The sequence below is a fragment of the Micromonospora sp. DT46 genome (genome assembly GCF_049841735.1).
In the GTDB taxonomy this organism is placed as follows: domain Bacteria; phylum Actinomycetota; class Actinomycetes; order Mycobacteriales; family Micromonosporaceae; genus Micromonospora; species Micromonospora reichwaldensis.
In genome coordinates this window covers 1-57391 of sequence record NZ_JBNCKW010000001.1, presented here as the reverse complement: position 1 = coordinate 57391, position 57391 = coordinate 1, and the positions used below count along the sequence as shown (strand labels likewise).

The 57391-nt window shown below is 71.9% G+C and carries 45 protein-coding genes, 2 tRNA genes and 1 pseudogene (1 of these 48 cut by a window edge); 26 read left to right on the top strand and 22 right to left on the bottom strand.

The features are described 5' to 3' along the window. A protein-coding gene (locus tag ACLQ20_RS00240; protein WP_425853835.1) for an energy-coupling factor ABC transporter ATP-binding protein crosses the window boundary here: on the top strand, nt 1–720 show its 3' portion. Its footprint begins 48 nt before the window's first position; only the last 720 of its 768 coding nucleotides appear in the window; its start codon lies beyond the left edge, outside the window; the stop codon is at nt 718–720. A 37-nt stretch (nt 721–757) separates the two neighbouring features. Here the strand turns inward: ACLQ20_RS00240 and ACLQ20_RS00235 are convergent, their stop codons facing one another. Genes ACLQ20_RS00235 through ACLQ20_RS00220 form a run of 4 tightly spaced genes read right to left on the bottom strand, consistent with a single transcriptional unit; the run spans nt 758 to nt 3785 of the window. Continuing rightward, nucleotides 758–1933, bottom strand: a complete 1176-nt coding sequence (locus tag ACLQ20_RS00235) for a hypothetical protein (RefSeq protein WP_425853834.1) — start codon at nt 1931–1933, stop codon at nt 758–760. After that, nucleotides 1930–2646 carry a DsbA family protein gene (locus ACLQ20_RS00230; protein WP_425853833.1) on the bottom strand — a complete coding sequence of 239 codons (717 nt, stop codon included), beginning with the start codon at nt 2644–2646 and terminating at the stop codon, nt 1930–1932. Before ACLQ20_RS00230 ends, ACLQ20_RS00235 begins: the two co-directional genes overlap by 4 nt. After that, the gene (locus ACLQ20_RS00225) at nt 2639–3163 is read right to left on the bottom strand and encodes a MauE/DoxX family redox-associated membrane protein (RefSeq protein WP_151457150.1); all 525 of its coding nucleotides are present in this window, start codon (nt 3161–3163) and stop codon (nt 2639–2641) included. The genes ACLQ20_RS00230 and ACLQ20_RS00225 overlap by 8 nt, the downstream gene beginning before the upstream one ends. 31 nt (nt 3164–3194) lie before the next feature. Further along, complete coding sequence (locus tag ACLQ20_RS00220) at nt 3195–3785, bottom strand: sigma-70 family RNA polymerase sigma factor (protein ID WP_425853832.1); 591 nt, start codon at nt 3783–3785, stop codon at nt 3195–3197. 107 nt (nt 3786–3892) lie between these two features. Between ACLQ20_RS00220 and ACLQ20_RS00215 the strand changes: the two genes are divergently transcribed. The 4 genes from ACLQ20_RS00215 (at nt 3893) to ACLQ20_RS00200 (ending at nt 8432) form a co-directional block, all read left to right on the top strand. Beyond that, the gene (locus ACLQ20_RS00215) at nt 3893–4537 is read left to right on the top strand and encodes a zf-HC2 domain-containing protein (protein ID WP_425853831.1); all 645 of its coding nucleotides are present in this window, start codon (nt 3893–3895) and stop codon (nt 4535–4537) included. Between the two features lie 129 nt (nt 4538–4666). Continuing rightward, a complete protein-coding gene (locus ACLQ20_RS00210) occupies nt 4667–6331 on the top strand; it encodes a copper resistance CopC/CopD family protein (RefSeq protein WP_425854228.1) in 1665 nt (554 codons plus the stop codon). A gap of 16 nt (nt 6332–6347) precedes the next feature. Next, nucleotides 6348–7085 (top strand): YcnI family protein, encoded by a 738-nt coding sequence (locus ACLQ20_RS00205; RefSeq protein ID WP_425853830.1) that lies wholly within the window; start codon nt 6348–6350, stop codon nt 7083–7085. A 141-nt stretch (nt 7086–7226) separates the two neighbouring features. After that, complete coding sequence (locus tag ACLQ20_RS00200; RefSeq protein ID WP_425853829.1) at nt 7227–8432, top strand: hypothetical protein; 1206 nt, start codon at nt 7227–7229, stop codon at nt 8430–8432. A gap of 156 nt (nt 8433–8588) precedes the next feature. Here ACLQ20_RS00200 and ACLQ20_RS00195 read toward each other — a convergent pair whose 3' ends face one another. Next, nucleotides 8589–9857, bottom strand: a complete 1269-nt coding sequence (locus tag ACLQ20_RS00195; protein WP_425853828.1) for a glycosyltransferase family 87 protein — start codon at nt 9855–9857, stop codon at nt 8589–8591. Nucleotides 9858–9933: 76 nt separating this feature from the next. Here ACLQ20_RS00195 and orn point away from each other — a divergent pair, with 76 nt between their 5' ends. Continuing rightward, entirely contained in the window at nt 9934–10524 is a 591-nt protein-coding gene (gene orn / locus ACLQ20_RS00190) for an oligoribonuclease (RefSeq protein WP_151454865.1), read from the top strand. Between the two features lie 125 nt (nt 10525–10649). Beyond that, a tRNA-His gene (locus tag ACLQ20_RS00185) sits at nt 10650–10722 on the top strand. Nucleotides 10723–10772: 50 nt separating this feature from the next. Here ACLQ20_RS00185 and ACLQ20_RS00180 read toward each other — a convergent pair. Continuing rightward, nucleotides 10773–12071: an Ig-like domain-containing protein gene (locus tag ACLQ20_RS00180; protein ID WP_425853827.1), complete on the bottom strand. Its 1299-nt coding sequence runs from the start codon at nt 12069–12071 to the stop codon at nt 10773–10775. A 295-nt stretch (nt 12072–12366) separates the two neighbouring features. Next, nucleotides 12367–13644 (bottom strand): Ig-like domain-containing protein, encoded by a 1278-nt coding sequence (locus ACLQ20_RS00175; protein WP_425853826.1) that lies wholly within the window; start codon nt 13642–13644, stop codon nt 12367–12369. Between the two features lie 187 nt (nt 13645–13831). Between ACLQ20_RS00175 and ACLQ20_RS00170 the strand changes: the two genes are divergently transcribed. Next, nucleotides 13832–13907: transfer RNA gene (locus ACLQ20_RS00170), tRNA-Lys, on the top strand. Between the two features lie 296 nt (nt 13908–14203). Here ACLQ20_RS00170 and ACLQ20_RS00165 read toward each other — a convergent pair. The 7 genes from ACLQ20_RS00165 to ACLQ20_RS00135 all read right to left on the bottom strand — a co-directional run bounded on the left by ACLQ20_RS00165 (nt 14204) and on the right by ACLQ20_RS00135 (nt 25849). Beyond that, nucleotides 14204–16204: a hypothetical protein gene (locus ACLQ20_RS00165; protein WP_425853825.1), complete on the bottom strand. Its 2001-nt coding sequence runs from the start codon at nt 16202–16204 to the stop codon at nt 14204–14206. Continuing rightward, nucleotides 16201–17355 (bottom strand): purine phosphorylase, encoded by a 1155-nt coding sequence (locus ACLQ20_RS00160; protein ID WP_425853824.1) that lies wholly within the window; start codon nt 17353–17355, stop codon nt 16201–16203. Before ACLQ20_RS00160 ends, ACLQ20_RS00165 begins: the two co-directional genes overlap by 4 nt. Next, a complete protein-coding gene (locus tag ACLQ20_RS00155; protein ID WP_425854226.1) occupies nt 17352–18077 on the bottom strand; it encodes an NUDIX hydrolase in 726 nt (241 codons plus the stop codon). The genes ACLQ20_RS00160 and ACLQ20_RS00155 overlap by 4 nt, the downstream gene beginning before the upstream one ends. A gap of 308 nt (nt 18078–18385) precedes the next feature. Continuing rightward, entirely contained in the window at nt 18386–19189 is an 804-nt protein-coding gene (gene drmC / locus ACLQ20_RS00150; RefSeq protein WP_425853823.1) for a DISARM system phospholipase D-like protein DrmC, read from the bottom strand. Beyond that, a complete protein-coding gene (drmB, locus tag ACLQ20_RS00145) occupies nt 19186–21024 on the bottom strand; it encodes a DrmB family protein (RefSeq protein ID WP_425853822.1) in 1839 nt (612 codons plus the stop codon). The genes drmC and drmB overlap by 4 nt, the downstream gene beginning before the upstream one ends. Continuing rightward, complete coding sequence (gene drmA, locus ACLQ20_RS00140) at nt 21021–24524, bottom strand: DISARM system helicase DrmA (RefSeq protein WP_425853821.1); 3504 nt, start codon at nt 24522–24524, stop codon at nt 21021–21023. The genes drmB and drmA overlap by 4 nt, the downstream gene beginning before the upstream one ends. Nucleotides 24525–24601: 77 nt before the next feature. Next, the gene (locus ACLQ20_RS00135; protein ID WP_425853820.1) at nt 24602–25849 is read right to left on the bottom strand and encodes a helix-turn-helix domain-containing protein; all 1248 of its coding nucleotides are present in this window, start codon (nt 25847–25849) and stop codon (nt 24602–24604) included. Between the two features lie 423 nt (nt 25850–26272). On the opposite strand from ACLQ20_RS00135, the gene ACLQ20_RS00130 reads away from it, so the two are divergent. After that, nucleotides 26273–27112 carry a helix-turn-helix domain-containing protein gene (locus ACLQ20_RS00130; RefSeq protein ID WP_425853819.1) on the top strand — a complete coding sequence of 280 codons (840 nt, stop codon included), beginning with the start codon at nt 26273–26275 and terminating at the stop codon, nt 27110–27112. Then, nucleotides 27112–27312 (top strand): DUF397 domain-containing protein, encoded by a 201-nt coding sequence (locus tag ACLQ20_RS00125; protein WP_425854224.1) that lies wholly within the window; start codon nt 27112–27114, stop codon nt 27310–27312. The genes ACLQ20_RS00130 and ACLQ20_RS00125 overlap by 1 nt, the downstream gene beginning before the upstream one ends. Here the strand turns inward: ACLQ20_RS00125 and ACLQ20_RS00120 are convergent. Genes ACLQ20_RS00120 through drmD form a run of 3 tightly spaced genes read right to left on the bottom strand, consistent with a single transcriptional unit; the run spans nt 27309 to nt 35710 of the window. Next, nucleotides 27309–28382, bottom strand: coding sequence for a restriction endonuclease (locus ACLQ20_RS00120; RefSeq protein WP_425853818.1), 1074 nt, complete (start codon nt 28380–28382; stop codon nt 27309–27311). The two genes, ACLQ20_RS00125 and ACLQ20_RS00120, sit on opposite strands and share 4 nt — an antisense overlap. 24 nt (nt 28383–28406) lie before the next feature. Further along, nucleotides 28407–32522 carry an Eco57I restriction-modification methylase domain-containing protein gene (locus tag ACLQ20_RS00115; protein ID WP_425853817.1) on the bottom strand — a complete coding sequence of 1372 codons (4116 nt, stop codon included), beginning with the start codon at nt 32520–32522 and terminating at the stop codon, nt 28407–28409. Next, complete coding sequence (drmD, locus tag ACLQ20_RS00110) at nt 32522–35710, bottom strand: DISARM system SNF2-like helicase DrmD (RefSeq protein ID WP_425853816.1); 3189 nt, start codon at nt 35708–35710, stop codon at nt 32522–32524. The genes ACLQ20_RS00115 and drmD overlap by 1 nt, the downstream gene beginning before the upstream one ends. Nucleotides 35711–35880: 170 nt before the next feature. On the opposite strand from drmD, the pseudogene ACLQ20_RS00105 reads away from it, so the two are divergent. The 3 genes and pseudogenes from ACLQ20_RS00105 to ACLQ20_RS00095 all read left to right on the top strand — a co-directional run. Then, nucleotides 35881–36144 (top strand): annotated as a pseudogene (locus ACLQ20_RS00105) (hypothetical protein); the annotation flags it as partial. A 10-nt stretch (nt 36145–36154) separates the two neighbouring features. Continuing rightward, on the top strand, nt 36155–36607 hold the full coding sequence (locus ACLQ20_RS00100) for a SitI3 family protein (protein ID WP_425853815.1): 453 nt from the start codon (nt 36155–36157) through the stop codon (nt 36605–36607). 127 nt (nt 36608–36734) lie between these two features. Continuing rightward, nucleotides 36735–37043, top strand: a complete 309-nt coding sequence (locus ACLQ20_RS00095; protein WP_425853814.1) for an NIPSNAP family protein — start codon at nt 36735–36737, stop codon at nt 37041–37043. A 151-nt stretch (nt 37044–37194) separates the two neighbouring features. Here ACLQ20_RS00095 and ACLQ20_RS00090 read toward each other — a convergent pair whose 3' ends face one another. Beyond that, a complete protein-coding gene (locus ACLQ20_RS00090; RefSeq protein ID WP_425853813.1) occupies nt 37195–38316 on the bottom strand; it encodes a peptidoglycan DD-metalloendopeptidase family protein in 1122 nt (373 codons plus the stop codon). 214 nt (nt 38317–38530) lie between these two features. Between ACLQ20_RS00090 and ACLQ20_RS00085 the strand changes: the two genes are divergently transcribed. The 3 genes from ACLQ20_RS00085 to ACLQ20_RS00075 all read left to right on the top strand — a co-directional run bounded on the left by ACLQ20_RS00085 (nt 38531) and on the right by ACLQ20_RS00075 (nt 40600). Then, a complete protein-coding gene (locus ACLQ20_RS00085; RefSeq protein WP_425853812.1) occupies nt 38531–39130 on the top strand; it encodes a kinase in 600 nt (199 codons plus the stop codon). A gap of 431 nt (nt 39131–39561) precedes the next feature. Next, complete coding sequence (locus ACLQ20_RS00080; protein ID WP_425853811.1) at nt 39562–40230, top strand: NPCBM/NEW2 domain-containing protein; 669 nt, start codon at nt 39562–39564, stop codon at nt 40228–40230. Between the two features lie 31 nt (nt 40231–40261). Next, the gene (locus ACLQ20_RS00075) at nt 40262–40600 is read left to right on the top strand and encodes a hypothetical protein (protein WP_425853810.1); all 339 of its coding nucleotides are present in this window, start codon (nt 40262–40264) and stop codon (nt 40598–40600) included. Between the two features lie 139 nt (nt 40601–40739). On the opposite strand, the gene ACLQ20_RS00070 is transcribed toward ACLQ20_RS00075, so the two are convergent. Next, nucleotides 40740–42119, bottom strand: a complete 1380-nt coding sequence (locus ACLQ20_RS00070) for an MFS transporter (RefSeq protein ID WP_425853809.1) — start codon at nt 42117–42119, stop codon at nt 40740–40742. 105 nt (nt 42120–42224) lie between these two features. Between ACLQ20_RS00070 and ACLQ20_RS00065 the strand changes: the two genes are divergently transcribed. Both ACLQ20_RS00065 and ispH read left to right on the top strand, forming a co-directional pair. Further along, nucleotides 42225–42809, top strand: a complete 585-nt coding sequence (locus ACLQ20_RS00065) for a TetR/AcrR family transcriptional regulator (protein WP_151453505.1) — start codon at nt 42225–42227, stop codon at nt 42807–42809. A gap of 104 nt (nt 42810–42913) precedes the next feature. Further along, nucleotides 42914–43858, top strand: coding sequence for a 4-hydroxy-3-methylbut-2-enyl diphosphate reductase (ispH, locus tag ACLQ20_RS00060; RefSeq protein ID WP_327030679.1), 945 nt, complete (start codon nt 42914–42916; stop codon nt 43856–43858). A gap of 131 nt (nt 43859–43989) precedes the next feature. Here the strand turns inward: ispH and ACLQ20_RS00055 are convergent, their stop codons facing one another. Beyond that, the gene (locus ACLQ20_RS00055; RefSeq protein ID WP_357580784.1) at nt 43990–44919 is read right to left on the bottom strand and encodes an isopenicillin N synthase family dioxygenase; all 930 of its coding nucleotides are present in this window, start codon (nt 44917–44919) and stop codon (nt 43990–43992) included. 178 nt (nt 44920–45097) lie between these two features. Here ACLQ20_RS00055 and ACLQ20_RS00050 point away from each other — a divergent pair, with 178 nt between their 5' ends. The 7 genes from ACLQ20_RS00050 to ACLQ20_RS00020 all read left to right on the top strand — a co-directional run bounded on the left by ACLQ20_RS00050 (nt 45098) and on the right by ACLQ20_RS00020 (nt 54253). Then, nucleotides 45098–45964 (top strand): helix-turn-helix transcriptional regulator, encoded by an 867-nt coding sequence (locus ACLQ20_RS00050; RefSeq protein WP_225852039.1) that lies wholly within the window; start codon nt 45098–45100, stop codon nt 45962–45964. A gap of 246 nt (nt 45965–46210) precedes the next feature. After that, nucleotides 46211–49225, top strand: coding sequence for an amino acid adenylation domain-containing protein (locus ACLQ20_RS00045; protein ID WP_425853808.1), 3015 nt, complete (start codon nt 46211–46213; stop codon nt 49223–49225). After that, nucleotides 49225–49983, top strand: coding sequence for a leucyl/phenylalanyl-tRNA--protein transferase (locus tag ACLQ20_RS00040; RefSeq protein WP_425853807.1), 759 nt, complete (start codon nt 49225–49227; stop codon nt 49981–49983). The genes ACLQ20_RS00045 and ACLQ20_RS00040 overlap by 1 nt, the downstream gene beginning before the upstream one ends. Before the next feature lie 17 nt (nt 49984–50000). Continuing rightward, the gene (locus ACLQ20_RS00035) at nt 50001–50744 is read left to right on the top strand and encodes an N-acetyltransferase (RefSeq protein WP_225852040.1); all 744 of its coding nucleotides are present in this window, start codon (nt 50001–50003) and stop codon (nt 50742–50744) included. Continuing rightward, complete coding sequence (locus ACLQ20_RS00030; RefSeq protein ID WP_327030682.1) at nt 50741–51790, top strand: methyltransferase; 1050 nt, start codon at nt 50741–50743, stop codon at nt 51788–51790. Before ACLQ20_RS00035 ends, ACLQ20_RS00030 begins: the two co-directional genes overlap by 4 nt. 102 nt (nt 51791–51892) lie before the next feature. Beyond that, entirely contained in the window at nt 51893–53617 is a 1725-nt protein-coding gene (locus ACLQ20_RS00025) for an acyl-CoA dehydrogenase family protein (RefSeq protein ID WP_425853806.1), read from the top strand. Between the two features lie 3 nt (nt 53618–53620). Beyond that, on the top strand, nt 53621–54253 hold the full coding sequence (locus ACLQ20_RS00020) for a hypothetical protein (protein ID WP_151453513.1): 633 nt from the start codon (nt 53621–53623) through the stop codon (nt 54251–54253). A 28-nt stretch (nt 54254–54281) separates the two neighbouring features. Here the strand turns inward: ACLQ20_RS00020 and ACLQ20_RS00015 are convergent, their stop codons facing one another. Together ACLQ20_RS00015 and ACLQ20_RS00010 are read right to left on the bottom strand one after the other, a co-directional pair. Continuing rightward, nucleotides 54282–54770 carry a pyridoxamine 5'-phosphate oxidase family protein gene (locus ACLQ20_RS00015; protein WP_151453514.1) on the bottom strand — a complete coding sequence of 163 codons (489 nt, stop codon included), beginning with the start codon at nt 54768–54770 and terminating at the stop codon, nt 54282–54284. A 44-nt stretch (nt 54771–54814) separates the two neighbouring features. Next, nucleotides 54815–55678, bottom strand: a complete 864-nt coding sequence (locus tag ACLQ20_RS00010) for a 3-hydroxybutyryl-CoA dehydrogenase (RefSeq protein WP_151453515.1) — start codon at nt 55676–55678, stop codon at nt 54815–54817. A gap of 240 nt (nt 55679–55918) precedes the next feature. Here ACLQ20_RS00010 and ACLQ20_RS00005 point away from each other — a divergent pair, with 240 nt between their 5' ends. Then, nucleotides 55919–57151 carry a cytochrome P450 family protein gene (locus ACLQ20_RS00005; RefSeq protein ID WP_151453516.1) on the top strand — a complete coding sequence of 411 codons (1233 nt, stop codon included), beginning with the start codon at nt 55919–55921 and terminating at the stop codon, nt 57149–57151. Nucleotides 57152–57391 lie beyond the last annotated feature (240 nt).

Below are 57391 nucleotides of genomic sequence, written 5' to 3'. Positions count from 1 at the left end.
CGCTACGCGTACCCGGACGGGCACGTCGCCCTGCACGGGGTGGACCTGACCGTGCCGCGCGGCGACCGGGTGGCGCTGCTCGGCCCCAACGGCGCCGGGAAGACCACGCTGGTGCTGCACCTCAACGGCATCCTCACCCCGGCTGAGGGGAGCGTGAGCGTCGGCGGGCTGACCGTCAGCCAGGACCGGGCCACGCTCGCCGAGGTACGCCGCCGGGTGGGCATCGTCTTCCAGGATCCGGACGACCAGCTCTTCCTGCCCACGGTCGCCGAGGACGTGGCGTTCGGGCCGGCCAACCTGGGCCTGCGCGGGGCGGAGCTGTCCGCCCGGGTGGACGAGGCCCTCGCCGCGGTCGGGATGGGCGAGCACCGGGACCGCGCGCCGCACCACCTCTCCTTCGGGCAGCGGCGCCGCGTGGCGGTGGCCACCGTGCTCGCCATGCACCCGGAGATCCTGGTCCTCGACGAACCGTCGTCCAACCTCGACCCGGCGGCCCGCCGCGAGCTGGCCGGGATCCTGCGCGCCCTGCCGGTGACGCTGCTGATGGTCACCCACGACCTGCCGTACGCCCTGGAGCTCTGCGACCGCTCGGTCATCCTGGACGCCGGCCGCGTCGTCGCCGACGCCCCCACGGCCGACCTCCTGGCGGACGCCGACCGCCTCGCTAGCCACCGCCTCGAACTCCCCCGAGGCTTCACCCCCACCCCCACCCCCCGCTGACGCCCCCGCGCCCCACCCCGAGGCGTCGATCATGCACTCATGGTGCCCGATCCGACCTCTTCTGCTCCGGTTCGTCCCCCGCCACAACTCCATGATCGACGCGCGGGGCGGGGGTGGAGGGCGGGGTGGGGGGAGTGGGGGTGGGAGGGGGAGAGGGGGTGGGGCGGGCGGCGTGGAGGCGGAGGGCACCGGCTGCCGTGGCGCCCGCGCCGGCGACGAGGATCAGGGCGACCAGGATCCGGGCCGTCGTCGCCGGCCAGGGCACGGGGGCGACGGCGCGGGCGAAGACGGCGGCGTTGGCCACCCCGGCGAAGAGCGCCAGGCAGGCCCCGGCCAGCGCCAGCGCGAAGTCGGCGGCCGGCCGGCGGGCCAGCGCGAAGACGCCCGCGGCGACGGCGCCGAGCCCGGTCAGCAGCGCCCAGACCTGCCCGCCGAGCAGGCCGGTCAGCACCCCGCCCACGCCCCGCGCACCGGCGTCCACCTCCCGGCCCACGGTGAACACCACCGCGGCCACCCCGCCGACGACCAGCAGCCCGCCGAGCCCGGCCAGCGCCCGCGCGCCCGGCCCGGAGCGGGCCGGCAACAGCCCGAGAGCCCCCACGGCCAGCAGCCCGACCGTGGCGACCACCCACCAGACGTACGCGTCCGGCGGCGGCACCCAGTCGAGGGTGCCGCGGATCTCTCCCGTCCCGGTGTCGGTGCGCAGCGGCACCGTCCAGTCCCGCACCCGGTGCTCCCGGTCCGGGGCGGCGCGCACCTGCGGCGGCGGTGCCGACTCCCGCCAGAGTGCCCGCTGGTCGTGCCAGCGCGCCGTGGCGGAGTCGTCGACGCGTCGCCAGTCCGGTGCGGCGGCGGGGTTCGCCTCGGCGGGCAGCCGCGTGTCCCCGGCGATGGTCCGGTTCAGGTACGTCGCGGGGGAGCGGACGTTCTCGTACACGCCGTCGGGGCCGACCCGCAGGTAGGGCTCGCCGGAGTAGCCGAGCACCTCGACGGCGCGGTCGCCGGTGTTGGTCAGCTCCAGCCGCGCGCCCGCCTCGATCACCCGTACGCTCAGTCCGGGGCGGGCCGGGGCGACGGCGGTCACCTCGGTGCGGTAGTCGGTGCCGTCGGGCGCGTCCGCGCCGTGCGCGGCGGCCGGGGCGGCGAACGTGACCGTCGCCGTCAGCGTGCCGGCGAGCACCAGGCCGGCGCGGGTCACCAGGTCGCGGATCACCTGCCGGCCGCCTCCACCGCCGACTTGATCCCCTCCGGGCTGCGGTCGGCGATCTCCTCGCCGTCGACCAGGATCGTCGGGGTGCCGGTGATGTTGGCCTTGCTGGCCTCCTGCGTCACGTGCTCGGTCCACGGCTTGAAGGTGCCCTCCCGCAGGCAGGAGGCGAAGCCGTCCCGGTCGATGCCGGTGCCCGCCGCGATGTCGGCCAGCTCACCGTCGCTGAGCCCCGCGCCGCCCTCCGGCGGCTGCCGGTCGAACAGCGCCTTGGCGTACTCCCGGTAGCGGCCGCCCTCCGCCGCGCAGCCGGAGGCGGCCGAGGAGCGGGTCGAATACTGGGTGCTGGAGAAGCGGTTCAGGTATGCGACCGGGTGGTAGACGACACGCACCTTGCCCTCGCTGATGAGCTGGTCGATGGTCGGGCCGCTGGCCTGCTCGAACTGCTTGCAGGCCGGGCAGAGGAAGTCCTCGTAGATGTCGATGGTGACCGGGCCCGAGCCGGCGACGACCCCGGTGCCGTCCTCGGTCGAGCCGGTCGGCGCGGTGAAGTCGTCGGAGCGTTGGCTGGAGTAGACGCTCCAGCCGATCAGGCCGGCGACGACCAGGACGGCCACGGCGGCCACGGAGACCCAGAGCGTCCGCTTGCGCCGCCGCTCCCGGGCCAGCTGCTCGCGGACCATCCGGGCGGAGCCCTTCTGCCCCTTGCGACTACTCATCCTCGTCCTCCACGGATGCGTCCCCCGCCAGCCAGCCGTCCACCGAGACGGGGGTGCGGGGCCAGATCAGCAGGAACCCGGCCAGCGCCAGGAATCCCAGGTCCCGGAGGATCTCCGGGAGGTAGCTCGGGGTCTGGCCCTCGGCGAGCTCCCCGCCGGCGCCGAAGCAGCCGCAGTCGATGGCGAGGCCCCGGCTCCAGGCCGAGACGATGCCGACGATGAAGACCACCAGCAGCGCCGCGGACACCCCGGCGGAGAGCCGGGTGGCCAGGCCGAGGAGCAGCAGCAGGCCCAGCGCCAGCTCGACGAAGGGCAGCGCCGCGCCGATCACCGTGGCGAGGTCGTACGGCATGACCTGGTACGCGTTGACGGCGCGGCCGGAGGCGGCCAGGTCACCGACCTTGCTGCCGCCGGCGACGAGCCACACGGCGGCCAGGCCCAGCCGGACGGCGACGCCGAGCCAGGGGCGGACGGCGGGCCAGCGGGCGACCCGGGTGTGCGGTGCGGTCACGATCATTGGTCGTCCCGTTCCCGGCGGAAGTTCCCGGTCATCCGGCGAGGGCGTCGCCGACCGCCTCGACGAGGTCGTTGCGGGCCCGGGCCACCCGCGAGCGGATGGTGCCCACGGGCACCCCCTCCACGGCGGCGGCCTCGGCGTACGACAGGCCGAGCAGTTGGGTGAGCACGAACGCCGCGCGGCGCTCCGCGGGCAGCCGGCGGACCAGGTCGGCGGCGCCGAGCTGGCCGGCGGGGTCCGGGTGCGGCCGGTCGGTCCAGGCGTCGGCGGCGAGCCGCTCGCCGAGCCGGCGGCGACGCACGACCGTGCGCAGGTGGTCGGCGCAGGCCCGGCGGGCGATGCCCAGCAGCCAGGTGCGCGCGCTGGAGCGGCCCTCGAACGCCGGCAGCGCCCGGAACGCCCGCAGGTAGGTGTCCTGGGTCAGGTCGTCGGCGCTGTCCGGATCGACAAGCGCGGCGGTGAAGCGCCACACCTCGGCCTGGGTCAGCCGGACGAAGGCGGCCTGGGCGACGGGGTCCCCGTCACGGGCGGCCAGCGCCCACTCGGTCGCCGACTCCCGCGCAGCGACGCCCGCGTCACCGGTCGGACTGACGGCGGAGGTCTCGCGCGGGGCGGGGATCACGACAGTCCAGGTTACGCGGCGGGGCCGGGCCGGGGAGGGTCCTTCGACCCTTCCATGGCCTGCGCCACCCTGGGAACTAAACCGGTGCGTCGCACGACTATCCCGACATGACATGCGACGACGTACGCGCGGCGTTGTCGGCGCGGCTGGACGGCGAGGACCCGCTGGCGGCGCCGGCGGTGCTGGACGCGCACGCGGAGAGCTGCCCCGGCTGCGGGGCCTGGCTGACCCGCGCCGAGCAGGTCACCCGGCTGGTCCGGGTGCAGGCCGTGGCGGTGCCCGACCTGACCGCGTCGGTGCTGGCGGCGGTCGCCGCCGATTCGCTGGCCGCCGGACGCACCCGGGCGGCGGCCAGGGCGGCCCGCCGTCAGGTGCTGCGGGTGGCGGTCGCGGTGGCCGCGGTCGCCCAACTGGCGATCGCCCTGCCCGTCCTGCTGGCCGGGCTGGGCGTGACCGTCGATCCGCACACCAGCCGCGAGATGGCCTCCTTCGACGTGGCGCTGGCCGTCGGCTTCGCGCTGGCCGCGTGGCGGCCCGAGCGCGCCCGGGCGTTCGTGCCGGTGGCGCTGGTGCTGGCGGTCTGCCTGGCCGGCACCAGCGCGGTGGACATCGCCAACTCGACGACCGCGCTGGTGCACGAGGTCGGGCACCTGGCCGCCGTGGTGCAGGCGGGGCTGCTGTGGGCGCTGGGACGGGTCAGCGACGAGCCGGACCGCCGGCCGTCGACCGCACTCCTGGCCCGTCATGGCTGACGCCGCCCCGGGCGGGCCGGCCCGGCCGGTCCCGGCGGCGCGGGGCATCCCCGGAGTCGCCCCGGGCGGGTGGGTTCCGGCGGCGCGGGGCATGGTCGGAGTCGCGCCGGACCGGTCGGGTTCGAGAGCATTGCCGGCATGAGTGTCGCCATCCGCCGCCCGATCGCCCGGCTGCTCGCCGTCGCCGGCCTGCTGGTCACCGTCGTCGCCCTGCTGATCGCCCCCGCCGGCCCCGCCAGCGCCCACGCGGTGCTGGTGAGCAGCAGCCCCATCGCCTCGGCCGTGGTGTCGAACGCGCCGGCGGAGGTCGTACTCACGTTCAGCGAGTCCGTCCGCAAGGTGTCCGGCAAGATCCGGGTGATCGCACCGGACGGCTCCCGCGCCGACCGCGGCGAACCGACCTTCGAGGGCACCGTGGTCACCGTGCCGGTCGACCCCGCCGGGGCGCGCGGCACCTACCTGGTCAGCTACCGGGTCATCTCCTCCGACAGCCACCCCGTCTCGGGCGCGTTCACCTACTCCGTCGGCGCGCCCTCGACGCCCCCGGTCGACAGCGGGGACGACAGCCGGGCCGACCCGGTCGTCGGCAACGCGGTCAAGGTCGCCAAGTACGCCGGCTACGCCGGCCTGCTGCTGCTCGTCGGACCGACGCTGGTGCTCGCCGCCCTCTGGCCCCGGCGGCTGCCCCGGCGCGGACCGGCCCGCCTGGCCTGGGCCGGTCTCGGCCTGCTGGCGGTCTCCACGGTGGCGAACCTCCTGCTCCAGGTGCCCTACACCGCCGGCGGCGGCGTGTCCGACGTCACCGGCGAGGGGCTGAGCGACGTGCTGGGCAGCTCCTTCGGCGCCGCGCACCTGGTCCGGCTGGGCCTGTTGGCCGCGGCGGCGTTCCTGCTCCGACCCCTGATGGCGGGGCCGGTCGAGCGGAGCGATCTGGTCATCCTCGGCGTGCTCGGGGCGGCGGCGCTGGTGACCTGGCCGCTGGCCGGGCACCCGGCGGCCTCGCCCGCCCCGGCGGTCTCCGTGGTCGTCGACGCCGTCCACCTGGGCGGCATGGCGGTCTGGATGGGCGGGCTGGTGATGCTCGCCGTCTTCCTGCTGACCCGGGCCGACGAGCGGGAGCTGGGCGCGATCCTGCCGATCTGGTCGCGCTGGGCGGCGCTGGCCGTCTCGGCGCTGCTGCTCGCCGGCACCGTCCAGGCGCTGATCGAGGTGGCCACCCCCCGCGCGCTTGTCGACACCACCTACGGCCGGCTGGTGCTGGGCAAGATCGGGCTCTTCGCGCTGGTGATCGCGGTGGCCGCGTACTCCCGGCAGCTGGTGCGCCGGCGCACCGCGGCCGGCCGGCCGACGTCGATGCGGCGGGCGGTCTGGGCGGAGTTGGCGATCACGGCGGTGGTCCTCGGCCTGTCCGCCGTCCTGGTGCAGACCACCCCGGCCCGCACCGCCGGCGCCGACGTGGCCGGTGCGCCGGGCCGCTTCTTCTCCACGACGCTGTCCAGCCCGAACTACGACCTCCAGATCGAGCTGGACCCGGCCGAGCGGGGCAACAACACCGTGCACTTCTACGCGTACACGAAGGACAACCGGCCCCAGCCGGTGGTGGAGTGGCGGGCCACGGTCGCCCTGCCGGCGGCGGGGATCGAAGCGATCCAGGTCCCGCTGCTGCCGCTGACCGACAACCACGCCACCGGCGAGATCAACTTCCCGGCTGCGGGGGAGTGGCAGTTGCGCATCACGGCCCGCACCTCGGACATCGACCAGGCCACGGTGACCACCACCGTGCCGATCAGGTAACAGGAAGGCTCGCACCATGATCCGTCACCGGCGTACCGCAAGCGCCGCCGCCGCCCTGGCGCTCGGCGCCGTCGCCACCGCCGTCCTCGGCTTCGCGGCGCCCGCCTCGGCCCACGTCACGGTCAACCCGCAGGAGGCCACCCAGGGCGGCTACAGCCGGTTCGCCTTCCGGGTGCCGAACGAGAGCGACACGGCCTCCACCACGAAGCTGGAGGTCGTGCTGCCGGAGAACGCGCCCATCGGCTCCGTGTCGACCATGCCGGTGCCCGGCTGGACGGTGGCGGTGGAGACGCGCAAGGTGGACCCGCCGGTCGAGGTGCACGGCAGCCAGCTCAGCGAGGTCGTCTCCAAGCTCACCTGGACGGCCACCGGGAGCGCGGCGGTCAAGCCCGGCCAGTTCCAGGAGTTCCCGGTGTCGATGGGGCCGCTGCCGCAGGTCGAGACGATGGTCTTCAAGACCTTGCAGACCTACTCCGACGGCAACGTGCAGCGGTGGATCGAGGAGCCGCTCCCCGGCGGCGAGGAGCCGGAGAACCCCGCCCCGGTGCTCACCCTCACGGCGGCCTCGCCGTCGACCGCCCCCACCGGCGCCGCCGCGCCGCAGGCCGCCGGCGACGACGACGATGACGACGCCGGGAGCGACGACGTGGCCACCGGGCTCGCGGTCGCCGGCCTGGTCGCCGGCGTGGGTGGCCTGCTGCTGGGCGGGCTCGCGTTCTCGCGTACGCGGCGGGCGCCGACGTCGCAGGAGTGACCCGCCGTACCGCTCGCCGGCCCGTCGGATGATCCGGCGGGCCGGCTGCTTTCCCGGCCCCGTGCCGTGGATATCCGCTGCTGGCTCGCCCCACGTCGGTAAGGTCGGCCGGGTATCCGGCTACGGAGGGGGACGAGGCGAATGCGGATCGTGCGGGTGCTCGCCGCCATGCTGCTGCTGACGGTCGGGATCACGGCGCTGCTCGCCGGTGGGGCGCTCACGCTGCTCGCCCGGCAGGCCGACCCGGGTGGCGCCTTCAGCGCCCGGTTCGAGACCGTGCAGACCCCGGGTCACGCGATGGTCGTCCGGGACGTGGACGAGCTGCTGCGGGCCGAGGCGCCGTTCACCCGCGCCGGGCAGGCCCGGCTCCGGCTGGACGCGCGGACGCCCGACGGCCCGGCCTTCGTCGGGCTGGCGCCCGCCGACGAGGTGCGGCGTTGGCTCGACCCGGTGCCGCATGCCGAGGTGCGCCGGGTGGCGCTGGCCCGGGGGCCGCTGCCGGTCCGGCTGCAGCCCGCCGGTCCCGCGCCGTCCGCCGGTCCCGCGCCGTCCGCCGGTCCCGCGCCGTCGGTCGCGCCGATCGGCCAGCCCTTCTGGGTACGCGAGGGGATCGGCGCGCTGGAGTGGACCCCGGCGGAACTGGCCGACCGGCGGCTGAGCCTGGTGGTGATGCGTCCCGACGGGCGGGCCGACCTGAGCCTGGAACTGCGCGCGGGGCTGCGCGCCGGCTGGACCGCCCCGGCGACTGCCGGACTGCTGGCCGGCGGGGTGCTGGCGGTGGCGCTGGCCCTGCTCCTGCTGCGCCCGGTGCGGCCCCGCGAGGTGGTCTTCGTGGTCGAGCCGGACCAGGTGCCGGTGCTCGCCGGCCGCCTCGGGGTGACCTCGCTCGCCGGCCTCGGCGCGCAGCCGACCCGGGACAGCGACCGGTCGCGCGTCGCCGGGCGTCAGCTCGCCTCGGTCGGCGCCGCTCCCACGGGATCCCGGCCGGCGATCGGGCCGGTGCCCGCCCGCCGCCCCGCGACGCTCGCCGACCTCGCGGGAGGCGACCCGGCGCTCCGGCCGCCCGAGGTGAACCTCACCCTGGCCTGGCCGCCCGCCGCCCCCGAGGAGACGGCCGACCCGGTCGCCGTAGCGGACCGCCCCCGCCCCGCCGCTCTCGCCGCCGCCGCTTCCGATGCCGGCACTCCCGGCGCCGCCGCATCCGACGCTGGCACTCCCGGCGCCGCCACAACCGGCGCCGGCGCTCTCGACGCCGCCGCCGCTTCAAACACCGGCACTTCCGAGGCTGGCGCTTCCGAGGCTGGCGCTGCCGACGCCGGCCGGCAGTCGCCCGACGATCCGCGCTGAGCCGTGTCCGGCCTCCGCCCCGTGCCGGCATCCCACGCGGGCACGGACGGCGAGCGGCCCTCCGCGCTGCCGACGCGGAGGGCCGCCCTCACCGGGGGATCGGTGCTACCCGAGAGACGTCTGAGGTAGTTACGACCAGATTAGCCATGAAGGGCGCTACTTGGGAAGACTGTCCATTTCCCGCGACCTGCGGCCCTCCCGCCGCACCGGGAGGGTCACCAGCAGCAGCAGGCTCAGCAACACGTACGTGTTGCGCACCAGGAACTCGCCCGGCGAGTCCGTACGCACCGGGGCGATGCCCCAGTCGTGGAAGGTCACCACCCCGTACACGATGAGGGCGGAGGTGCCGACGGCGAGTGCCGCCAGCAGACGTCGCCGACGGGCGCCCTCGCCGGTCGTGGCGTCGGCGCTCAGCGCCGCGTCCGTCAGCACGACCACCGCCGGGATGAACCAGTAGATGTGGTGGGTCCAGGTGATGGGGCTGACCAGCGAGCCGACCAGTCCGGTCAGGGCGAGGCCGGTGAGCGTGTCCCCGGCGCGGGCGGCCCGCGCGGCGCGCCACAGCCCGTACCCGGCGATGGCCGCCACCAGCAGCAGCCAGAGCAACTGGTGGGGCTTCTCCGGTGCGGTGATGCGGCTGAGCAGGCCGAACAGCGACTGGTTGCCGGTGTAGTCGGTGCGGCCGACCCGGTCGGTCGCCCACAGCTCGTGGGTCCAGAACCGCCACGAGTCGCGCGGTGCGACCGCGGCGGCGAGCAGGGTCGCGGCGGCGGCCGTCGCGCTCGCCACCGCCGCCGCCCGCCACCGGCGGGTGGCCAGCAGGTAGACGATGAAGATGCCCGGGAAGAGCTTGAGCGCCGTCGCCAGCCCGACGCCCACGCCGGCCCACCGGCTCGCCCGGGGTACGGCGAAGAGCAGGTCCGCCAGGATCAGCACGACCAGCAGCATGTTGATCTGACCGAAGGTGATCGTCTCGCGGGTGCTCTCGACGGCCAGCACCAGCAGGACCGCCACGGTGAGGCTGAACACACGGGGCAGCCCGTGCCGGGCGATCACCGGCGCGAGCAGCCACCGGGTCGTGACCACCACCGCCAGTCCCGTCAGGACCGTGAAGATCGCCACGGTGGCGCCCAGCGGCAGCAGCGCGAACGGGCGCAGCAGCAGCGCACTGAACGGCGGGTAGGTGAAGTAGAGCTCGCCCTGCACCCGGTCGGGCTGCACGTAGTCGTAGAGCGGGTTCCCGGCCGCCCACCAGTCCATCGCCCGCATGTAGATCTTCAGGTCGAAGAAGTCGTGCACCATGCCGGGCAGGTAGAGCGCCGGCAGCACGGCGGCCAGCGCCAGCAGGGTGACGAGCCGACGGACCGTACGGCCACCGGGATCGTCGTCGGTGACGGCGGGCGGTGCGGCGGGTTCGGCTGGCACGGAGGAAACCCTAGCGGTCACCGCGTGCCCCGGTGCGCGGGCGCGCGGCCGGGTGGGCTGCGCGTAGGCTGTCCCGGTGGCTGATCTTCTCGTCTGGATCGACTGTGAGATGACCGGGTTGGACCTCGGCAGGGACAAGCTGATCGAGGTCGCCGCGCTCGTCACGGATCCCGACCTCAACGTGCTCGGGGACGGCGTCGACGTGGTGATCCACGCCGACGAGGCGGCGCTGGAGGCGATGCCCGAGATCGTAACGACGATGCACGCCAAGTCGGGGCTGACCGAGGAGGTCCGGCGCTCGACGGTGACCCTCGCCGAGGCCGAGGACATGGTCCTGGACTACGTGTCCAGCCATGTGAAGGATCCGCGTACGGCACCGCTGTGCGGCAACTCGATCGCCACCGACCGGGGCTTCATCACCCGGGACATGCCCCGCCTCGATGCGCACCTGCACTACCGGATGATCGACGTCTCGTCGATCAAGGAGCTGTGCCGCCGCTGGTACCCGCGGGTGTACTTCGGCCAGCCCCAGAAGGGGCTCGCGCACCGGGCCCTGGCCGACATCCGGGAGAGCATCCGGGAGCTGGAGTACTACCGGCGGACCCTCTTCGTGCCCCTGCCCGGGCCGGACGTGGAGACCGCCAAGGCAATAGCAGCCGGACTCTGAGCCGCCGGGCACAACCCGCTCGGCGGAACCCGCTGGACGCGGCGGGCGGGGGTGGGGCTATTATTGGTCCGCACCCCGCCCGGGGCGATCGACCGGGCGTGGATCCATCGGGTGTGAACGGCATGGTGGCTGTAGCTCAGTTGGCAGAGCACCGGGTTGTGGTCCCGGTTGTCGTGGGTTCAATTCCCATCAGTCACCCGGTGACCGAAGGCCCCCTCCTCGCGGAGGGGGCCTTCGGCGTTTCCGGCTCAGGCGGTCGGGGTGGCCGTGGGCGCGCCGCTCTCCTCCGGGGCGGCCTCGGTCGGCGGCTCGTACGGCAGGGCGCTGCCCTTGACGTACTGCTCCCAGCTCATGTTCCAGTCGGTCCAGCCGTTGCCGTTCTGGAGCTTGCGCTCGGTGCCCTTGACGGTGATCGGGTCGCCGACGCGGGTGTTGGCGAACAGCCAGGCGCCGTTGGCCATCGAGACGTTCACGCAGCCGTGCGAGACGTTCACCCGGCCCTGCTGCCCCTCAGACCAGGGCGCGGCGTGGATGAACTCGCCGCCCCAGGTCAGCCGCTGGGCGTAGTCGATCTTGGTGCGGTAGCCCTCCTCGGGGCCCAGCTCCTCGAAGGTGTCGAAGACCGTCTTGCGCAGCTTCTCGATGACCACCATCGTGCCGCTGGAGGACGGGGTGCTCTTCTTGCCGAGGCTGACCGGGATGGTCTTGATCACAGAGCCGTCCTTCGTGACGGTCATCCGCTTGGTCTTGTTGTCCACCGTCATGACCACCGCCGGGCCGACCTTGATACCGACGCTGAGGTCCGCCCGGCCGTACCAGCCGCCGCCCAGCGGCAGGCCCCCGGCCTGGACCCGGTAGGAGACCGTGCTGTTCGCCTTCCAGAACTCCTTCGGGCGGTAGCGGATCTCGGTCGGGCTGACCCAGTGCCAGATGCCCTCCTGCGCCGGTACGGAGGTGACCGTCATCCGGCTCTGCACGTCGTCGCGGTAGTCCTCCGGGACGGCCCGGCTGAACTTCACGATCAGCGGCATGCCGACGCCGACGACCTGGTCGTCACCCAGGAAGCTGCTGATCCGGACCTGCTTGCCGGGCTTCGCCATGGTGGTGAAGGTGCTGGTCGCCGTCGCCGGTCGGCCGTCGTCGCCGGTCGCGGTCACCGTCGCGGTGTACGTCTCGCCGTACTTCAGCGCGCTGGCGGGCAGCCAACTCTTGCCGTCGGCCGCCAGCTCGCCCTCGACGGCCCCACCGGCGGAGTCCTTCAGCTCGACGCTGGTCTGCTCCGCCTCCGTCGCCGTGAAGGTGATGCCGGTGGACGCGGGTACGTCCTTCGCGTCGGCCTTGGGCTCGACGATGGTGGCCGCAGCCTTCGGCGCGGCGGGCTGGTCGTCGCCGTTCTGCCAGCCGCCCGAGGGCTTGCCCCCGCCGCCGTCGGTGCAGGCGGAGGCCAGCGCGAGCGTCACGGCGAGCACCGCCGCCGCGAATCCACGGCGTCGTCGACCCCGCCGGTCGTCCCCGTGCCGGATCAGCTGGTCCTGGACAGCTCGCATGATTCCCTCACAGTCGTGGTCCCCGGTTGCCCATCGTCCCTCACTGACGCACCGGGGCAGGTACCCGTTCCGCAAGGTGAACCGAAACACGCGGTACGAGATGTCCGAATGTTGATAAGATCCGAGGCTTTACCGAGGCTCGCTCGCCTCTCCCGGCCCGCCGTAGTACGTGCCGGCAGCGGGCTCCCGGGGCGTCGCCGGCGTCGCGGGCCCGGAACGGCGGCGCGGCAGGGCCACGAAGACGGCGACCGGCCCGCGGGTGCGGGCCGGTCGCCGGATCGTCGGTGGGCGTGCCTCAGAAGGCCGATCCCTCGCCGGCCTCCGGCACCGGCACCGCGCTGCCCTTGACGAACTCGGACCAGCTCTGGCTCCACGCCGTCCAGCCGTTGCCGGGCGTCAGCTTGCGCTCGGTGCCCTTGATGGTGATCGGGTCGCCCACCTTGGTCTTCCCGAACAGCCAGCGGGCGTTCGCCATGGAGACGTTGACGCAGCCGTGCGAGACGTTCTGCCGGCCCTGCACGTGCTCCGACCAGGGCGCCGCGTGGATGTACTCGCCGCCCCAGGTGAGCCGCTGGGCGAAGTCGATCTCCGTCACGTAGCGGTTCGCCGGGTCCGGATCGTCGCGGGTGTCGAAGACCGTGGACTCCTTCTTCTCCATCACGACCATCGTGCCGCTGGAGGAGGGGGTCTTCTTCTTGCCCAGGCTCACCGGCAGGGTGCGGACCACCTGGCCGTCCTCGTACACCGTCATCTTCTTGGTGGCGTTGTCCACCTGCATCTCGAACGCCCGGCCGATCTTGGCGGTCGCCGCACGGTCGACGTTGCCGTAGCGGCCGTTGCTCAGCGGGATGCCGGCCAGTGCGATCCGGACGGTGAGCGTGGTGCCGGCCTTCCAGTACTCCGGCGCGCGGTAGTAGGCCTGGGTGCCGTTCTCCACCCAGTGCCAGGCGCCCGGCTGCGGCGGATCGGTCTGCACGAACATGCGCTTCTGCACCGCCGCCCGGTCCTTCTTCGGGATCCCCGGGTGGAACTCGGTGACCACCGGCATCGCCACGCCGTAGGTCTTGTCGTCGAAGAGGTAGAGGCCGGAGCTGATCACCGACTTGGGCTTCGCCATCGTCGTGAAGGTGCTCTTGCCCTGGCTGGTCGTCCCGTCGGAGCCGGTGGCGGTGACCGTGGCCGTGTAACGGGTGCCGTACTTCAGCGGCTTCGACGGCACCCAGGACGAGCCGTCGGCGCGCAGGCGCCCCTCGACCTGGCCGCCGTTGGCGGCGGCCAGCGTGACGCTGGACACCTTCCCGCCGCCGGGCACCTCAGCGCTGATCTCGGAGCTGACCGGCCGGTTCTTCCCCCCGTCGGCTGGGCTGACCGCCAGCGGCGGACCGCTCGGCGCGGCCGGGGTGCCCGGCTCGGCCGCCGTACCCGCCGCACCAGGGGTGGCGGACGTGGCCGGCGCGGTGCCGCCGACGAACTCCGCCTGCTTCTTCTGCTCCGCGCCGCAGCCCGTCAGAGCCAGCGACGCCACCAGGCCGAGGGCGCCCACCATCGCCCCGGCCCGCGCGAACATGCCCATCCCCACCTCTGTTCTCGCGTACCTGGCGCACATCGTGCCGCATGGTCGCCGCTTGTCCGCCCCCTGTCCTCGTCCGCCCGGCCGATTCGTCCACGAATGCCCGGTAAGCTCGGCCGAAGGGGGGAGCCGGGGATCGGATTGGAACCCCCCTCGGGAGGCATGCTAATCTTCTCCCCGTTGCCAACGAGCGCCGCTAGCTCAACTGGCAGAGCAGCGGACTCTTAATCCGCGGGTTCGGGGTTCGAGTCCCTGGCGGCGCACCAACGATCAAGGCCTTGACCTGGTGGTTCACACCGGGTCGGGGCCTTCTTCGCGTACGCCGGTGGTGGGTGGGTGCTCGGGAGCCGTTGACCTGCTCGGCGTCGGTTGGACGTGGTCCAGCCGGCACCTCGTCGGCTGTCTTGAGCCGGGGCGGGGCCCCGGTACGGCGGATGCTCCGCCGGGCGGGGAGCCGTTCGGCTCGGAGGGCCGGAGACGTCGGCGGCTGATCGTCGAAGGGGTGTGAACCGGCGCCCCGGGCTCCGGCACCGTCGGTGTGTTCGGCGGGCGTCATTTCCGGTCACTCGAACAAGTCCCGCATGGCGGAGATGAACCTCTCTTCCCGCTTCCGGCCGCGTTGCCGTTCCCGCTGGATCCATTCCTTGCCCTCAGCGGCGACGCCCTCGAGGACGTGCAGGGTGGTCGTGAGGCCGCTGGCGTCCAGGGCTGCTTCCGACAGGGTTAGCGGGTTCTCACCGTCCTGCAGCCTGTCCGTGCTGGCCTCGGTCACGTTGACCGTGGTGAGTTCGCCGTTGACCAGCGCCAACTCGAAGGTCCGGGCTTGTTTGTCCGACTCGGCGACCCGTACGGCGGCCACGGCCTCGAACCGGTAGTTGGCCCGGCGCAGGTTGTGGAAGGTCGCCTGCTCTAAGTCGAGCTCGGCACTCATCTGCCGCACGCCGTCGGGCGTGAGCAGGAACACCAGCAGTTCGTACCGGCCGTACCGCCAGGGGCCGTTACGGACCCGTCCCCGCTTCATGTAGGGCTTGGCGGGTGCCTCGATGACCGCGTAGGCGATCACGTCGGTCGGGCAGAGCTTGTAGTGCGCCATCGCCTTGTCGATCAGGAGTCGGCAGTCGCAGTCCAGCCAGGCCGCCATCTCCGCGTCCTCGGGCTTGCTGGCAAGTTTGCGCGTCCACCGCTCGTGGGCCGCCCAACTGTCGGCCATCCGCTGGTCGTACTCCGTCTGGTCGGCGGCGAAACGTCGACCTTCGAGCACAATCCGCGACCAGCCCCGCACCGCGGGCCAGGCGGCGACGAGCAGCACGACCGTGGCGGTCGCACCGGTGAGAGGCTTCTGCGGCAGCGCGGTGGCGATCACCAGCAGCCAGCAGGCCGCCGCGACGAGCCCGCCGAGGACGACGAGTGCACGGAAACGGACCGGGGTGCGCAGCTGCTCGCGGTAGGCCCACAGGGCGCCGTTGGCCCACCGGGTCTTGAGGTCGCCGACACGGTGGCGGATCAGCCAGGCGATTTCCTTGTCACTGACCCGGGTCTCCCGGTAGACCTCGACGATCTCGTCCCTGAGGTGGCGGCGAATGCCGGCGGTCAGATTCAGCCACTCGGCCCGGTCGATTCCCTCGGGGACGTACCGTCCGGCGTACTGCTTGAAGAGCCGGTCGACCCGGTTGGCGAAGCCGCCGGACGGAGCCGCCTTCCGCTGCTGGGGAGGCCGGTGCACGGCGTCCTTGGCCCGCCGTCGTTCCACGTTGAAGCGCCACGCGGCACCGTGGACCGCGCAGAGGTAGCCGGCTCCGATCGACAGCAGCAGAGCCGCCATCGGTCCGACCCGGCCGGATGTGAGAACGACCCAACAGAGCCAGCCAGCCGCCGCGGCGGCCACCGCTGTCGTAACGACCGCCAGGGCGACGTCCCGGCCGGTCGTGGTCGCGGGAACAGGCTGCCGGGCGCGGGGGTTCGCGGGCGCCGGGTAGAAGAAGCGCCAGACCCGCTCAGAGCGGCCGTTGGCGCATTGAGCTTTCTTTGCGTCGGCCACGCTGATCGTCCACATCTCGTCCTCGACCGGGCCGCTGAGGAACAGCTGGAGGTGCCGCATGATCTTTTCCCGGAGCAGCGGGTCCAGACCGGCGAGCTCCTTGCGGACGAGCCGGCGCAGCTCCGGTTGCTGGGAGTCCAGGGCGTCCAGTAGCCGGCTGATGACCCGTAGACCGTCCGCCCAGACATCCTGCCTGTGCAGCGGAAGCCGGCTACGGACCGCGCTCAGTTTGGCGATGTCCTCCTCGGACAGCTGACGCAGGGTTCGGCCGCTCATTACGGCCAGCAGCCAGTGGAACCACGCCTCACTGCTGGTGTGTCCGCTCATCAGGACGTCGTAGATGAGCTCTCCCGCCTTATGGGGCATCCCGCCGTTGAGGTAGTTCACGCCGACCCGCAGCTTCTCCTTCGGCCCCGCGCCGGGTGGAAGGAAGTAGACGGTGATGTCGCCGTGTACAGATTCCGCCTGGACGCCCACGTTCGAGGCGTTGTCGTGGACGGCCATGGTGACCTGCCGCGCTGTCACAGCGCGCCCTGGCTTATCGCGATGACGGTGGCGACCTTCGCGGCCAGTTCGGCTACGTCCCCGACCAGCCCGCGGAGCCGCTTGAGTGCCACCACCAGCTTGCTGCCGTCGCGCGGGTCGTCGAGCGCTTTGTCGGCGGCGGTGAGTTCGGTCTCGGCCGCCTCGTAGGTCGGCTGGTCCAGGTGCCCCAACCGGTGCGCCCGCCACAGCTCGTCCCGCAGCTCGGCGAGCTGGCTGGGCAGGTCCGAGGGTGCCGACGGCGATGCGCCACCCACCCAGACGTCGCCGTAGATGTGACCGGCCTGTACACCCACCTGCGCTGCACTGCTGGCGGTATTGTTCACCGTCGGGCTCATCGTCGGGTTCCTCCTCGGCTCGGCCTGGGCTCGGGGTGAACTGGTATGTGCCTCCCGCACCAGTTCGACGGCGAGGGTGGTGGCGAAAGCGGCGGCGTTGGCCGCTGCCTTCGGCTGCCAGCTGGCGCCGTCGGTCTTGGTCTTCGTGCCGTCGGCGCGGTCGCTAATGCCGCGCACCACGACGACCGGCGAGCCGTTGAGGTGGCCGGCCTGGGCGACGCCGGCCGCTTCCATCTCGATGGCCAGCGCGTCGTTGTAGTGTTGCCGCACCCATCGGGCGTGGTCGGACACCGTGGAGTCCTGCACCACCTCACCGGCAGCGATCGGCCCGAAGTGCACCCGGGGAGCCGTACCATCCGAGGCCAGTTGCGCGGTCCAGGTGCCGGTCCGCCTCAGGTGCCGCGCGATCTGGTCCGGGCCGTGGGGGATCTCCCACACCCGGGGCCGCGCCTTGAGGCCGTCGTCCTCGCTCGTGCCACCGTGGTAGGCGTAGACGTGTGTGGCGACGACGACGTCGCCGAGCGCGAGTTTCGGACGCAGCGCACCCGCCACACCGACGAAGAGCACGGCGACCGGATCGAACTCGGCGATCGCCCGTTCGGCCAGCACAGCCGCCGGATGGTTGCCCTTGCCGACGAGGCCGAGGGCCACCCGGTAACGACGGTCGGCCAGCCAGCCGATTTCGAACCGGGTCCCCGCCCGGTGCCGGTGCAGCTGTGGGTCGGTCAGTTTTTCGCGGACCGCCTGGTATTCCAGGTCGAGTGCGGTCAGGATCACCACGACGTCGTCTGTCACCGGTCTTCTCCTCGTTCAGTACGGTCCGGGCGGAGCATGGGCGGATACAGGACAGTGGTCGGGCCGGCACGGAAGAGTCGGGCGGGTCGCCCTCCTTCTGTCTTCCTGATGGGCCCCGCCGGATCCACGAAACCGCGCACTCCCTGCACCTTGCGGTAGAAATTGCGGGCGTCGAGGCGGGTGTCCCACACGGCTTCGTAGACCCGTTGCAGCTCGGAAAGGGTGAAGGTCGGCCCGCAGAAAGCGGTGGCGAGGGCGGTGCTCTCCAACTTGGCGCGGGCGCGGTCCACCCCGTCGATCACGATCCGCAGATGGTCGAAGGCGAGGGGAACTGATGTGTCGAGCACCTTGTCGACGGGTGTCCAGCGGGCGTCTGCGGCATCCGTACCCGCCACCGGTTCCGGAAGCCGGGGAGCGATCGCCAGGTGGGCCACGGAGACAACCCGGCCACGGGGGTCACGGCCCGGGTCGCCGTACACAGCGAGCTGCTCGAGGTGCAGCGTTCCGGCGGCGAGACCGGCCTCCTCGGACAACTCCCTCGCCGCCGCGGCCAGGATGTCCTCCGAGCGGTCGCGGAGGAAACCCCCGGGCAGCGCGAACGCCCCCTCGTATGGCTCGTGACCGCGCTCCACCAGCAGAACATGGAGACGGTCCTCGCGCAGGGTCAGGATCACCAGGTCCACCGTGAGCAGCACGCTTGATGACTGCCATCGATCTCGCATGCCGCTCATGCTATCTTCTTGTCAGATCGACAAGAAGGGTCTGCGTCGGGAAATCTGCTTCGCGTTGCCGGGGCCTGTGTCGAGATCGGGTGCCGAGGCTTGAGGCTGATGGTTTGAAGATCTTGCAGCTTCGGTGGTCGAGAGACAGGGAGACCTCTGGCCCGACCCGCATGATCAAAGGCTCGAACTCCGAAACCAGGCCTGCGGATCGAACATCGACCGCCGCACCTACAGGACTGCCACCAGCATCGACGTCATCACCAACGAACCTTGACCGACCGGCGACCGCCCTAGCTGAAGCGTTGGTATTAGGTGAGTTGCTGCAACACGCCGGTACGGGGATCGGTGAGGGCCTGAAAGTGCGCGACGAGTTTTCGCGCCACCTCCGGATCGTGGAGCACCACGCCGACCTCGATGTTGTGAGACAGCGCCCGGTCGGTGAGGTTGGCGCTGCTGATCAACGCGACCCTGCTGTCGGCGGCGATGAGCTTCGCGTGCAACGCAGCGTGTGAGTTTCCACTGGCGGCTCGTCGTGCGGCCGGCCAGTGCCAGAACGTCGCCTGTTGACGGAGAGCCGCGAAGGTGAGGGCGGCCCCGGCGGATCCCCGAAGGGCACCGCCGTCTTCGGCTGAGCTTTCCAGGATCAGGTCGATGTGTACGCCTCGGAGGGCTGCGGACCGCAATTCGGCGACCACCTCGGCGACCCCGTACGCGGCGAAGCTCGCCACGAGCAGCCTGCTCCGGGCCGCCCGGATGACCTCGACGACCACGGAGCTGGTGAGCCGTACCGGCACGGCTGCGCTGGTCGGCCCGCTGACCGCCAGCTCGGTGCGCCTCGCATCCGCGCGCCCTTGCATTAGGGCGGCGCTGCGCAGAGCGAGACCGACCGCTGAACCGGGAAGGTCGGGCGCCTCCGTCTGCCAGCTTCTCATCAGTCGTTCCACGTGGGTGCCGACCGAGAATCCGGGCCGGGCGCCGACCAGTTTGGCGGCTACGGCGCTGTCGCCGGGCGTGTCCACGTTCGTCAGCGCACCGGCCCAGGCGGCGACATGATCGGCGGGGAGGTTGGTGGCGATGTCGGCTATCACCGCCACGAACCGCTCGTAGCTCATCGGGCGAAGAACCCGGAGCCGGGATCGTTGAGGGTGTCGACCAGCAGGGCCCGGTCGAGGTAGTGATTGCCGCGCTCGCAGGAGGTCTCGGCGGCGAAGAGACAGGCGTGGCAGGCGGCCGCAGAGAGGCGGGCGTGCACGGTCGGGTCGTGTTCCGCGCAGAGCGGGTCCGAGCTGCACAGCCGGGCGGCTTCCAGGGCACGCTCGACGAGCGATCCCAGTCTGTCCTTTCGCCCCAGGGAGACCAGGCCGCCGAGGGTGCCCTCGCTGTCGGGTGCCGAGGTGTAGAGAAGGATCCCGGCGGCGGGAGCCTCGTCCGTCCCGGCGTAGATGCGCTCGCCGATCCCGGCGGCACTGTATCCGCATTCCAGGGCCAGCTCACGGATGAGCACGTGGGCGAGGGTGTGCAGCAGGACGTACCGGAGGCCCGGCCACGGTGCCTGATCCAGCCCGCGTTGGGCCCGCCAGCGGTCGTGGGCGCGGACCAGTAGCTGTTCGCGTCGCTTGACGTCCGGTCGGTGTTCCCACTCGACGAGGCGTTCCTCGTCAAGGCGCAGGAAGATCCCTTCGCCCCGCATCTCGGCGCAGGGCAGCCAGGTCGGCTTGCCGATGGTCAGCGGCGCCCGCCGCACATCCGGTGTGTCGAGCACATCCCATTCGGGTGCGTCAATTCGGGTGAAGCCGTAGAGGGCAGAGACTTCCCGCAGCCGAGGGGCGAGGATCACCTCCCGGAGCCAGTGCCGGTGCTCAAGCGGAACCGGCTCCGGGCGGATGGTGAAGTCGGGAAGCTCGATGCGGGTGCCGGAGGTGAACGCCAGCCACTCGGGTTTGCGCAGGTCGTCGCTGTCGTCCGGCGTGTCGTCGGGCTCGGCCTTGCTGCGGCGCTGGATCGCTGCCCAGACCCGGTCGACGCCGTAGGGCTTCAGCTCGGACCAGCAACTCTGAGTCTGCATGATCATTTTGGCGGTGGCCGCGTCCAGTCCGGCGAGCATGCTCAGGTTCCGCCAGAGGTCGTCGACCACCTGGTCGACCGGATGCTCGGCCCGGGGAATGCTGAACACCCGTAGCTGCATGGCGAACCAGCTGTTGGTGGCGCCGAGGGCGAGTGTCCGCGCGGGCGCGTCGCAGGGCTCGTAGGTGTTGAGGTGGGGGTGGCGTCCGCGGCAGGCGGGTAGGGTCCGTTCGGCAAGCAGGCCGAGCGCCACCGACATCGGTCGGGAGGCCTTGCACTCGCAGGAGATGAAGATGTTCGCCGCCTCACCGGTGCTGCCGCGCTCGGCGAGCGTGAGCGAGTGACCGGCGCCCGGGTCCGTGCCACCGTGCGCGACGTACGACCAGGGGAAGTCGTCCAGGTGACCGTTGTCGCAGGCCAGCACGAAACGGGCCGGTACGGCGGTGGGCCGGGAGTTTCCGTTGCCCCGGCAGCTGTGCACGTAGCGGGCCCGGTCCGGCTGGTAGGGAGACGACAGAAGTTCGAACAGCCCGGAATCTGCCGGCGCTAGCCGATTGCACCGGGTGTCCGAGCAGCGGAGCCAGGTGGGGAAGAGCGCCACCGGCACCCCCACCCGGGTCCAGTCGGCGAACAGGTCGGACGTCTCCGGCAGGTGCGGGGGAAGCCGAAGGCTTTCCAGTTGGCCACCGAGCCTGCGCCGGAGCGCCGTCAAAAGCCGGTCCTCGGTGACCGGCAGCGAGTGGGTGAGATCCCAGTGCGCCAACCCGAGGGTCAGCACCGACAGGCTGGGCAGATCGGCGACCGAGCCGACGCCGTAGGTGTGCAGCAGCTGGTTGGGGCGCAACGCGCCGACCCGCAGGCTGCGTTGCTGTGGTCGGCTCATGAGGACGCCCCTGCGACGCCGCCCCCGGTGGGCGGAACGAATGGTGGTGGGTCGTCACCGGTGACACCGAGTTGCAGTTGGAGCTGGATGCCGGGCTCCACGTCCCGTAGCGAGGTGGGACAGGTCGTCTGCGCCCACCGGCCCTCCTCCGGTCGATGCAGCAGCCCGGCGATGTCGTCGCTGTGGTACGGCTTGTCGTAGGCCAGCCGTCGGGCGGGCCGGGCCCGTTCCCGCGCCCACAGGTCGAGGCGGGCTTCGAGCTCGTCCTCCACCCGTTGACGGACGGTGTTGTCGGCGGCCACCTCGCTACGGCGCTTGAGGTATCGCACCACGTGGTCGGCGAGTCGACCGTGCCGGTCGAACTCGCGCGCCCGCAGATTGCCGTTGTAGGTGCCGTCCAGATCCCGGACCAGGGCCACCAGGACCCCGGTCAACCCTCGGTCGATGGCCCGCTCGGCGAATGGGGTCACCGACAGGGCCTCGACCTGCCGGTAGACGGTGGCGTGGAAGTGGTCGAAGCGCTCGAAGTGGGACAGGTCGCGCGGCCGGGCCCAGTTGAAGACGGTGAACACCAGGCCCGGTGCCTTCCGCCCGACCCGGCTTGTCGCCTGGATGTATTCGGCGGCGGACTTCGGCTGGTTGGCCACCACCATCACGCCAAGCCGCTCGATGTCGACGCCGACGGCGATCATGCTGGTGGCCAGGAGCACGTCGATCGGCCGGGGCGCACCCTTGGCCCGGGTGCCGTCGAAGCGCAGCGCGAGCCGGTCCAGCAGCGGCCGGATGGCGTCCGACGGCATTCGGGAGGTCAGCTCCTCCAGGTACGGGTCGTACCGCCGGGCGAGCCCGCGCTCGTCGGCGCGGATGAGGCGGCTGGACACGTCGTCCTCGACCAGCCGGCGCATGCCGCCGAGGTCGCGCAGGCTGTTGAAGTAGCCAACCAGCGTCATGTAGGGGTCGGTGACCCGGTTGCGGCCGTACGTCTCGTGGAGCTTCTGCGCCGCGCCGAGCACGGAGACGTAGACCCGGATCAGGGTCGACCGGAGCCGGTTGCCGTGCGCGCAGATGCCGATGTAACGGCGTCCCGGGTGCTCCTCGGTCTTGCGCTGGCGGGCGAAGAAGCTGTCGGAGGCGTCCAAACCCGACGGCGGAAAGACCCGGGTACGCCGGTTGAACAGCGCGCCGATCTGCTGCTCGGCGCGACGCACGGTGGCGGTGGATGCGATCACCTTCGGCCGGGACCAGTGCCCGCGGGCCGGTTCCCAACTGGCCAGGCGGTCCACCGCGGTCTCGTAGAGCCCGACCAGCGAACCGAGCGGCCCGGAGATCAGGTGCAGCTCGTCCTGGATGATGAGGTCGGGCGGACGCAACCCTGCGCAGGGGACGACCCGGTTGCCCGGCCGGTGTCTTTTGCGCTCCCAGTCGGTCGATTCGAGATCCTCGGTGAGATAGCCGTGTTGGTCGCAGCGCTTGCTGACCCGGCCGAAGAGGGCGGCGGTCTCGCCCTTCCAGGGCAGCTGGGCGAACTTGTCGACGGTGGCGATCACCAGCGCGGGCGGGTGCCGGTAGAGCTCCTCGTCGACCAGGATCACCGGCAGACCGACCTGCTCATCAACCAGCGGGTAGCTGCCCACCCTGCTGAACGGGCACTCCACGTCGGGGCAGAGCACCAGGGTCCGCCAGGGCTCCCGCTCCACCACGATGTCCTGGCCCGGGTTGATCCTGCTGCCGCACCACGGGCAACTGGTGAGCTGGTGCGGTGAGCCGATGCCCCGGTGCGACCGGCCCCGCCGCCGCTCGTCCAGCCACTCCTTCGCCTCCTGGGTGCGGTTCGGGGTGACCCGGCCGCCGACCCACAGTCCGATCCGGATTGGCGTCTCGCCCCAGGTCTGCGGGTCGGCGCGGCGCAGCGACTCCGCCGCGCAGATCAGGGTCGCGGCGCGCTCGAACTGCTGGATGGTGAGCAGCCGCAGGGTGTACCGCATCAGCACCGCGAGCCCGGCCTGGCCGGTCAACCCGCCGAGGTCCGGCTGGCGGCGGCGTACCCCGATGGTGAAGGCGGTGAGACCGAGGTACGCCTCGGTCTTGCCGCCACCGGTGGGGAACCAGAGCAGGTCGGTGACGGCGCGCTCGACGTCGTCGCCCCGTTCCGGATGCCGGGGGTCGGCCAGGGCCGGCAGGTTGATCAGGACGAAGGCCAGCTGGAACGGGCGCCACCGGCGGTTCTTCGGCTGATCGGCGTCGAGGACGGCCTGCTCCAGCGGGATGTTCGGGTGTTCCCGTCGCCGGGCGGCGACCACACTGTGCACACGTTGCAGGTACATCGCCCGGTTGGCGAAGCCGAACGCCTCGCGGGCCGTCGGGTCAGACGCGGCGAGCAGCCTGATGCCGGCGGTGATCCGGTCGGCCGCCTCCCGGGCGTCGCGCAGCGCCTCGCGTACCTGCGGGCCGTACTCGTCGAGTCGCCGCTGCGGGTCGGCGGCGGTCGCCTCGTTGCGGTCGATCCACGCCCGGTAGCCGGCGACGAGGGGCTGTAACGCCGCCGTGAGGGACTCGACCGGGCCGGCCGCCAACTCGGCCAGCCGCCGCATGTCCAGCTCCACGTCGGCCAACTCGGGCAGGTCGTCGTCCCGCTCGCTGCTGGGCACGTCGGTGAACGGCAGCTCGTGCGCGGGGACGGTCGTGGTGCGTACCTCATGGGCCCGCAACGGATCGGCGGAGGCCGGCTCGGCGTGGACGGCCGTGCCGTGCCCCACCGCGAACTCGGGGTGGAAACGGTAGGCCATCGCCAGCCGGCGCCGTTCCGCCTGGTCGGCGTCGTCGCCGCCGGTGACCTGCTCCGGCCGGGGCACGAAGACCGGCTCGTCGTCCGTCGGGCCGGTCGCGGTCAACTCGACCTGGAAGATCCACTGCGTCGCTTGGCGCGGCGAATCGCTGGTCTCCCTGTTCTCCAGGAAGAGCGAGACCAGCCAGACGTCGCCCAGCCGACGCACCCGGCCCCGCACCACGACCTTCGGCTGTGCCGCGTCGACCGACTGCGGGTCGATCAGCCCTTCGCGCAGGGTCACGGTGACCGGGCCGCCGCGCTGGTGCCGCCGCCAGACCCTGCTGCCGGCGTGCTCCGCCCGCTCGTCGATCCCGGTGTCGTAACTGCCCCAGGCGGCGGTGACCCGCAGCGCGGGGACCGACGGCGGCACGCTGGTGGTGAAGCCGAGCGCGGACGGCGCCAGGCTGGGCACGCTCGGCGCGGTCGGCTCGGGGCCTCCCTCCGCGGCGTCCGACGCGGTGGCCTCGGCGAAGGTGTCCTCCGTGGCCGGATCGACGGACACGCCGTTGGGGGCGAGCCGCCCGAGAATGTAGCGGTCCAGCGGATTTTCCTTGGTGGGAAAGACCTCCGCGGTCCCACCAAGCGGCCCGTGCAGGTCGTCAATGACCATCTCTTGCAGCTTGTCGCGGATCACCCGCTCATCCGGTACGGCGAGCACGCTCTCCCCAGTCATGACAGCGACCGTAGCGTTCCTCTACGACATCGTGGGGGCGGGCGGTGCGGCACGGCTGGTCACCCTCCTGAGTGAGGTCAAGGCGCAATTGGCCTCGGATGAATCTGCCCCTGATCGGTCAGCCCTATGAGAGTCGCGAGGCGGGTGAAGTCGGCGGAGGACTGCCCGTCGCGGAGGATGGCGGTCAGGGCGGCTCTGGCGGCGGGGCGGGTGCGGACTTCGGCGGGAGCGATGTGGTCGGCGGCGATCAGAGCCCGGCCGGCGGCTGCGGGATCGCCGAGGTCGAGGTGGGTGTGGGCGATGTCGATGAGATGGGCGGCGCGGTGTTCGGCGGGAAGTAGCTGCCAGCCAGGGGTGGCGACGACCCGCCGATGGATGGTGACGGCATGGTGGTGGTCGCCGAAGCGGGTTGCGGTGAGGGCGCGGGCCAGTTCAACGGCGGTGGGGCCGAAGGTGCTGCCCTCGCGGTCGTGGTGTCGCTCGTCCTGGGCGCCTGCGAGGTGGGCGGCGCGTTCGGTGAGGTCGCGGGCTGCGGTGGCGTCCCGGTGGGTGGCGGCGGCGAGGGCGGCTTCGAGGAGCAGGGTCCCGGTCAGCCCGGGTTCGTCGGGCAGGAAGGCGCGCGACGGCGTCAGGTCGAGCTGGTGTACGGCGGTGAGCGCGGCGGCCGTGGCGAGGCACCCCCGGCGCAGGGCGCGCAGGGCCTGGGCGAGGGAGATGGAGGCGAGACCGGTGTGGTACGGGTCGCCAGCGGCGGCGGTCATGGCGCGGTCGGCGGCGAGCCAGGCGAGGTGGGGCTTGCCGAGCTTGACCAGCGTCTGGGCGGTGAGTCGGTAGACGCGGACGGGCAGGTCCACGGTGGACGCCTCCGTCGCCCGGGTGCGCCGGGTGGCGGCGAGCAGTTCGGGCAGGGTCCGTAGGACCTGCGGGTGGTTGCCGTTGCGGTAGGCGGTCCAGGCGTATCCGGCCTGGTCGTCGAGTTGCCGCGTCGTCGGGTCGTCGGCGTCGGGATCGGGATCGGGTGGGTCGTGGCGGGCCAGCGCTGCCTGGATGCGTTCCACGGCGGCGTCGGTGTCGGTGACAGGTTCGCGGTGGGTCCTGCCGGTGAGCAGGATGGTCGGGGTGACGCCGAGGGCCGTGGCGACGGTCTGGATGACGGAGAGCCGGTCGAGGGTGCGTACGCCTCGTTCGACCTTGTCGACCCAGCTCTTCGACTTGCCGATCCGGTCGGCGAAGACCTGCTGACTCATGCCCCGCCGGGCCCGCAGCTCGGCCATCCGCCGCCCGATCGGCAGCTCGTCGCGGCGGTGTCGAACTGGCCCGGTCACCGGCCCCGACCCGCTGGTGGGATGGCGTCGGTGGTCTCTCCGCAGCGGGGACACCACCGCGACTTGACCCGAAAGGCGAGCAACCCGAGCAGGAAGCCCGGCACCAGCCCAGCGAACACGATTGACACGACTTCGGACATCACGAGGGTCCTCGCTTTCGGGCAGCGCAGTGGATCGGGGCAGCGGTTGTGGGTGTGTCCGAGGCTGAACTCGTCCGAGCTGTGGTGCTTGCCGAGCGCCGACAGATGAAGCTTGCAGAAGCAGCATCACCGAACATGGCGTTGATATCAAGAGGATGGTGTTCAGCGTGTCGATGACCTATCGTCAGCGCGGTAAGCGCGACAACGACTGGACGGGGTTGAGATGACGTCGAACGCCGCAAGAACGCGCCGCAAGTCGCCACCCCCACTCGCGTCGCCCACCGTGCAGGCATGGGAGCTCGGCCTGCGCCTGCGGGAGCGCCGCGAGGAGGTGGGGATGACGGCGGTCGCGGCGGGCCGCGCCAGTGGCATCACGCAGGCGTACATCTCGGGGGTGGAAGCCGGCCGGGTCAAACTGCCGAGCGACAGGCTCGCGCAACTCGTCAAGGTCTACGAGATCGACGCGTCGGATGCCGTCGAGCTGGAGGGCCTGCGGGTCGCGGCCATGCAGCGGGCCTGGTGGCACCAGTATTCGCAGCTCTTCCCGGCCGACTTCCTCCGCTTCCTCGGCTACGAGGCGGGTGCCGAGCACGTCCGCAGCTACCACAACGAGCTGCTCCACGGGCTGTTGCAGACCGAGGAGTACGCCCGTGCGGTCATCCGGGGCGGCAACACCTACGTCCGGCTGACCGAGATGGACCGGCGGGTCGCGGTGCGGATGGCGAGGCAGCGGCGGCTCGACGGCGACCACCCGCTGCGGCTGACCACCGTGATCGCCGAGGGTGCGCTGCGGCAGCAGGTGGGCGGCCCGAAGGTGATGCGCGCCCAGCTCGACCACCTTGACCGGCTGCTGACCGAGCGCCCCGAGCAGTTCGAGATCCGGGTGATGCCCTTCGCCGCCGGGGCGCATCCCGCGCTCGGCGGCCCGTTCCAGATTCTGTCGTTCCCGTCGCCCCGGCTGCCTGACCTGGTCTGGCAGGAGGTGCTCACCTCCAGCGACATCATCGACCAGTCGACCCGGGTCGCGGACTACGCCGTGACCTTCGCCGAGGCGCGGGAGCGGGCGTTAGGCTCGGCGGAGTCGCTGGAGCTGATCCGGCGGATCGCCAAGGAGATGACGTGATGGTCGCTCTCGCCACCCCCGACCGCGGCTGGTTCAAGTCCTCCCGCAGCTCCGACAACGCCGCCTGTGTCGAGGTGCGGTTCGTCGGCGGGGCGGTCGACGTCCGCGACACCAAGGACCGCAGCGGCCCGACGCTCGCCTTCGACGGCCGCTCCTGGGCCAGCTTCGTCGCCGGGCTCAAGACCGACGCGGCGAGTTAGGGCACGTCCTCCTCGACCAGCACCCACACCTGCTTGAGGGGCAGCTCTGCACGAATCTCGTCCGGAAGCCGGAGGTAGTTGCGGCACACCGCGTCGATGAGGTCGTCGGCGTCCCACACTCGGATGCGGAAGTGCTGGTTGACGAGCATCGCCTGGGCATTTCCGTTGAGGCCACCCCACGCCACGAGCAGTGCCTGATCCGCCCCGTGGCTGCTCAGCGCGCCCTGAAGCTTCTGCACCACGTCGACGCCGACCGGGTTCGCGTCGCTCTTGACCTGCACCACCAGGCGAGGGCTGTCCAGGCCGAGCGGCCCCCGGCCGGCGAAGACGTCCACGCCTCCGTCGCCGGATGCCTTCGTGACCGTGCAGGCGAAACCCTCGGCGCGCAGCACGGCAGCGACAAGGTGTTCGAGCTTGTGCCCGGCGTAGTGCTCGATCAAGGTGCTCGTGATGCGGTCGCGTGCGTAGCGCTCGACATCGACAGCCGGTGAGGCATCAGCCTCCACGTCGCCCGCCTGTGGCACATCCGCAGCGGCCGGCGTCGCCCTGGCAATGGCGGGCCGAGAACCCGGATCGTGGCCTGATTCCAACACCTGGGCCATTCGCCACGCGCCGTCGTTGCGGCTCACCTCACAGATAGTGAGAAACGCGCCCAGGGTGTAGAGGAGATCCTGCTTGATCGCCGTTCTCGGAACATCGGTGCGCAGCCACTGCACCGGCCTGACGTGGCGTCGCTCCGGGTCCGGGTCGGTCAGATGCCGATAGCCGCCCACCACTTTGCCGATGGCGATCTGTCCGGATGTCTTCATCGGCATCACCACGATGTCGCCCACTGCTATACGCTCCCGCAGCGCCCACAACTGGCCGGTGTAGTTGGATACCAGATTCGCCTTGGCGTCGGGGAAAGCGGCCCGGACGAGGCCGGCCACGGCGTCCCGGGTGGCTGCCCGCGTGAGGTCGTCAACCTCCTTGAACCCGCCTCCGGCTACCTGATTGTCGAGGGCCCAGCTTGCGCGCTCGCCGTGCCTGCCCGCTCGCACGAGCCACACTCGTGGGGTACCCGTAGCCATCGAATGTCCTTACTCTTCGTGTGCTCAGAACAGGGCGTCGGGGAGGGGGAAGAGGCCGCCGTCCAGCGCGGGCCCCAACGACGGCTGAGCCTCTTCCGTTCGAGGACGCGGGATGGCCCTCGTCTGCTTCCGTGGCTTGCGTCGCGTCGAAGCTTGCTGGGGCTTCTCCTGCTCGTGGCGCTGGTGGTTGAGGTCGAGCAGCAGGTCCAGCACGTCGACCTGGACGTTCGGGTCGATGGTGAACCGGACGCCCTGCCGGGTGCGGTGGAAGCCGTGCCCGAGCGCGAGGTTGAATCCGTACGCCTCGGCCACCGCCTCGTCGATCTCGACGTGGATGTCCCGCAGGCGCTGAATATCAGCGCTGGTCACCTGCTCGTCGTGGACCAGCTTGTAGAGCTTCGTCAGCCCCAGATCCCGCCCCAGCATCACCGACCGCCGGTACGAGTCCAACTCCGCCCCGACCCGCGCCATCCGCTCGGTCGGGTCGGGCAGCGGGAAAGTCTCGAACCCATCCGACGGCGTGTAGCGAGGGTCGGACCGGAGGCTCGATTCGCCCTTCGTCGTCCACCACGAGAAGTGAAAGTTGCTGGAGAGGGAGGCGAGGTCCTCCGCCCGGTCGGTAGCGAATACGCCAAGTGCGTGCGAGAAGACCTGCCCGGTCGGGACGAAGACGGGCAAGCCGGTCTTGCTCACAAGGGCAATGACAAGCACGCGATCGAGCCCTTCGATTGCCTGCTCTCGTGCTGTGCCCCGTTCGGCGAATCTCCACCAGCGATCACGGTAAATTGCGCGATTGCTTTTCGAGCGCTGAGGCTTGACTCGCCGCTCGACTATCGTAAAACAATCAAGATAGTTTGTTGCCTTCTCAACCGGCCAATCGTGGAAATTGATGACCCATCGGCTGGCCGAGCAGTCGGGGCGGGAGTTCAGGTCCTCGCCGTTCAGGTACGGGAAGAGGACGTCCCGGTTGCGCGGATCCTTAGCAAGGAGCGCCTGAACCTCCTCCGGCTCCAACACGAAGCCCATGCCAAGCACGACTGCCCCCTGAAAACAGCGGTTGGCGTTCGCGGCGAGGCGGTGGGGGTTGCCGGTGACGCGGGACTCGGCGTCAAGTGACGGAGTGATGGCGCGTACTCGGCGGCCGTCGAGCACCCGTTCCTCATCGGCGGCGGCGTGACCGACCCAGAGTAGGGATACCTCCAGCGAGGCGGTGCCCGGCCAGGGCTGGGATTTGTTCGCCCGGTAGACCGTCCAGCCCATGTCCACGACCTGGTCGAGGCCGACCTCCCGCGTGTCGCCCTGAGCGATCGTGTTGGTGGCGATGATGCCGACCCGCCCCTTACCCGTGACGCTCAGGTTGCGCAGCAGGAAGTAGGAGCAGAGGTCCGCGCTGCCCCGTTTCCCCCGGCCGATCCGCTCGACCAGGTATTCGCGCACGTCTGATCCAACAGCTCCGCTGATTCGCTTACCGCGAATGAACGGCGGGTTGCCGATGACCGCGTCGAAGCCGGCCCGGTTGACCACCTCGGGGAACTCCAGCGGCCAGTGCAGCGGCCGGATCGGCTCCGGCCGGGTGCCACGCAGCCAGCCGGCAACGGTGATGTGGATCCCCTGCTCCAGCTCCGGGTCGTACGGCCCGTCGAGCAGGCGGTGCACGTCATCGCTGATGTCGAGCAGGCGGTCGTCGTACTTCCGCTCAGCGTCGTCCTCGCCGTCCTCCGGGTCCCACGGACGGCGCTGGGCGCGGACAGCCGTGGAGAGCGCCGCGCCGACCACCGCATCGGCGGCCAACCGTAGGTCCCGGCCCAGGTGCTCGACCTCGGTGAGCTTGGCGTTCTTGTCGGCGGCGTCCCGGGTGTCCTCGACCACCGTCGCGCCGATCGACTCGCGCAGGGCGGTCATCTCGTCGACGGTCCGGTGCAGCCGGCCGACCAGGTCGCCGAAGAAGCGGCTGTGCTGGAAGCGCCCCGCCTCCGGGTCGAGGTGGAAGGCGGTGAGCTGGTCGACGGAGGTGATCCCCACCAGCGAGTCGCCGCAGCGCAGCGCGTGGTCGAGGAAGCCGAACGGCTTGCCCTTGGCCAGGGTCACCAGCCACAGCGAGAGCTTCGCCAGCTCCACGGCCATGTCGTCGCGGTCTACCCCGTAGAGGCAGCGGGCGGCGACGAGGCGGCGGGCGGCGAGCAGCAGGTCCTCCTGGTCCGGGTTGCCGTTGGCCAGGTCGGACAGTTCGGCGGGGAGCCCGTCGCGATGCCAGGCCCGCACCACCACCTCGGCGAGGTAGCGGCAGGCCGCCACCAGGAACGCGCCGGAGCCCATCGCCGGGTCGAGCACCTTCAGCCGCAGCAGCTCGTCGGCGGTCTTCGCCCGCCACACGCCCTCGTCGGTGACGCCCTGGGCCGGGCCGGGGGAGAAGCAGAGCGGCGCGAGGGTGTGCCGGACGACCTCCTCGGCCAGTTCCCGGGGGGTGTAGTGGGTGCCGGTGTTGCGCCGGTCGCCGAACTGGGTGAACAGCACCGAGCCGGCGGGGAAGACCGTGGGCAGGTCGCGCAGGTCGGTGCGGAGCAGCCCCCAGTACGGGCGTACCCGATCGGTCAGGTCGGCGTCGTTGTCGCAGGCGGCGTGCAGCGCGGCGAGCTGGTGCGGCGCGGGCGTCGCGGCCCTGGCCTTCTCCACCTGCCGGGCGGTGAGGTCGCAGCGGGCGACCAGCCAGACCCGCAGCTCCGTCTCGCCCCGGGCGGCCGCCGCCTCCAGCTCAGCCAGCGGCAGCTCCGGCTCGCGCTTGCCGAGCAGCCCGACGTACGGCTCCCGCACCCGGGCGCAGGAGAACTCCAGCAGGCCCTCGTAGACGTGGCCGAGCTGCTCGACCCCGAGGCTGGAGTAGCTGAGCTGCTCGGCAGCCCTGCCCCGGTGCCGCAGCACCAGCAGGGCGTCCAGCATCTCGTGCACCACCCGGTCGGTGACCGCCGCGTCGACGAGCCAGGGGAACCGCTCGGAGTCGAACAGGGACCCACCGTGGGCGGGGATGCGCAGGTCGGGATGCTCGCAGCCGCCATGCACGGCGGCGAAGAGGGCGAGCAGCCGGGGCCAGGCGGCGGTGCGCCGGTCGCCGACCTCGTCGCCGTGCAGGTCCCGGACCGCGCCGAGCTGGCCGTGCAGCGTGGACGCCGCGTACGCCTGCGCGTAGAGCGGGTCGGTCACCGGCAGCAGCCGCTGCTCCTCGGCGTAGAGCAGGAAGACCAGGCGCATCAGCACGGTCAGTGCGCCCCGGTAGATCTCCCGGTCGCTGACCTTGCCGAGCAGTTGCCCCTCGGACTCCCGGTCCAGCCGGGCCAGCTCGCCGACGAAGAGCTCCACGGCCCGGCGGACCTGGTCGCCCAGGGTGGTGGTGATCTGGGTGAGCGCCTCCGCGCTGCGGGCGAACAGGCCGGCGAGGCTGGCCGAGGGGCGCCCGTCGGCGCCGGTCGGCGGGATCAGCACCCGGGACGCGGTGAGCAACGTCGCGAAGGCGCGCAGCAGCGTCGGCTCCTCCAGCCAGAGGTCGGCGTCGAAGACACCCACCCCCGTCGGCTCGCCCCGGCGGGCGTGCACCAGCGCCCAGTGCTGCCCGTTGGTCACCAGCGCCAGCGGCACGCCGGTGTCCCGGCACAACTGGGCGGCCTGTTCCACCGGGGACGGCCGGCCACCCCGGGCGACGGTGAGCGACGCGTCGAAGGGCAGGCGGTACACGTGCAGGCGGGCGGCCCGGCCGCCGCCGGGTTGCGGGCCGGACAGCACCGCGTCCGGCCGGAAGTCGCCGCTGCCGGCGACCCCGACCGCGTCGTCGGTACGCGCGCTCGCCGGATAGCCCAGCAGCTCGCCGAGGATCAGCTCGACCCAGGCCGGGCCGAGCAGGTCCGGGGCGTCCTGCACCTCCGCCCAGCCCCGGCGGATCCGGTTCCGCGTGTCGTCCGGCACGGTGTCCAGCCCGTGCGGGAGCGCCTCGACGAGCACCGGCACGGTCAGGAACGGGCCCTCCGGGCGCAGCAGGCCGAGCCACTCGGCGTGCTGCTCGTCGATCTTCTGTACGGGGGGCCGGGGTGCGCGGCGACCCGCGCCGGCACGGCCGGACGCGCCTCGGGACTGGCGGGGGACGGCGGGCATCAGCGGGCACCTCGGGCCAGGGACGCGGGGACCAGGAAGGTGACGGCGGCCGGGAACCATCGGGCCGTCGGGTCGGCGTAGCGGCGGCGCAGCGCGTCGCTCTCCCGTTCGCGCTGCGCCGGGATGTCGCGCAGCCGGGCGTGCAGCGCGTCCCGGTCGGCGTGCAACTGCTCGCGTTCGACGGTGAACAGGGTCGGCTGCTCCCAGTGCGGCTCGTCGGCGAGCTTGCTGCGGATCGAGGTCTCCAGCTCGGTCAGGACCGCGCCGATCGCGGTGACCTCCTCCTCGCAGCGGCGGGCGAGCAGCCCGTGCAGGCTGCGGGCGCGCTGGTCGGCGCGGGTGCCGAGGGCGCGACCCAGCGGCCCGGCCAGCGCCGGCCACAGCTCGGTCAGGCTCTGCCGGACCTGCTCGGCGGGGACCTGGTCGGTCGCGGCGGCCAGCAGGGCCTCCAGCTCCTCCTGGCGGGCCCGGGTGAGTTTCCCGCCCTCGATCGGGCCACCGGCGGTGACGATCTCCTCGTGCAGCCGGGTGCCCTCCGCGCCGGTGACCACCACCCGGCCGTGCGCGACGAGCGCCGGAGTGCGCAGCAGATCGCCGGGCACCACCCGGGCGGTGACCCGGCTGAGCTTCGCGCCGGCGGACCCGGCCTCGCCCCGGGCCTGGGCCCACAGCTCGGCCCGCAGCAGGCGCAGGCACATCTGCACCAACTGGTGCCCGAGGTGCAGCAGCACCACGTCCGTGCGCCCCGTCGCCGCGTCCGGATCGAACGTGATCGGCCGTTCCCGGCCCGTCACCGGATGCAGCAGCCCGTCGTTGCGGGCGGACGCCCACGCGCCGGGCAGCTCGGGCAGCCGGAACCAGGGGCCCGACGCGTCCGCAGGGGTCGCCGCGTCGATCAGGTCCCGGCGGTGGGCCAGCCGCAGCCCGGTGCGGACCACCCGTTCCACGGTGGCCGGGGTGAGATTCAGCTCCGCCCGGCTGCCTTTCAGCGTCTCGGTGAGCCGGTGCAGGTCCCGGGCCAGGTCACGTTCCACCCGGAGCCGGGCGCGGCTCGCCCGCCGGTCGATCTCGACGTCGGTGACCTGCCAGTCGGTCCGCTTGCCGGTCATCTTCTGCTCGACCTGGGCGGCGATCACCTCACCGGCGCTGCCCAGGTCGGTGCGGATCGCCTCGACCTTCTCCACCGCCAGCCGCAGGAACGCCAGCTCGTCCTCCAGCGAACCGGTGGTGTAGTCGACGTGCTGCCAGCCGGCGGGCACGAAGTGCAGCACCTCCACCCGGGCGGCGCGCTGGCCGTGCCGGTCGATCCGGCCGTTGCGCTGCTCCAGGCGGTTGGGGTTCCACGGGATCTCCCAGTGCAGCAGCCGGTGGCAGTGCCGTTGCAGGTTGATGCCCTCGCTGGCGGCGTCGGTGGCGAGCAGGACCCGGACGTCGTCGAGGTCGGGGTGCTCCGTGAAGACGTTCTTGACGTGCTCGCGCTCGTCCGGATCCTGGCCGCCGTAGAGCAGGGCGATCCGTTCCGGCGGGTAGCCGGCGCTGAGGAGCCGCTCGTGCAACCAGCGCTGGGTGTCGCGGTACTCGGTGAAGATGATCACCCGCTCGGGCTGCCACTCGCCGTCGGGCCGCACGATCGGATCCAGCCAGCGGTGCAACGCGGCGAGTTTGGCGTCCGGCCGGTCCTGCGCCGAGCGGGCCCAGGTGCGCAGCTCACCGAGGAGCACCCGCTCCTCGGCCGACAGCGGGGCCGCGTAGTGCCGGACGGCGGTCAGGGCGTCGGCCTCGGCGCTGCCGTAGGCGGCATCGTCCTCGGCCGTCTCGGCCAGCCGGTCGATCACCGGTTGCAGGACCTTCTCGCCGGCCAGCCGTTCCGCCCCGCGCGCCGGCTCACCGGAGGCGGCGTGGTCCCGGGCGGTCATCGTCGCCAGGTGGGTCTCCACGGTCTCGGCGAACGCCTTCGGCGACGAGAAGAGCCGGCGCTTGAGCAGGGTGGTGACGAAGTCGGCGGCGATCTCGCCGGCCCGACCGTCGGCGTTCGCCCGGCGGCTCGCCGCGTACCGGCTGAGCAGCTCGTGGGCGTGGCTCTCGGCATCCGGGTAGTCGACCTCCAGATAGGCCAGGTGCCGTGCCGGGAAGCGGGGAGAGCCGTCCCACCTGGGCGGCAGCTCGCTCTTGAGCCGTCGCACCATCACCCGGGCCAACTGCTCGTCGGTCGGCTTGACGCCCCGGGCGAACCGCTGGTCGTCGAGGAGCTCCAGCAGCGCCGTGAACGACTCGGTGAAACCGTTGTGCGGGGTGGCGGAGAGAAAGAGCCGGTGCTCGCAGTGCGGGGCGAGGGCACGGATCGCCTTCGTACGGTGCGAATCCACCGCGTACCGCCCCCGGCCGGACGGCGCGCAGGTGTGCACCTCGTCCACCACCAGCAGGTCGAAGGCGCGCGGATAGCGCGGCGTCGCCGGCAGCACCTCGCGGAGCAACCGCAGCGGCCGTTCCCGCTTCAGCCAGTCCACGCTGACGATCAACCGTGGGTAGTGCGTCCACGGGTTGGTGTAGAGACCCCGGGTGCGGCGCAATTCCCGCAGCAGGGCCGTGTCGACGATCCGGAAGTCGAGGCCGAACTTGTCGCGCATCTCGTCGCGCCACTGCCGTGTCAGGCCGGCTGGGCAGACGATCATCATGGTGCGGGCCCGGTGGCGGAGCATCAGCTCCTGCATCACCAGCCCGGCCTCGATGGTCTTGCCGAGACCGACGTCATCGGCGATCAACAAGTTTGTCCGTGGCATCGACAGCGCCCGGACCACCGGGTCGAGCTGGTAGTCCTCGATTTCGATGCCGGAGCGGAAGGGAGCCTGCAACGCGGTCCGGTCGGCCGAGGCGATGGCACCCCAGCGCACGGCGTCCAGGAACGCGTCCAACTGCTCGGGGTCGTCGAACCCGTGCCGAGGGTCCGGCAGCGTCGCGCTGCCGTGCACCCGCCGGCCCGGCTCCAGCTCCCAGACCACCCGCAACTCCTCGTCGCGGGCGTCGTCCTCGATGCTGACCAGAGTGGCCAGGTGCGGTGTCCGACCGGTGAAGACGTGCGGATCACCGCTGGCCACGTCGCTGCGGAGCACCTCGGCGACGATCCACCGCCGGTTGCGTACCGTGACGAGCTGGCCCGGAGCCGGAGGATCGTCGATCGCCATGGTCATCCGGCTCGAACCATCGGTGTGCTCCTTCAGCCCGTGGACGTCGCCCGTAGTTCATCGAGCACTCCGCGTGAATGTGGTGCTCGAACGCAGGCATGAAGGCTATTACAAAGCTCCACATCGGATGAACCCACGCTCCATAGAGGAGGCGGGTGGCCTGCCAACGGGCGGGCAAGGATCCCGACTACCTGATCGAGGGACACGTCTTCGACTGCTACTCGCCGACGCCAGCGAAGAGTGTGCGAGGCGTGTGGAGCGGGGTAGCCGACAAGATCGCCAGCGAGCAGACCCAACGGGTGGTGGTTAACCTCCACGACTGGCGTGGCGATCTCACAGCGTTGCAGAAGCAGTTCGACGACTGGCCGATTCCGGGGTTGAAGGAACTGGTGGCGGTGACACGCAGCGGGGCGATAATCCAGATCCTGCGACGAGACTGAAGGGCTACCCATGGCGACCGAGTACCGCTTGACGCTGGCGGGCGACATTCCTCTCGATGTGCTGGCCGGCGTCGTTACTCCGGACGGTGCCGAGGAGTTGGCGACAGATGGCAGGCCCCGGGTGTTGAGTACGGACCTCAGCGATCGGTGCGGCTACACGGTGAGCATCTACGCGGGTTCCCACGGCTACTTCGAGGCCGAGGACGGTGACGGCTCGGTGTGGGAGTGGGAACCGGAGCGGTACGTCAACATTGGCTTCCGGCTGCGTAAGGACGAATCATCCGACCGGGCGACGCGGGAAATGTTGGCGTCTGTGGCCCGGGTGTTGGGCGAGCGGGCGGAGGACGCCGCGCTGATCCTCGACGCCGACTGGCTGCTGCTGACCCGTGTCTCGGGAACGCTGCGCAGGCACGCACCGAGTTGGTGGGGCATTCACGGCGGGGGAGACCTTGTTGGCGGGTGAGTGGCTCGGAGCCGGTCGTCGGCGATGACGCTGCTGGCGTTGGGGACATCGGCGGTTCGCGTGCAGGGGGACCTCTTTCTCCCGGCCGATATCTGCCTGACGGTTCCGCGCAGCCTATGGTGGCCTCATGATCACCTGCGTGGTGCATTACACCATCGACCCGACCAAGCTGGAGGCGTTCGAGCGCTTCGCCCGCGAGTGGATGCGACTTGTGGCACGGCACGGCGGTCTCCATCATGGCTACTTTCTGCCGGCCGAGGGTGCCAGCGACCGCGCGGAGGCCCTGTTCAGTTTCGATAGCCTCGCCGCCTACGAGCGCTACCGCTCACGGTTCGGCGAGGATCCGGAGTTTGTCGCCGCGGACCGGATCCGCGACGAGTCAGGATGCGTCCTGCGCTACGAGAGGACGTTCATGCGCCCGCTACTGCCGGACTGAACGCAAGTCAGAAGCAGGTCGCGAACCAGGTGCTGCCGTCCGTCGACCAGGCCTGCACCTCGCCCGTCCCCGGCGTTACGCCTTGGCCGGCGGGTCGGCCGGGGCACCCGGTCTGGTGCCTGGGCCGACCCGCCCTGGTGCAGCGTTACTGTCACATGACGTGCAGGAAGGTCGCCCAGCCGTTCCCGATCTTGATGGGGTTGCCGAGGCCGGTTCGGTTGTGTGGGTAGTACCAGAGGTTTCCGTTGGCGTCGACTCCCAGGATGTCGGCGGCGCCGTCTCCGCTCCAGTCCGCGGCCATGACGTGCTTGAAGGTCGCCCAGCCGTATCCGATTTTGACGGGGTTGCCGAGGCCGGCTCCGTTGTGTGGGTAGTACCAGAGGTTTCCGTTGGCGTCGACTCCCAGGACGTCGGCGGCGCCGTCTCCGCTCCAGTCCGCGGCCATCACGTGCTTGAAGGCCGCCCAGCCATTCCCGATCTGCGTGTAGCCAGACAGTTTGTAGCTGTTGTTCGGGTAGTACAACAGCCTTCCTGAGGAATCGACTCCCAGGACGTCGGCGGCGCCGTCTCCGCTCCAGTCGGCGGCCATGACGTGCCTGAAGGCCGCCCAACCGATCCCGATCTTCACCGGGGTGCTGAGACCGGAAAGGTTGTGCGGGTAGTACCAGAAGTCGCCGTTGGCGGCGACGCCCAGGACATCGGCGGCACCGTCACCACTGAAGTCGGACACCCGTTCGCCGTCGGCTCCCGGCAGGTTGGTGGAAAGGGAGTTCTGGCTCACGGGCGCGGTGCCGGTGGGATAGTTGGTGCCGTTCTCCACCGTGTTGGGGATCTCGCGGCTGAGCTGAGAGTCGCAGTAGACGACGTTCCAGTGGAGATGTGGACCGGTCACATTTCCGGTGGCACCGGACGCGCCGATGTGCTGACCCTGTGCCACCCATTGCCCTCTGTCGACGATGGTGCTGCTGAGGTGGGCGTACTGGGAGCATCGATTGTTGCCGTGGTCGATCAGGGCGATTATGCCTCCGCCGCTGCTCCATCCCTCGTAGCGGACGGTGCCGGCGGCCGAGGCGACGATCGGGGTGCCCTGCGGCATCGCGAAGTCGACGGCATGTCGGTTGTAGCCGTCGTTGTGGGAGTAGCCGCTCCCGGGGGTCTGGGTGATGGTGTACGCGTGTCCAGCCCGGTAGGGCAGCTTGAATGGTGCGCCACTGCCGGCGAGCGCGGACCCCTGAGGAACCAGGATTCCGAGCACGGCGACAAGCGCAGCCATGCTGACTGCGATATTCCGACGCAAGTGAGCCTCCATGTATCTATGTGGAATATCGACCTTGCGGCTGCCCGCCCGCGAGCCACGGACCTTCGGGTGCGATCTGGCCCAGAGGGTGTCCCAACGAGGCTGAGACTGTCAAGATCGCCAATGGCTCTATGCGTCGTCGCCGCCCGGGGCCGGACCATACGCAACGACCAGACCGCGAGGGGGCACCATGGACGCCGACGCCGACGCCGACGCCGACGCCGACGCCGACGCCGTTCCGACCGGCAGCGCGGACACGATCCTCGTCTGCGTCCGGGGCAACTCCGGCTCGGGCAAGAGCAGCATCGCCCGGGAGTTGCGGCGTCGGCACGGCCGGGGCTGCGCGCTGGTCGAACAGGACTACCTGCGCCGCATCGTGTTGCGCGAGCGCGACAAGCCCGGTGGCGTGGCCCCGGCGTTGATCGAACAGACCGTACGGTTCGCGCTCGACCACGGTTACCACGTCGTGCTGGAGGGCATCCTGCACACCGGCCGCCACCGGGCCGTCCTGACGGCCCTGCGGGACGGTCATCGGGGGCGGTCGCTGTTCGTCTACCTCGACGTGTCCCTGCCCGAGACCCTGCGCCGGCACCTGACGCGCCCGCAGGCCACCGAGTTCACCGCCGAGCACATGAGCGGCTGGTACGCCGCCCACGACGTCCTCGGCTGGCCCGACGAACTAGTCCTCCCGGAGGCCACCACGCTGGAGGACGCCGTCCAAGTCATCGCCGCAGCCGCCGGGCTGGCCCAGACCGGGGACGACGCCGACGTGCTCCCGATCGTCCCGTAGCCCACGCGAGGCGTTCTCGCTGTAGCCCACGCGAGACGTTCTCGCTGCCCTGCGGACGGGCCACTGGCGACCTCGCGATCCGCCCGGGGCGGACCCCGGTGAGCTGTGACTCTCCGCTGCGGTCGAGCAGGTCGGTCATCCGGGTGGGGCGCCCACGCTCCGGCGGCTCGCGCCGCACCGCTCGGCGCGCTGCTGCCAGCCCTGGCGACCGTCCGTGGCGAGGCTGGCGATGATCAGCTCGTCGGGTCGGCTGAGCCGGGACGACGCCCGAGGGGAACACCCTCGACGTGGCGGCCAGGATCCTCGACCGGCTCGGGCACTGACCGGCGGCGGCCCGGCGCGGCCGCCCGCCGGACCCGGCGCGCGGATCGCCGCAGGGGACGGGGCGCCGGTCGTTCGGTGCGCGTGCGCGACGTTGCCATAATCGAGCGGTGTCTGTCCCGAGGCGCCTCCGCTCGTCCAATCCCGCGATCGTCGGGGCGGTCATCGCCGCCGTGGCCACGGTCGTCGCGGCGGCCATTCCCGTCGCGCTGGAGCTGACCCGCGACGCTGGCGGCGGTGGTGCCGCGGCACCCGTGCAGGGCACACCGTCCGCCGCCCGGCCCCAGCCCGCCACGCCCTCGGCAACGACCGGGACCGGCCCTCCGCCGACCTCCGCGACGCCCACGGTCGTCGCGTCGCCGTCGACCCCGGTCGACGTGCTGTCGCTGGTCGAGATGCCCGAGGTGGACGACTTCGAGGGCTGGGAGCAGGAGCCGCTGACCGTCGCCGGCAAGCTGCAGGAGGTGGTGCTGACCGCGTCTCCGTGCTGGTTGAACGACCACTTCATGGTCACGTTCGTGGTCAGCCGGCAGTTCCGCCTCCTGGAGTCGACGGTCGGCATCGCCGACGAGTCCCCGGGCGGCGGGGCGCTCCGGTTCACCGTGCTCGCCGACCGCAAGGAAGTCTTCACCACCACGGTCGGCCTCGGACGGACCCGACCGGTCAACGTGGACATCAGCGACGCCACGCAGGTCTCCCTGCGAATCAGCACCACCAACCTCGACCAGTGCCACGGCGACAGCATCGGCGCCTGGATCGCTCCGCGGGTCCGCCGGTGACGGCGGCGTGGCCACTGGGTAGTCACTGGTCGTGGACTTCAGGGACTGGTGGCACGTGTTGTCGGGCCTCGCGGGGCTGGCCCTGGCCGGCTATGGTGCGCGCCTGCTGGTGACCGGCCGCCTGCCGGGCTTCGCGCGGCGAAGGTGGGAACGACCTCGCGACGCCGGGATGTGGTTCCTCTGCGGCGGGGTCTGCTTCGTGTCGCTGGCGGTGGGCTATCTCGGCCGGCTCGTCGGCGTGCTCGGTGCCACGGCGCTCTGGGCGTTGCTCGCCCTCGGGACGGCCTCGCTCGCGCTGGGGCTCGTCAGGTACCGGCCACGCCACGACGGGGCTCGCGGCGGGTCGCGCCGGGACCGGGACCGGTCGTAGCGGCCACCGCGCCGGCAGTGGCGGCGCGAGGTCCGGCGCCGGCAGGGACGGAGCGCGCGGCAGGCCGGGCGTACGGTCGGCGTGGAGTGTCCGACCCGGCGGCCGGTGGGCGGGCCCCCACCGGCCACCGGGTCGGTGCTCAGTGGGTCGGCCGGGGGGTGATGACGAAGGCCAGGACGGCGGCGGCGACGGCGATGACGGCGCCGGTGGTGAAGCCGCGGGAGAAGCCTTCGGTGCTGGTGCCCGCGATGCTCGCCGCGGCCATGCTCGACACGACGGCGGCGCCGAGCGAGGCGCCGAACTCGTGGAAGGTGCTGACGATGCCGGACGCCAGACCGGCCTCCTGCGGCGCGACCTGACCGAGCGCGACGGCGGACGCCACGACGAAGAGGACGCCCGTGCCGGAGGCGGCGACGCTCACCCCGATGACGAGGGCCGCGGTCCCGTCGACCACGGCGGGGACCGCCATGCCGGCCGCCGCGACGAGCAGGCCGAGGACGCCGAGCGTGCGCGCCCCGATCCGGCCGATGACGCGGCCGGCGGCGTTCGCGCCGAGCATGGTCGTGATCGCCACGGGCAGGAAGAGCAGCCCGGTGCGCAGGGCGCCGTAGCCCTGGTGGTTCTGGAGGTAGAACGTGCCCAGGAAGAAGACGGTGATCATCAGCGCGGTCGCGACGAGGATCAGCAGCGCCCCGGTCGCCACCGGCCGGCGGAGCAGCAGCCGTACGTCCATCAGCGGGCTCGCGGCGCGGCGCTGCCGGACGACGAACGCGGCGTAGAGGAGCACGGCGGCCAGCAGCAGCGCCAGGATCGTCGGGTTGGCCCAGCCGACGTCGCCGGCGCGGATCAGCGCGTAGATCAGCGATCCGGTGGCGGCCGTCACCAGCACCGCGCCGGGCACGTCGAGCTTGGCCGTCGCGCCGGTGGGCGCCTGGGGCGGGAGCTGCATCCGGAGGGCCAGCAGCAGGATGATCCCGACCGGCACGTTGATGAAGAACACCCAGGGCCAGCCCGGCCCGGCGGTGAGCAGGCCGCCGAGGAGGACGCCCAGGGCGGCGCCGCCGCCACCGAGCGCCGACCAGATGCCGAGCGCCTTGTTGCGCTCGTCGCCGTCGAAGATCGTGACGACCAGGGACAGGGCGGCGGGGGAGAGGAGCGCCGCCGCGAGGCCCTGCCCGACGCGACCGCCCAGCAGCATGGGGCCGCTGGTCGCCAGCCCCGCCGTCAGGGACGCGGCGCTGAACAGCAGGAGCCCGGCGAGGACGAGGCGCCGGGCGCCGAACAGGTCCGCGGCGCGCCCGCCGAGCAGCAGCAGGCCGCCGAAGGTGAGGGTGTATCCACTCACCACCCACGTGAGGGCTTCCCGATCCATCCCCAGGTCCGACCCCATGTGCGGCAGGGCGATCGCGACGACGGTGACGTCCAGGATCAGCATCAGTTGGGCGATGCCGACGAGGCCCAGGATCCGCCAGCGCTGCGGATGCGGACTCGCGGGTGTGGGAGTTTCGGTTGCGGTCACAGGTTCCGCCATGGCTGCCAGGCTCCTCCGCCAAGTTGAACGGTAGTGTTCAAGTTACGGAGACACGTTAACTCATGCACGTCTGTTCGACTTAGGGGAAGTTCCATGACTCGCCCACTCGCCAAGCCGACCCGCCGGGCCGACGCCCAGCAGAACGTGGAGAGGATCCTGGAGGCGGCGGTGAGCTGCCTGAGTCGCGACCCCGACGCCAGCGTCAGCGACATCGCGCAGGCGGCGCGGGTGGGCCGGGTGACCCTCTACGGTCACTTCCCGTCCCGGGACGCCCTGGTCGAGGCCGCGCTGACCCGGGTGCTGGCCGAGGGGGAGGAACTCCTGGCGGGCCTCGACCTGACCGGCGACCCGCGGGACGCCCTGCGTGTGCTGATCCGATCGAGCTGGCTGCTGATCGCCCAGTCGAGCGCCGTGCTGGAGGCGGCGCAGGCGTCGCTGCCGCCCGAACGCGTGCACGAGCTGCACGCCGAGCCGGCGCGACGCGTCGACCAGTTGATCCGCCGGGGTCAGGACGAGGGGGTGTTCCGGGTCGACCTGCCGGCCAGCTGGCTGACCAGCGTGCTGCACCACATCATGAAGGGCGCCGCCGCCGACGTGGCCAGCGGGAAGGTGGACCGGGCGGACGCCCCCCGCCTCATCTCCGAGACGGTCCTCGCCGCCTACCAGGTGCACGGATAGCGGGCGTCCCGGCGCGGGGCGTCGTTGCTGGTGCTCCATCGGAACCCCACCGGATTGCGAGGACACGGCTCGATACTGCGGAGATGCGTGGGAAGGAGTGCGCGATGTCCGTAGCCGAGTCCGTAACGGTACTGCTCGCGGCACCGCGTGCGTTCTGCGCCGGTGTCGAGCGTGCGATCGAGATCGTCGAGCGTGCGCTCGCCAGCCGGGGCAGCCCGGTGTACGTCCGCAAACAGATCGTCCACAACGCGCACGTCGTCGCCGACCTGGAGTCGCGCGGCGCCGTGTTCGTCGAGGAACTCGCCGAGGTGCCCGCCGGCGCGACTGTGGTGTTCTCGGCGCACGGGGTGTCGCCCGTGGTGCGCGCCGAGGCCGACCGGCTCGGCCTGGAGGTGTTCGACGCGACGTGTCCGCTGGTGGCGAAGGTGCACACGGAGGCGCGCCGGTACGCCGACCGTGGGGACACCGTCCTGCTCGTGGGGCACGCGGGGCACGAGGAGACCGAGGGCACCCTGGGTGAGGCGCCGGAGCGGATGCTGCTCGTGCAGTCGCTGGAGGACGCGCACACGGTCCAGGTGCCCGACCCGGACCGGGTGTCGTACCTGACCCAGACCACGCTCGCCGTGGACGAGACCGCCGAGGTGCTCGACGTGCTGCGCCAGCGGTTCCCCGCGCTGCGCGGGCCGTCCTCGGCCGACATCTGCTACGCCTCGACCAACCGGCAGGCGGCGTTGCGTACGGTCGCCGAGGAGTCCGACCTCGTGCTCGTGGTCGGCTCGACCAACTCGGCGAACACGCAACGGCTCGTCGAGCTGGCCCGCCGCGCCGGCCGCCCGGCCCACCTCATCGAGGACGCGGCGGAGATCCTGCCGGAGTGGCTGGCGGGTGTCACCACGGTCGGGGTCACCGCGGGCGCGTCCGCCCCGCCGCGCCTGGTCGAGGGCGTGGTCGAGGCTCTGCGGGCGCGCGGGCCGGTGACGGTGGTGGAGCGCGAGGTCGCCCGCGAGACCATCGAGTTCACCGTGCCGGGTGCGGTGCGTTCCCTCTGACACCGGACCGCCGCCCGGCGGAGCGCCCGTCGCCGATGCGCCGCGCGCCCGGAGCGCCCGGCGGCCCGCCCACCGCGCGGCGCCCGGCGGACCGCGTCTGCGGGGCGGTCCGGCGGGCGCCGCGGGGTCGGCTACGCGGAAGCCTGGTACGTCGACTGCATCTTGTGCGAGAACCACTCGCCGACGGTCACCCGGTCGAGCCCGGCCTCGGCGCTCTCCTGGGCCAGTGGGCGCATGGGCTCGATGGTGGTGTCGTGGTTGGGCAGGTAGAAGAAGGGGATGGAGACGCGCGACGGCGCGTCGGTCCCCTCCGGGTTGACCACCCGGTGCACGGTCGACGCCCAGCGGCCGCCGGTCCAGAACGCCATCAGGTCGCCGATGTTGACCACGAAGCTGCCGGGGATGGCGGGCACGTCCAGCCAGTCGTCGTCGCCGCGCCGCACCTGGAGCCCGCCCAGCTCGTCCTCCACGTAGAGCACCGTCAGGCTGCCCCAGTCGGTGTGCATCTCCCGCCGCAGCACGCCGTCGTCGGGCGTCGGGTAGTAGTAGTTGGCGATGATTAGGGACACGTGCTCGTCGAACTTGCTGTCGAAGAAGTCCTCCGGCAGCCCGAGGGCGAGCGCGAACAGCCGCATGATGTCCGCCGACAGCTCGGTCATGGCGGCGATGTACTCGTACCAGACCGCCTTGAAGTCGTCGTCCGGCCAGATGTTCGCCGCCTTCCAGGTGGCCGGGTGCGTGCCGAGCCGCGCGCGCTCCTCGTCGCTCAGGTCGCCCGTCACGTGCGCGGCGAACGCCTCGTACGGGCCGCCCGGGCGGCGCAGGCCCGACACCCCGGAGCCGCGGTTCGCGCTCCGGTCCTTCTCCTCCTCCGGTCGGGTGAAGAAGGTCTTCGTGGTGGTGTACATGCGGTTCACCAGTTCCCGGGGCACGCCGTGCCCCACGACGGTGAAGAACCCCGAACCCTCGCACGCCTTGCCGATGGCTGCCGCGATGGCCGCGCGCCCCTCGGCGGTGGTGCGGCCCGACAGGTCGATCGCCGGTACGAAATCCTGGACCACAACGGGTTCCACAACTGCCCGCCTCTCTCGCGACGTCATTACATTGATCGAAGCAATCCCGGGTCACCCGCCGGCAAGCCGCTGCGGTGTCGCTTCCCCCACGTGCGGGTAATTGCTCGGCGTACCTGGTGGTAAGGCAATGTTGAGACCGGCAGACATTCACGTGCACGATTGCGTCGTGGCATACGAGGACGAGCAGTTGTCGCAGAGGGGCGGGGCGCTCGCCGAGGCGGGCCGCCCGCTGGCCGGGGACACCGTGGGTCGGCTCGTCGCCGATCCGCCCGGTGTCGTGGCGGATCCTGCCATGCGCCTGCTCGTCGCCGCCGCGGCGGGGGACCCGCTGCTGCTGGCCGCGCTGCGCGAGGGGATCCGCGTCGAGGGCGTCACCGACGGGCCCGGCCGGGCGCGGACGCCGAAGCGGGTCCAGGAGCTGGTCCGTGCCACGTTGCGCGGCGCGCCGACCGGAGCGTGGCAGCTGCTGCGGGTGGCCGCCGTGCTCGGTCGGTCCTGCCAGCTCGCGGAGCTGACGGCGATGACCCGGCGGAACACCGCCCAGCTGCTGCCGGACCTGGATGCGCTGCTCGACGCCGGTCTGCTCGACTGGGTGGGCGACGACCTCGCCTTCCGGCACGAACTGGTGTGGTGGGCGGTGCTCGACGCCCTGCCGCCCGCCGTGCGGCAGGCGCTCCGCGCCGACCGCGACCGCCTGCGCCGGCGCCGGGCCGTGACCGGTGCGTCCCGCGCCGCCGACCCGTCGGCGGAGCCCGTGGCCCCCGCCGACCTGCGGCGCAGGATCGGGCTGCGCTCCACGCCCGCCGCCCGCGAGCACCGCCCGGACACCGGTGGCGCGTGGGAGTCGTTCAGCGGCGTCGAGCGGGCCATCGCGCGGCTCGTCGCCGAGGGCATGACCAACCGGCAGATCGCGACCCGGGTACGGCTGTCGCCGCACACGGTCAACTACCACCTGCGTAGCCTGTTCCGCCGGCTGGGCATCTCCTCGCGGGCGGAACTCGTCCGCCACGTGCCGGTCTCCTCCGCGGCGTAGCGGGCGGTCCGGACCTTCCGGGCACCACTGCCACATAGCGATTTCCGGCGTCCTCCACGTTGAATTCGACGAAGGGTGGACCGCGCCTAAAGGACTACCCTGATGAGTAGTGTCAATTCTGGTTCCATGCTCATTCTGGTAGTCGGGGGAACCGCCGGCAGGCAGTAGTGTCGCCCGTATCGAATTTCGTTGGGTCAGCGGCAGGTAAATCCACGGGTACGACCGTGCTCACACCCGAGGGAAAACATGAACATCCGTACGCAACCGCGTGTCCACGAACTCATCGCCGTCCGCGCGGCGTCGCAGCCCGACCGGACCGCGGTCGTGCAGGGCGACGCGCACATCAGCTACGCGGACCTGGAGCGCCGGGCGAACGGCCTGGCCCGCCACCTCGTCGACGAGGGCGTCGGCGCGGACTCCGTGGTCATGGTCCACCTGGAACGCTCCATCGACGCCATCGTCGGCCTGCTCGCCATCTGGAAGGCGGGCGCGGCCTACCTGCCGGTGGATCCGGGGCTGCCGGACAGCCGGGTCGAGGCGTTCGTGAAGGAGACCGACTGCACCACCGTCGTCACCCACGGGCGCGACCTGGCGCGCTTCGCCGACCTGCCGGTCAGGGCGCTCACCGCGAGCGTCGCGGACGGCGCCGCGACCGCCCCGGCCGTGGCGGAGGGCGGCGGGGACGCCGCCTACATCATCTACACGTCGGGATCCACGGGTACGCCGAAGGGCGTCGTGGTCAACCACGACTCGCTGAGCTACCTGTGCGGGGAGCTGGCCGGCCGCTACGGCGTCATCCCCGACGACCGGGTGCTGCAGTTCGGCGCGCTCTCCTTCGACACCTCCATCGAGCAGATCACGGTCGCGCTGCTGGGCGGGGCGACGCTGGTGCTGCCCGAGCTGAGTTGGGCGCCCAGCGAGCTGCCGGAGCGGCTGCGCCACCACGGGGTCACCGTGATGGACCTGACCCCCGCGTACTGGCGCCGCTTCCTCGCCGAGGCCGGCGCGGGGGCCGGTGACCTGCCGGTCCGGCTGGTGATCGTGGGTGGCGAGGCGGTCAACGCGGAGGACTGCCGCACGGCGCTGGACCTGATGCCGGGGGTACGGCTGGTCAACGCCTACGGGCTCACCGAGACCACGATCACCTCCTGCCTGATGGACCTGACCGCCGACGTGCTGCCCGCCCGCGGCGCGGCTCCCGTCGGCCGGCCGCTGCCCGGCACCGTCGTGTACGTCCTCGACGAGCACGGCCGGCCGGTCGGCCCCGGCGAGCGCGGTGAGATCCACATCGGCGGTCGCGGTGTGGCGCGCGGCTACCTGACCGAGGACGACGCCGGCCGCTTCCGCGCGGACCCGTTCGCGTCCGAGCCCGGCGCGCGGATGTACCGGACCGGTGACCTGGGCGCCTGGACCGCCGAGGGCAACCTCGAGGTGATCGGGCGCATCGACCGGCAGGTCAAGATCCGTGGATTCCGGGTGGAGCCCGGCGAGATCGAGGCGGCGCTGGCGGCGCACGAGGGCGTCGACACGGTCGCCGTCACCACGTACGAGCACGACGGCCAGCGGCGCCTGGCCGCGTACCACACCGGCCCACGGCCCCTGGACGTCGCGGAACTGCGCGAGTTCGTCGGCCGCCACCTGCCCGACTACATGGTGCCGACGGCGTTCGTCGCCCTCGACGAGCTGCCGCTGAAGACCAACGGCAAGGTCGACCTGGCCGCGCTGCCCGCGCCGGGCACCGCGACGGTCGCTGCCGAGGCGGCGGACGACACGCCCGTCGACCTCGTGGAGCGCGGCGTGACCCGGCTGTGGGGGCAGGTGCTCGGCGTGCCCCGGGTGCTGCCGGACGACAACTTCTTCGCGCAGGGCGGCAACTCGATCCTCGCCGCCGAGCTGCTCGCGAAGATCCGTGGCTCCTTCGGCGTGCTCATCACCCAGGTACGTCCGCTGATCCGGCTGCTGCTGGAGGACGCGACGCCGCGTGGCCTGGCGCGGGCGGTGCGCGAGGCCCGGGAAGGCACGCTCGCTGGCGACGACACCCGCAAGCGGGTGGACTTCGCCGCCGAGACGGAGCTGGACGTGCAGGTCCGGCGCGACGTGTCCGACGAGCCGCGCTGGCAGGACCCCCGCCACGTGTTCCTCACCGGCGCCACCGGCTTCCTGGGCATCTACCTGCTGCGGGAGCTGCTGACGAGCACGGACGCCGTGGTGCACTGCCTCGTGCGCGCCGACGGGCCGGAGCAGGGCCTGGCCCGCATCCAGGCCAACGCGCGGCACTACTTCGGCGAGGACCTCGCCGGTCACCAGGCTGCGGGCCGGATCGTCGCCGTCCCCGGTGATCTCGCGGCACCCGGGCTCGGCCTGTCCGAGGCGGCCTTCGACGAGCTGGCGCGCACGGTCGACGTCATCCACCATCCCGGCGGGGCGGTCAACTTCATCTACCCGTACGCGCACATGCGGCCGGCGAACGTCGACGGCACCCGCGAGATCATCCGGATGGCCGCGCGGCACCGCAACGTCCCGGTCCACTACACGTCGACCATGGCCGTCGTCGCGGGCTTCGGCACCGCCGGCGTCCGGCACGTCGACGAGGACACCCCGCTGGCGTACGCCGACCACCTCTCCGTCGGCTACGTGGAGAGCAAGTGGGTGGCCGAGGCGCTGCTGCACCGGGCGGCGGAGCAGGGGCTGCCGGTGGCGATCTACCGGGCCGCCGACATCTCCGGCGACCGGGTCAACGGCGCGTGGAACATCGCCACGGAGATGTGCGCGATGAAGAAGTTCGTGGTGGACACCGGCACCGCCCCCGTCGCGGAGCTGCCGCTGGACTACACGCCGGTCGACGTGTTCGCCGCCGCGGTCGCGCACATCGCCCGGGCGTCCCGGCCCGCCGGCGAGGTCTACCACCTCACCAACCCCGGGAAGGTCAACATCTCGGTGCTGGTCGAGCGCCTGCGGGCGCACGGGCACGACATCCGCGAGGTGACCTGGGCCGAGTGGCTCGACGAGATGGTGCGGGTCGCGGTCGAACAGCCCGACCATCCGATGACCCCCTTCGCGCCGCTGTTCATCGACCGCTGCGCGACGGGCCAGATGAGCGTCGCGGAGATGTACCTGGAGACGACGTTCCCCGTCTTCTCCCGCACCAACGTGGAGCACGCGTTGCGCGGCAGCGGCATCGAGATCCCGACGGTGGACGCGGAGATGCTCGACCGCTACATCGGCTACCTCACCCGCACCGAGTTCCTGCGGGCCGCGTGATGGGCTGGGAGACGCTCGACCTCACCCACGCCCCCACCGAGGGCCCGGTCGCGTTCGGCGACGACCTGTCCGCGACGACGCTCCTCGGCGCCTACCGGCACGGGCTGTTCCCGTTCCCGGCCGACACCGAGGAGCGGAAGATCGTCAGCGAGTTCACCTACGAGGCGGACGTCGCCGCCGGCCGGATCGCGGTGCTCGCCGGGAGCGCGGACCCGTACGCCGTCGCCTGGTGCTCGCCCGACCCGCGCCCGGTGATCCACGTCGACCAGGCCCGCATCCAGCGCAGCCTGCGGCGGCAGTTGCGCAACAAGGTCGAGTGGACGACGACGCTCGACGTCTGCTTCGACCGGGTGGTCCAGCACTGCCGCGTGGGCCGCGAGCCCCGGTGGCTGACCGACCGGCTCGTGTCGGCGCTGCGCGAGCTGCACGCGGCGGGGCACGCCCACAGCGTCGAGGTGTGGGAGGGCGACGAGCTGGTCGGCGGCACGTTCGGCGTACGGGTCGGTGGCGTGTTCAGCGCCGACTCCCAGTTCGCGCTGCGCAGCGGCGCCGCGAAGGTCGCGGTCGCGTGCCTGGTGCGGCGCGTCGCGGAGAGCGGCGGCGTGGCGGTCGACGTCCAGCACGACGGCGACCACGCGAAGCTCATCGGCGCGGTCGCGGTGCCCCGTACCGAATACCTGGCGCTGCTGCGCAGGCACGCCGACGACCACTGCGCCATGCCCGCGGACCCGCTGCCCGCGCGCAGCCTGGCCGCCTGACCGAGGGAGGTGACCCCGTGCGCGTGTTGACGCTCGCCGAGCGACCGGACCTGCGGGACGCGATGCTCCACATGGAGGCCTCGTGGCCCGAGTACATCCCGCCCGAGCCGATGGTGATCGGCTGGGCCTTCGACCGGTACCCGGAGCACCAGCTCGTCGTCGTCGAATCCGACGACAAGGTGGTGGCCCGCGCGGCCGGCGTGCCGTTCGCCTGGGACGGTGACCCGGCGAGCCTGCCCGACACCGGTTGGGACGCGGTGCTGGGGATGAGCATGCTCGACACCTCCGCCGGCCGCGACCTCACCGCGCTGTGCGCGCTGGAGATCGCCGTGGTGCCCGGCATGCAGGCCCGGAACATGTCGGGGCGCGTCCTGGCGGCGGTCAAGGACAACGCCCGCCGGCACGGCTACCGCGACGTCGTCGGGCCGGTCCGGCCCAGCGGCAAGCACGCCGAGCCGCACGAGCCGATGCCGGGGTACGCGGCCCGGACCCGCGACGACGGGCTGCCGGCCGACCCGTGGCTGCGCGTGCACGTCCGGGCGGGCGGGCAGGTGCTCCAGGTCTGCCCGGCCTCCATGACGATCTCCGGCAGCCTCGCGCAGTGGCGCGACTGGACCGGGTTGCCCTTCGACACCAGCGGACCGGTCGTCGTGCCGGGTGCCCTGACCCCGGTCGCGGTGAACGTCGACCACGACCACGCCGTCTACGTCGAGCCCAACGTGTGGGTTCGACACCCCCTCGCGGAAAGGCATGCCTCATGACCAGCACCGTTCCGGCCACCCTGGCCTCCAAGATCCGCAACCGTGCCGCCCTGATCGAGATCATCGGCGGCTACATGGCCTCGCAGTCGCTCGCGCTCGCCGCCGAGCTGAAGCTCGCCGACCACATCCACGACGGCCGGGTCACGAGCGCGCAGCTCGCCGAGGCGACGGGCACCCACGCGCCGTCGCTGCACCGGCTGCTGCGGACCCTCGTGGCCATCGGCGTGCTGGTCGAGCCGGCGCCGGGCGAGTTCCGGCTGACCGAGGTGGGCGAGCAGCTGCGCACCGACTCGCCGAACACGCTGTGGGCGTTCACCCGGTTCTTCACCAACCCCACGCTGTTCGCGTCCTGGCAGCAGGTGCGGCACACCATCGAGACCGGCGAGTGCGCCTTCGACCACGTGCACGGCAAGAACGCCTACGTGCACCTCGCCGAGAACCCCGAGCTGTCCGCGCTGTTCAACGTGGCGATGGGGCAGGAGTCGAGGGCGTCCGCCCAGCTCGTCGCCGACGGGTACGACTACTCCGGCGTCCGTACCGTCGTGGATGTCGGCGGCGGCGACGGGACGCTGCTCGCCGCGATCCTCGGCACCCACGCCCACCTGCGGGGGGTGTGCTTCGACAGCGCCGCGGGCGTGGCCGAGGCCGCCGGCGTGCTCGCCACCGCCGGTGTCGCCGACCGGTGCGAGATCGTGGCGGGCGACTTCTTCTCGTCGGTCCCCGAGGGCGGCGACCTGTACATCATCAAGAGCGTCTTCCAGGACTGGGACGACGAGAACGCCCGGAAGCTGCTGGCCACGGTGCGTGCCCACATCCCCGCCGACGCCACGCTGCTGATCGTCGGATCCGTGCTGCCGGACACCGCGAACACCGACAACCCGGTGATGTTCTACACGGACATCAACATGCTGGTGACCGCCGGCGGCCGGGAGCGGACCGAGAGCGAGTTCCGGTCCCTGCTCGCCGAGACCGGCTTCACCGTCGAGTCCTGCGGCCACGGCGCCGCGGGCCCGCTCTCGCTGATCAAGGCCGTGCCGGCGAGCTGACCCACGTCGAGGACCGGGCCACGGGCGCACCCGCTCACGCGAGTCGAACGTGGCCCGGCCCGTGTCCCGATCCAGACCCACCCGCGCAACGGGGAGGCAACGATGACCAGACCGAGTTTCGGCAGCGAACTCCTGCGCGGCAGGCTGCGGGTCGACCTGCTCGACCCGCTGCCCGACGCCGGGCTCGACGCCGACGCCGAGGCGTTCCTCGCGCGGCTGCGCGCGTTCTGCACCGACAAGGTGGACGGCCGGCTCATCGAGCGCGAGGACCGGATCCCCGACGAGGTGGTCGACGGCCTGCGCGACCTCGGCGCGTTCGCCATCAAGCTCCCCAGGGAGTACGGCGGGCTCGGCCTGTCGGGGGTCTGCTACCACCGGGCGCTGATGATCGTCAGCACGGCGCACTCCTCGCTCGGTGAGCTGCTCGGCGCGCACCAGGCGATCGGCCTCATCCAGCCGCTGCGGCTGTTCGGCACCGACGCGCAGAAGCGTGAGCTGCTGCCGAGGTGCGTACGCGAGATCTCCGCCTTCGCCCTCACCGAGCCCGACATCGGCAACGACCCCTTCCGGATGCGGACCACCGCCACCCCCACCGACGACGGCGGTTACCGCCTCGACGGGGTGAAGCTGTGGACGACCAACGGCACCATCGCCCACCTGATCGTGGTGATGGCCCTGGTCCCGCCCACGGAGAGCGGCCCGGGAGGCATGTCCGCGTTCGTGGTGGAGGCCGACGCGCCGGGGGTCACGGTGGAGCACCGCAGCTCCTTCCTGGGGCTGCGCGGCCTGGAGAACGGGGTCGTCCGGCTGCACCGGGTCGTGGTGCCCGCGAGCCGCCGGATCGGGCCGGAGGGGCAGGGGCTCCAGGTGGCGCTCGCCGCGCAGGACACCGGCCGGCTGTCGATGCCCGCCGTCTGCGCCGCCGCCGCCAAGTGGAGCCTGAAGATCGCCCGCGAGTGGTCCGGCGTACGCGTGCAGTGGGACCGGCCGATCGGCGAGCACGAGGCGGTGGCGAGCAAGATCGCCTACATCGCGGCGACCGCCTTCGCGCTGGAGGCCATGGTCGAGGTGTCCGGCCGGCACGCCGACGCCGGCGTGCTGGACACGCACACCGAGGCCGAGCTCGCGAAGCTGTTCGCGTCGGAGCAGGCGTGGCGGATCGTCGACGAGCTGATGCAGATCCGGGGCGGCCGCGGGTACGAGACCGCCGAGTCGGCCGCCGCGCGCGGTGAGCGCGGCGTCCCCGTCGAGCAGCTGTTCCGGGACCTGCGCATCGGCCGGATCTTCGACGGCTCCAGCGAGGCGCTGCGCGTCTTCGTCGGGACCGACGCGCTGGCGGACGAGGAGGGCCCCGCCGAGGGGTCCACGCCGTTCACGCCGCCGCCCGGCTTCGGCGACCTGGCCGGGCACCTGTCGTTCGCCGACGCGACGAGCGCCGAGCTGGCCCGGCACCTCGCCGACGGCCGGGAGCGGTGGGGCGAGGCGGTCGCCGAGCGGCAGCTGTTCCTCGGGCGCGTCGTGGACATCGCCGCCGAGCTGTACGCCATGACCGCCGCCTGCGTGTACGCCAGGGCGCTCGGCGGCACCGCGGTCGAGCTGGCCGACGCGTTCTGCCGCCAGTCCCGCCAGCGGGTGGCGGAGCTGCGCCGGCGGCTGCGGGACGACACCGACGGCGACGACGTCGCGGTCGCCCGGCGGGTGCTGGGCGGCAGCTTCACCTGGTTGGAAGAGGGCGTGCTCGACGCGTCCATCGAGGGGCCGTGGATCGCCGAGCCCGTACCGGGACCGGCGAGCGGCCCGAACCTGCACCGCACGATTCGGAGGTGACTAGTGGACGAGCACGTGGCAGAGCTGGTGGCACAGGGCCGGCGGTCGCTGGAGCTGGCGCCCAACCGGTTCCTGGAGCTGCTGGAGCGCGGTGAGGTGTCGGCCGACCGGCTGCGCGCCCTGGCCGGCGAGCTGCACCACCTGGTGTCCAGCGACCGGAGCAGCTTCGCGTTCCTGGCGGCCCGCTTCCCCGAGCCGCTGTTCCTGGCCATGGCGGGCGCCGAGGAGGAGGCGCTGGGCCTGCTGCCGGCCTTCGCCGCCGCGGTGGGCCTGGGGGAGAAGGAGCTGCGGGCGCACGAGCCGCGACCGCTGGCCCAGGCGTACCCCTCCTTCATCGTCCGGACCGCCGTGTTCGGGCCGCGGTCGGCGATCCCGCTGGCCCTGCTGGTCAACGTCGAGGAGTCGGGCGGCTTCTACGCCCGGATGGCCGATGCCCTCCAGGCGCGCTACGGGTTCTCCGACGAGGCGGTCGCGCACTTCCGCTACTTCGCCGAGACGCCGGACGAGGTGCTGGAGCAGGCGGCCGGGGTGGTGTCGACCGGCCTCGCGGCGGGCGACGACCCGGTGGAGGCCCTGCGCGCGGCGCGGATGGTGCACGCCTACGAGGCGGTGTTCTGGGCGACGATGGCCGAGTGACCCCGGGACCGGGGTGGACCCGCCCCGCTCAGGGCAGGTCCACCTCGATCCGGCGGTCGATCCGGTCCTCGATCCAGGTGCTGGTGTCGACGAGCCACACGCGGTCCACCGAGATCTGGTAGATCCGGTGCTCCGCCGGCGGCAGCAGCGCCGACACGGGCAGGGTGTACTCCGCCCTGCTCGCGTCGTCCGGCAGCAGGGCGTCGTAGAACGTCGCGTGGTGTGCGCGTACCTCGTCGGCGGTCAGCTCCCGGCAGGTGCCGGTGAACTGGGCGCCGTCGACCTCGGTGAGCCCGCCGTCGCCGGTGACGAAGAGGGCCCCGCTCACCGTCGGGCGGGCCGCCACGTGCCTGCTGTGCCGGGACTGGGTGGCGGAGCCGAACAGGAAGCGCAGCGGGTCGGGCAGCCACGCGTACTGGAGCACCGCCGTCCACGGCCGGCGGTCGGGGGAGACGGTGGACAGGGACAGGTACTTCGCGTCGGCGACGACGCGGTGCAGACGGTCGACGAGGTCCATGGTTCAGCCCACCTCCGCGGGGGACGTTGCGGCGGCGTACGCGCTCATCGCCCGTACTCGTAGAAGCCCCGGCCGCACTTCTTGCCGAGCATGCCGCCGGCCACCATGCGGGCGAGCAGCGGCGGCGGCGAGTAGTGCGGCTCCCGGAACTCCCGGTACAGCGACTCGCTGATCGCGGCCACGATGTCGAGCCCGATCAGGTCGACGAGGCGCAGCGGACCCATCGGGTGCGCGCAGCCGAGCGTCATCGCCTTGTCGATGTCGGCCACCGACGCCATCCCGGACTCCACCATCCGCACGGCGGAGAGCAGGTACGGGATCAGCAGCGCGTTCACCACGAAGCCCGCGCGGTCCTTGGCGCGGACGACCTGCTTGCCGAGCACCTCGGTGACGAACGCGTCGACGGTCTCGACGGTCCGCGGGTCCGTACGCACCGAGCCGACGACCTCCACGAGGGGGAGCACCGGCGCGGGGTTGAAGAAGTGGATGCCCACCACCTGCTCGGGCCGGGCGGTGACGCCGCCGAGCTTCACGATGGGCAGTGAGGACGTGTTCGAGCCGAGGATCGCGTCCTCGTCCTCGACGACCTTGTCGAGGGTGGCGAACACGTCGAGCTTGATCGACTCCTGCTCCGAGGCGGCCTCGACCACCAGCTGCCGGTCGGCGAAGTCCGTGAGGTCGGCGGTGAAGGACACCCGACCCAGCGTCGCGTCCCGATCCGCCTCGCTGAGCTTGCCCCGGCCCACCGCGCGATCCAGCGACGCGGTCAGCCGCGCCCGGCCCGGTACGAGGGAAGCCGGCCGCGACACCGCGACGAGCACGTCCAAGCCGGCCCTCGCGCACGTCTCGGCGATCCCGGCGCCCATGACCCCGCACCCGACGACGCCGACCCGGCGAATCCTGTCCATGTTTGTGCCTCCGCACACGCGTTAACAAATGGGGTTGCCGCAGAATTCGGTGAGTAGGGCGGGATCGCCGCTCCCTGACACGTGTCGTGGTAGGACGATAGGTTGGTAGGCCGGCACGACGCAATGATCTGCGCCTTTGTCCAGGCGAATTCGCGGCGGGTGCGAGAAAGCGGTTACCCGACAGTTCCCGATCGACAGTTACCTTTCTCTGCGTTCCCTCATCATCGTAGGAGGCGCACTATGGTCGACTTCAGCGCTGCCCCCACCACCCAGATCGACAGTCGCGGCGGCAAGTGCCTGTACGCGCAGATCGACGAGTTCCGTGCGGCCGGCCCCGCAGTGGCCGTCGAGCTGCCGGAAGGCATGTTGGCCTGGTCGATCACCCGCGGCGACGTGGTCCGGCGCCTGCTGACCCACCCCGGGGTCTCCCGCAACGTCAAGAAGAACGTGCCCAGCTACACCCCCGGCGAGATCAAGTGGCTGTCGCCGTGGGTGGACGTCGAGTCCATGTCCACGGCGGAGGGCCGCGAGCACCAGCGCCTGCGGCAGCTCGTGGCGCCGGCGCTGACCCCGAAGCGGATCGACGCGATGCGCCCGCACGTGGAGCTCGTCGCCCGGCGGCTGCTCGACGACCTGGCGACGCACCCGGCGGACGAGCCGGTCGACCTGCACACCATCTACTCCCAGCAGTTGCCGACCAGGGTGATCTGCGACCTGTTCGGGGTGCCGGACGACCTGCGGCCCGAGGTGCTGCGGATCCTGCGCGTGGTGCTGAACACCGACAACGTGCCGGAGGAGGAGTCGGCCGCGGTCTACGTCGACATGAACGTCGCCATGCGTACGCTGATCGACCTCAAGCGCCGCGAGCCGTCCGACGACCTGACGAGCTTCCTGATGGCGGCCCGGGTGGAGGGCGAGGAGCCGCTCAGCGAGCAGGAGCTGGTCGACATGCTGCTGCTGCTCATCGGCGGCGGCAGCCAGACGACGGTGACGCTGATCGACCACACGGTCCGCGAGCTGCTCGCCAACCCGGACCAGCTGGCGACCCTGCTGGCCGACCCGGCCCGCTGGCCGGACGCCATCGAGGAGGCGCTGCGGGCGCACTGCCCGGTGGCGGCACTGCCGATGCGCTGGGCGAAGGAGGACATCGACCTCGGCGAGGGGGTCGTCATCCGGGCGGGCGACGCCATCCTCATCAGCTACCTGGCGCACGGCCGCGACCCGGCCGTCCACGAGAACCCGGACGTGTTCGACATCGACCGGGAGAACAAGGACCACCTCGCGTTCGGGGCGGGTCCGCACTTCTGCCCCGGGGCCCGCCTGGCGCGCCTGGAGGCGGTCGTGGCGGTGCCGGCGCTGTTCGCCCGCTTCCCGCACCTCGCGCTGGCCGTGGCACCGGATGAGATCCAGCCGCTGCGCTCGTTCATGGCGAACGACGTGGCGTCGCTGCCGGTGCTGCTGAACCACCGGTAGGCGGACACCACGCCGCCCGGCCCGCGCGTCGCGGGCCGGGCAGCGGTGCGGACCGCATCAGGCGCAGTGGCTCCCGACGGTCTCGCCGACCGTCAGGGGCCACTGCGCCTGATCGTGTCCTGGGCCGTCGGCGCGGTGCCGGCAGGCGGTCACGGCCGTGGTCAGTGGGTGAGTGCGGGGATTTGGATTTTGGCGTCGTGTTCGAGGATGCGTTGTTGGAGTTCTTGGAGGCTGCGGCCG

Bases quoted from the DNA above. Each gene is read 5' to 3' on its own strand.
- ACLQ20_RS00230 (WP_425853833.1), bottom strand. From the start codon at position 2,646: ATGAGTAGTCGCAAGGGGCAGAAGGGCTCCGCCCGGATGGTCCGCGAG.
- ACLQ20_RS00090 (WP_425853813.1), bottom strand. From the start codon at position 38,316: ATGGCTGCGCTTGTCGCCGTGCTCGGAATCCTGGTTCCTCAGGGGTCC.
- ACLQ20_RS00225 (WP_151457150.1), bottom strand. From the start codon at position 3,163: ATGATCGTGACCGCACCGCACACCCGGGTCGCCCGCTGGCCCGCCGTC.
- ACLQ20_RS00175 (WP_425853826.1), bottom strand. From the start codon at position 13,644: ATGGGCATGTTCGCGCGGGCCGGGGCGATGGTGGGCGCCCTCGGCCTG.
- ACLQ20_RS00015 (WP_151453514.1), bottom strand. From the start codon at position 54,770: ATGGACCTCGTCGACCGTCTGCACCGCGTCGTCGCCGACGCGAAGTAC.
- ACLQ20_RS00120 (WP_425853818.1), bottom strand. From the start codon at position 28,382: ATGGCTACGGGTACCCCACGAGTGTGGCTCGTGCGAGCGGGCAGGCAC.
- ACLQ20_RS00215 (WP_425853831.1), top strand. From the start codon at position 3,893: ATGACATGCGACGACGTACGCGCGGCGTTGTCGGCGCGGCTGGACGGC.
- drmA (WP_425853821.1), bottom strand. From the start codon at position 24,524: ATGACTGGGGAGAGCGTGCTCGCCGTACCGGATGAGCGGGTGATCCGC.
- ACLQ20_RS00025 (WP_425853806.1), top strand. From the start codon at position 51,893: ATGACCAGACCGAGTTTCGGCAGCGAACTCCTGCGCGGCAGGCTGCGG.
- ACLQ20_RS00200 (WP_425853829.1), top strand. From the start codon at position 7,227: ATGCGGATCGTGCGGGTGCTCGCCGCCATGCTGCTGCTGACGGTCGGG.
- ACLQ20_RS00065 (WP_151453505.1), top strand. From the start codon at position 42,225: ATGACTCGCCCACTCGCCAAGCCGACCCGCCGGGCCGACGCCCAGCAG.
- ACLQ20_RS00010 (WP_151453515.1), bottom strand. From the start codon at position 55,678: ATGGACAGGATTCGCCGGGTCGGCGTCGTCGGGTGCGGGGTCATGGGC.
- ACLQ20_RS00180 (WP_425853827.1), bottom strand. From the start codon at position 12,071: ATGCGAGCTGTCCAGGACCAGCTGATCCGGCACGGGGACGACCGGCGG.
- ACLQ20_RS00040 (WP_425853807.1), top strand. From the start codon at position 49,225: ATGGGCTGGGAGACGCTCGACCTCACCCACGCCCCCACCGAGGGCCCG.
- ACLQ20_RS00205 (WP_425853830.1), top strand. From the start codon at position 6,348: ATGATCCGTCACCGGCGTACCGCAAGCGCCGCCGCCGCCCTGGCGCTC.
- ACLQ20_RS00125 (WP_425854224.1), top strand. From the start codon at position 27,112: ATGGTCGCTCTCGCCACCCCCGACCGCGGCTGGTTCAAGTCCTCCCGC.
- ACLQ20_RS00095 (WP_425853814.1), top strand. From the start codon at position 36,735: ATGATCACCTGCGTGGTGCATTACACCATCGACCCGACCAAGCTGGAG.
- ACLQ20_RS00005 (WP_151453516.1), top strand. From the start codon at position 55,919: ATGGTCGACTTCAGCGCTGCCCCCACCACCCAGATCGACAGTCGCGGC.
- ACLQ20_RS00045 (WP_425853808.1), top strand. From the start codon at position 46,211: ATGAACATCCGTACGCAACCGCGTGTCCACGAACTCATCGCCGTCCGC.
- drmD (WP_425853816.1), bottom strand. From the start codon at position 35,710: ATGACCATGGCGATCGACGATCCTCCGGCTCCGGGCCAGCTCGTCACG.
- drmB (WP_425853822.1), bottom strand. From the start codon at position 21,024: ATGAGCCGACCACAGCAACGCAGCCTGCGGGTCGGCGCGTTGCGCCCC.
- ACLQ20_RS00085 (WP_425853812.1), top strand. From the start codon at position 38,531: ATGGACGCCGACGCCGACGCCGACGCCGACGCCGACGCCGACGCCGTT.
- ACLQ20_RS00100 (WP_425853815.1), top strand. From the start codon at position 36,155: ATGGCGACCGAGTACCGCTTGACGCTGGCGGGCGACATTCCTCTCGAT.
- ACLQ20_RS00155 (WP_425854226.1), bottom strand. From the start codon at position 18,077: ATGCGAGATCGATGGCAGTCATCAAGCGTGCTGCTCACGGTGGACCTG.
- ispH (WP_327030679.1), top strand. From the start codon at position 42,914: ATGTCCGTAGCCGAGTCCGTAACGGTACTGCTCGCGGCACCGCGTGCG.
- ACLQ20_RS00030 (WP_327030682.1), top strand. From the start codon at position 50,741: ATGACCAGCACCGTTCCGGCCACCCTGGCCTCCAAGATCCGCAACCGT.
- ACLQ20_RS00115 (WP_425853817.1), bottom strand. From the start codon at position 32,522: ATGCCCGCCGTCCCCCGCCAGTCCCGAGGCGCGTCCGGCCGTGCCGGC.
- drmC (WP_425853823.1), bottom strand. From the start codon at position 19,189: ATGAGCTACGAGCGGTTCGTGGCGGTGATAGCCGACATCGCCACCAAC.